Source organism: Methylobacterium sp. AC433 (genome assembly GCF_979253015.1).
The window spans coordinates 1-55,731 of record NZ_CEEDBN010000015.1 but is presented as its reverse complement, the minus strand read 5'-3'; the positions used below and the strand labels follow the sequence as shown (position 1 = coordinate 55,731).

Sequence of the window (55,731 nt, the reverse complement as noted above, 5' to 3'; positions counted from 1 at the left end):
TGCCGGTGGTCGGCCTCATGTTGAACGGAACCTCCTCCGTGCTCTACGGGACGGTGCCGGAACTCGCGCCGGGCGGTCGGGTCGCGAAGGCCTTCGCGGTCTTCTACACCTGGACCCTGGGCGGGAGCGCCCTCGCGGCCCCCCTGCTCTACGGCCACCTGGGCGACGCCGCCGGCCCCCGCACCGCGATGCTGGCCGCCGGCGCCACGGCCCTCGCCGTCGTGCCGCTCATGCTCGTCCTGTCGCCCCATCTCGGCGCCGACGCGAAGCGGCGCTGAGCAGAACCTGTCCAGCCGTGCATTGCATCGACGAATCCAGCCCTCCCCGTCACGGACCGGGCGGGCTTCGTGCTGGCGAGGGAGGGGTTTGAACGTTCGACAGCCGTCGAAGATCGCGATCGCGATGAGATCGGCGGTATAAGGAACCCCGCCGTGAGGTGAATTCACGGTCCCAACACAATCCTGGGTCCACAAGAACCGGGAGCAGGCGCGCGGTCGCGGCATCGCAGGCCGAGCGCCGGGCGATCCGGCCGACATCTCGTGTGTGCAAATTTGGTGTCGCGTTTGATCGGATATCGGCGCTTTCATGAGTTTTTCGTAAAAAATTCATGTGCAGGAGAATAAAAATGCAAGCAAAGCACGTTCGATCTCTGAATTCAGGCCCCATCGAGTTCGAGAGCGAACTCGGATCGATCTCGCGGCTCTACGCAGACAACATGCCTATCCTTCGGCGACTGTCCATCAAGCGCCTGATCCTTGCCGCCGGCGCCGTTCGCGAACCGCATTGGCACGCCAATGCGACCGAACTCAGCTACTGCGTGTCCGGGCAGACCTTGGTGAGCGTGCTCGACAACGGAAGTGTGTTCTCGTCGTTCACGGTCTCGGCCGGCCAGATGTTTCATATCCCGTCCGGATCGGTGCACCACATCGAGAACATCGGCGCGGATCGGGCGGAATTCATCGTCGCCTTCCGGCACGAGAAGCCGGAGGATTTCTCGATGCATGCGGCTTTCGGCGCGATGACCGACGCGGTGCTCGGCAATACCTACGATCTGCCGGGCGCGTCCTTCGCGCCGATCGCCCGTTCCACCAGGGGCGCCTTCATCGTCGGCCGCCAGGGCCCGGCCGCGGTCCCGGCGGCGGCCGCGTTCAACAACCCGCATAAGTTCGATGTCGAAGCGCAGCATCCGCTGCTCGCCTCGCAGGCCGGGTCGGCACGATTCGCCCGTGACCAGTTCTGGCCGGCCCTCAAGGACATCTCGATGTATTCCTTGCGGATCACCCACGAGGGCATGCGCGAGCCGCACTGGCATCCGGAGACCGCCGAGATGGGCTATGTCCATCGCGGCCGCGCCCGCATGACCGTGCTCGATCCGGACGGCACGACCGACACCTATGACCTGAAGGCCGGTGACGTCTACTTCATCCCGCGCGCCTATCCCCACCACATCGAACAGCTCGGGGACGAGGAGATTCACTTCCTGATCTTCTTCGATCAACCGACCCCCGGCGACATCGGCTATCGCGCGACGGCCTCCGCCTTCTCGCGCGGCGTCCTGGCTGCGACGCTCGGCACCACAGAGGATGTCCTGCCGACGCTGCCGTTCACGCCGGCCGACCCGCTCGTCGTGACGCGGATCAACGCCCGCGATCCCTGACCGCCCACGACCGGCCGGTTCCCGATCGATCGGGTGCGGGCGGCCGTCCCGTCACGATCCCGAACGGGGCGATCCGGCCAGGTCGGATCGCCGACGGAGGGCCATCCGCATGGATCGACCGAAGCCCGAAGCCAACGGCGGCGCTTCGAAAACCACACCGCTCCCCTGGCGTCCGGAGTTCTCGCCCGGCCATCGCCGGGACGCTCGCTCCGGGGTCGAGGGTGCCCGGCATCATCGACCCGTTCGCGGTCGTGGCGACGTCCACCGTCCCATCCTTACGGCGCGTTCGCGCCGGGACGCCTCTCCTCTCCCCCGAGAGGCGTTGCGATCGACCTCCGCCGACCGGTCGATTCGATCGATCACGTCGAGATCGAGTCGTTGAACGGTCGGCCACGGGAGCGGTGCCTGAACGCCCCGTGGTTCCTGTCGTCGGCTGGAACGCGAGTGCGCAGTGAGGACCGGAACCGACACGACGACGATCGACCTCATACGGCCATGGGCGGCTCGGCGCTCCGCGCCTTCGCCAGTCGAGCTCCCACGGGGCATGAACCCGCATGCTCGTGAGCCGCACACCGGGTCGATTTCCAATCTAGAACTCGACCCTCAGGTCGGCCCGAGGTCACGAAGGGTGTCGATCCATAGCTCAAGCGTGCAACCAGCGTTCGCTTCGATCGGGGAATAGGATCGAGTTCGCTCGGAGAATTTCTGTCGTCGGGCATAGATCAGATCTGGCCGCCACCAGAAACAGGATCGAGAGAATATTTTCTATCAAAAGGACATACAATACATTATCCGAGAAGGTATACTGTAAATTCGTGATTTTTTATCAAATGGAGCGCATTCCTTCTTCCCTGTCCGCCGCGTCCCGGAGAGTCGCGCCATGCAGGGATCCGAACCCAGCGGTCCCGTGATCCGGGCCTGTGTCACGGCCCTGGCCGTCGGTCTCGTCGCGTTGCTCTGGGGCTGTGCGGCGGCCGGGCCAGGGCTCGGCCGTCCGCTGCTGCTGGCGCTTCCGGCCCCGTTTCCGCCGGTGCGGCTCCTGACGCCCCTGGTCGGACTTCACCTAGTCGGCCTGTGCTTCGGCCTCGGCGGCGCGACGATGCTGGACTTCTGGATCCTGCGCTGGATGCGCGAGGGCGCGATGCCGGCCGAGATGGAGCGCAGCTTCCACTTCATCAGCAAGGTCGTGACCATGGGCATCGCCCTGCTGGGGATCTCGGGGCTCGGCTTCCACGGCCTCTACGCCATCGAAGCGCCGGAGAAGCTCGCCAACCCCAAGATCTGGGCGAACGGGGTGGTGGTCGCGGTGCTCACGGTCAACGGACTGTTGATCCACGCTCTGGTGCTGCCGAGCGTCCTGCGGGACGTGCGCCGCCCGATGCTCGACGGCGTCTCGCGTCTGGCGGCGGGGATATTCCTGGTCTCGGGCGCGGTCTCCGGCGTGTCCTGGTACTTCGCCTTCGACCTGGGGCTCCTGCGGGAATTCAACGGCCGGGTCTCGATCGGCCTGCTCCTCGCCCTCTGGGGCCTGGGCATCGTCCTCGCCACGCTGGGCGCCTTCGCGCTGCGGGAATCCCTCATACGGATGGCCGTCCGGCGGCGGGCGCGCCGGCACCGCCTTGCGCGGGGGCGCACCGGACGGGTCTGGGGCAAGCTGTCGGGCAGCGACCGCATCGCCGGCGCGGGGGTGCCGCTCCTCCAGGATCACCGCGGCCCGGAACGACTGGTCTGGGACGGCGACCGGCCGTACACCCGGTTCGCGCGCGGCGCGACCTACGGACGGGGCGCGGCGCCGCTCGACGCCGGGATGCCCGACCCGGCCGAGCGCCGCATCGTACTGGCGGACACGCCGCGCGCCCGCTTCCGCCTGCCCCGGATGCCGGCGTGAGGGCCGCGTCCCGATCCCAAATCCCCTCAGGGGGCGGGCGGCGCGACCACGGCATCGTGCTGTCCGCTGGCCGCAAGCGCCCCGGCCACGAAGCCCGAAGACTTCATTTCCTCGATGAATTCGCGCATGGCGGCGGCCGAGGCCGGACGGTCCTTCGGGGTGGCGACCGCCTGCTCGATCGCCATGAAACGGCCCGGCAGGATGCGCAGGCCCGGATGGGCCTGGACATAGCTTTCGAGGGGTTGGCGCACGGAGGCCAACACCTCCGGCTTCTCGTCCAGGAACAGCGTCAGGGCGGCGGCGGAGGTCGGCGCAGAGACTCGCTCGGCCGCCTTGAGGTGGCGCCCGAGATAGAGGTCGTAGGCGGTGTTGCGCCCGACCGCGATGCGGATGCCGGGGCGGTCGACCTCAGCGTTTGCGGTGAGGAGCGAATCCGCGCGGACGAGATAGGCCCCCTCGATGATGACGTAGGCCGGGCTGAACGCGATGGTCTGGGCCCGCTCGGGGTCGATCGCCAGGAAGGCGACGTCCCAGCTGTGCGCGCCGCCCAGGGCCGCCACCACGGCCCCGGCCGTGTCGAAGGTCTCGAATGCCACCGGCACGCCGAGGCGGCGGCCGAGTTCGCGCGCGAGCTCCGCCGAGACGCCCGCCGGCTCGCCGTCGGCGCCCCTCTGGGCGAGCACGGGATTTCCGTAGTTGATCGCGGCACGCAAAATCCCCGTGGGAGCGATCTCGGCGCGAAGCGCGGGTGTGGGCGCGGCGGATGGGTCGAGGGCCATGGCAATCTCTCCGGGAAGCGGCAGGAGCAGGGCGAGCACCAGCAGCATGGCCCCTGCCCCGAGGTGCCGAGCGCGAGCCGGTCCGCGAAGACAAGCCGGCAGAACCTGAGCGCGGAATCCTTGCTGACGATTCTGCATGTCCGGACGTGCTCCACCCCTGCGATCGGGAGAAGCCATCCATGACACCCATCCACACCCCGGCAGACGAGGCCGCCGTCGAGGCGGCCATCATGCGCGAGGTCGGACTGCGGCTCGTGCCGTTCCTGATCCTCTGCTACTTCATCGCCCATATCGACCGGGTCAATGCCGGCTTCGCCGCTCTGACGATGAATAAGGATGTCGGCCTGAACCAGGCTCCCTGCCTATGCGGGCACCCATCTTCGCCGGCGCGATGCTGATCGGCCTGACGGGCCTCGCGGCGGCCGCCGAGAATTCGGGCGGGGTCGGGAGCGGACGAAGCATCGGCGAAGGCGTTCCGGGCCGGTGCGCCGGATAGGCCGGCCGCCGGAACGCCGCGCTGAGCGGCCTCCGGCGGCGCACGGCCCGACCCTACTGGCTGCGGCGTCCGAACGAGACGGCGTAGGCCTGCACGCGCGCGTCGATCAGTGGGTCATCGGAGACTTCGACGCCGTCCGTCAGCGCGTTCGGCATGAAGAGCAGCGCCTTCTCGGCTTCGGCGCTGCCGGGCACGACCTTGGAGACGGTCAGCACGCCGAGGTCCACGATTCTGCGGTCGTCGGGCCAGGGCTTGGTGGCGTCGTTGGTCGGGTCGCCGGGCGCGGCGAGTTGCGCCTGGACGGTGAAGCGGGCCGGCGCCTTCGCGATGCGCGGACCGATATCCGCCATCAGGTAGTCGGGCGCGCGCTTGGCGGCCTCCTCGTCCGAGAGGATCTCCTCGCCCTGGACCGGGACGACGCGAAACCGGAACGGCTGGCGCTTGCCGTCCCTGTCGACGAAGACGAAGGCATTGACCCCGTTATAGGTCTGGCGCGCCAAGCTCGACGGCGTCCGGGCCGTGGCGCCGGCCGTGGCGGCCGCGGGATGGGTGGAAACGAAGCGTTCGAGGGCCGTCGGCTTCTTCGCATCCGGCCCGCTCTCGGAAACCGCCTGGAGCAGGTCGCGGAACTCCTCGCCGGTCGCGACCGGGAAGTACTTGAGAGCATTCAGGACGACGTCCATCTCCGAGCCGTCGACCAGCTTGAACTTCAGCGACATCCCGTGGGGATTGGCATTCTCCGAACCGTCGGGGATCGTCGGCACGCCGGTCGCGTCCGAGAACCGGATCGTCACCGGAACGACGGGTCCCTGGAAGAGCGAGGCTTTGCTGATCCGCGCGGCCTCGGGCGAGGGGGTGAAGCTGCCGTCCGCGACGACGCCCTTGGCGTGATTGGCGCGCGCCCCGGGATGCGTTCCGAACAACTTGTTCATGACGTTGATGGTCTGCTCGGCGGTCGTGGCCTCCTCGCCCAGGGTCGGGGTGGCGACCGCGAAAGCAAAGGCGACACCGAGGGCGAACGCGTACTGGATGCTCGATGAACGCATGACGGTCCTCAAGGCAGCGTCGACGCTGGATGCGCCGACCGGCTGGTTTCGGAATCGTTCTTAGGCGTGAACCACGGCAGGACACAACGCGGAGTTTGCCCGTCAAAGCTTGCGGAACGTCTCGATCGGGGCCGTGATCGAACCACGGTGTCACCGGGTCGCGAGGGGCCGGCCGGATCTCGACAGGCGCGGGCTCCACTGCCACCATCATCGCCTGGGTCGGCACGAGATGGCCGGCAGCCATCCCGATCTCCCTGCAATGCCGGTGTGTCACGGCCGGCGAGACGGACAGGTACAGCATGACCACATCGGTAGCCCGCGCCGTCATCGTCCAGCCCGGGGGCGGCTTCGATGCCGTCGGTTTCGGGGAACGTCCCGTCCCGGCGCCGGGCCCCGGTGAGATCACCGTCCGCCTGCGGGCGAGCTCGCTCAACTATCACGACTACGCCGTGGTGAGCGGGATGTGGGGGCCGAGCGAGCCGCGCGTGCCGATGTCGGACGGGGCCGGCGAGGTCGAGGCGTTGGGACCTGGAGTCGACACGTTCGCGATCGGCGACCGCGTGGTCAGCACCTTCTTTCCGAGCTGGACCGAGGGAAGCCCGCAGGTAGAGGGCTTCGCGACCGTCCCGGGCGACGGTATCGACGGCTATGCCCGCGAGCGGGTCACCACTTCCGCGATGGCCTTCACGCATGCGCCCCGAGGCTGGGACCACGCCGAGGCGGCGACGCTGACGACGGCGGCCTTGACCGCCTGGCGAGCCCTGCACGCGGATGCGGGCTTGAAGAGCGGCGATGTCGTCCTCGTGCAGGGAACCGGCGGCGTTTCCCTGTTCGCGCTGCAGTTCGCCAAGGCGGCAGGCGCCACCGTGGTCGCCACCTCCTCGAGCGAGGAGAAGCTCGAGCGTCTGCGCGCCCTGGGGGCCGACCACGTCCTGAGTTATCGAAAGGATCCGACCTGGGGCGAGACGGCCAGGCGGCTCATCGACGGACGCGGGGTCGACCACGTCCTCGACGTCGGAGGTCCGGCGACCCTGGAACAGTCGATGGCCGCCGTACGGGTGGGCGGCCACATCTCGGTGATCGGCATCCTCTCGGGTGTCGCCGGACCGCTGCCGCTGGTACCCGCGCTGCTCCGGCAGATCCGCCTCCAAGGTGTGCTCGTCGGCAGCCGAAGTCAGCAGATCGAGATGGTCCGCGGCATCGAGGCCTGCGGGCTGCGCCCGATCGTCGACAGCCGCTACCCCCTCGCAGACCTCGTCGCGGCGTTCCGGCACCAGGAGAGCAACCGGCACTTCGGCAAGATCTGTATCGAGATCTGAACCACCCCGTCAGCCGATTCGCAGAAGCTCCGTAAGACTGCGTTGGTTCGGAAACCGTCCGTACGCTCTGCGTCCGGGTTCGGTATAAAAAGCTGCCTATCCGCTTCCGGCCGCATCCGGGCGGGAAGCAGCCGTCGCGCCCTTGCCGAGACAGAGGCCCGGCCATCGCTCCGCGATGGCCGCGTGTGAACCACGCCGCAGGCGGCTGTGGGAACTCTCCCACGTCAACGGTGACAGGACCCGTCGCATTGGCGCAGATAGTTCCCATGCAGGATCAGGATGATATCCATCCCGAGGCCGCGATCGCCCCAGGATACCTCGCCAACCACGCTGCCCGCGCCTTCAATCGCGGGGTGGATGCGGCGCTGAAGCCGCACGGCCTGACGATGGCGTTGATTGGGCCGCTCCTGCTTCTGTCATGGAAAGGACCGCTGCTGCAGCGCGACATCGTCCGCTCGTCCGCCGTCAGGCAGCCGGCCATGGTGGCCCTGCTCGACAAGCTGGAGACACTGGGACTGATCACCCGCGCGCCGTCGTCGACCGACCGCAGGGCGTCCCTGGTGGAACTCACGGAAGCAGGACGGGACGCCGCCCGGATCGGCCGCGAGGCCCTGGTCGATGGCAATATCCGCGGGCTCGAGGGCTTCTCGCCCGAGGAGGTCGGCCGACTGGTCGCGCTTCTTCAGCGGCTGATCGGCAACCTTGACCAACCCTAGGCGGCGTATACATCAGACATGATATTATTCGGTTCCAGGGGCTCACATCGTGTCACGCCGCGTCCTCGTCTCCGGCGCCAGCATCGCCGGCAATACCGCGGCCTGGTGGCTCGGCCGCCTGGGCAACGAGGTCACGGTGGTCGAGCGGGCCCCTGAGTTCCGCGACGGTGGGCAGAACATCGACGTGCGCGGCGTCGGACGTGAGGTGCTGCGCCGCATGGCGTTGGAGCGGGCTGCCCTCGATCGTAGCACCGGCGAGGAGGGAACGACCTGGGTCGATCAGAACGGCGCGGTCGTGGCGGCTTTCTTGACCGACGAGTTGTCGCGTGACGGTCCGACCGCCGAGATGGAGATCCTGCGCGGCGACCTGGCACGCCTCCTGTATGAACCGGCGCGCGAGCACGCGACGTTCCGCTTCGGCGACAGAATCGAGCGCATCGCCGACGAGGCAGACAGCGCCGTCGTCACCTTCGCCAGCGGCGCAGTCGAAAGCTACGATCTGGTGGTCGTCGCCGAGGGGGTCGGGTCGCGCACGCGCGAACTCGTGTTTCCCGGCGAGAACGATCCGCGCTGGATGGACCTGACCATCGCCTACTTCACCATCCCCAGCGCGTCGGACGATAACCGGATGTGGCGCTGGTACAATGCGACGGAGGGGCGGAGCATCGCGCTGCGCCCCGACAGTCACGGCACGACGCGCGCCAGCCTGACCATTCACAAGGCGCCGAATGGCGAGGATGCGTGGGATGTGGACCGACAGAGGGCCTACCTCCGCGAGCGCTTCGCGGAGGCCGGATGGCAGGCAGAGCGTGTCCTCGCAGGGATGGATGGCACACGGGACTTCTACTTCGACGTCCTGCGCCAAGTCCGGATGAAGCGCTGGTCGAAGGGGCGCGTTGCCCTGACGGGTGACGCCGCCTGGTGCGCGACACCGCTCGCCGGCGTCGGAACGACGCTGGCGGTGACCGGAGCCTATGTGTTGGCGGGAGAACTCGACCGTGGCGGCGACGTGACGGCCGCCTTGAAGCGCTACGAGGCGGCGATGCGCCCCATGGTCGAGGATGCCCAAGGGGTGCCGAAGATCGGCCCACGCCTGATGCATCCACGCAGCCGGCTCGGTATCCACCTCCTGCACGGTGCGCTGGGCGTCGCGAGCCAGCCAGCCGTCCGCGATCTGGCCGCCAAGCTGTTCGCGGGCGAGCCCAAGGCCCCCGAACTGTCCGCCTATCCTCGACATCCGTAAGGGAGACGGACGCGTCCGCTTCCAGGATGCAAAGAAATCCCGGTGAATGACGCGGTCGGGTCGAGGGCCGCGGGAAGCGGACACGAACGCGGATCTCTGTGGGGCCGACGACCATGGTCGGCCTTCCGCTGCCGACGGCTGACTGACCAGCGTTTGGCGAGCCCGCCAGATCCGTCGGCTGGCGGGGACGCTGGAACGGAGAGCGTTCGCCTCGCCGCGTCAGGCTTGCGCCTGGCCGCCGTCGCCATGGCGCCGCGAACGCCGGTGATCCGGCCACCGATCTGCGTCACGGCCGCAGCGAGCGCGTCCTGACGGCGGCCGGTGACGAACACCGAGGCGCCCTCCCGCGAGGAGGCCTCGGCGGCGGCGCGCCGCTGTCGGCCTTTTCCTGGCCGGCGTCCATCCTGGGCCTGAAGAGCGCGACCGTTCCCTTGTTTTCCGAGGCGGATCGCCGTCCTGCTCCATCGAGCAGCCCGAAAGTGGTCGTTCGCGGCTTTTGAAGAGGGGTTGGAAGCGGACGGGCGAAAATCCACCCGCTCCGGCCGTAAAGGCGACAGACGGGTTCCGACCCAACGTGACCGCTTGGATCGACGTGAATGCTTCCAGCGCAATGGAAAAACCCGCCGCGGCGAGAGCCGGGCGGGTGAGTGAGACGTCGCTCCGAAACGGGAACGTTTTGATCGTGGCAGATGGTATTCCGACTGGGAAGGGAAGCCATCCCGAGGTGCTGACCTGATGATCAGCGTTCGGCGAACAGGCCGGGTACGTCGTCGCGAGTGCGCCGGCCTTGTTCCATCTCAGTTCTTGGTTCTGTTTCGGATCATGAAGCCGTCGTAGGTATACTCTGCGACTTGGAACCAGAGATATTCCTCGCCGCGGAAGGCCCGCAAGCTATCGATGCCTTTTTTGAAATCCGGGTTCTTGGCGGAGATCTCAGCATAGACCTCATTCGTCGCCTTCAGAGCCGCTTCCATGATCTCGTTCGAATAGGGGCGCAGCTGTGCTCCGGTGCCGATGAGGCGGCGCAGAGCGGCGGGGTTCCTGGCATCGTACTTCGCCAGCATGTCCACGTTCGCCGCCATGGCGGCCGCCTGAAGGACGGACTGGTAGTTTTTCGGCAGGCTCTCCCACTTCGCCTTGTTGATGTAGAAGTGCAGCGTCAGGCCGCCCTCCCACCAGCCGGGATAATAGTAGAACGGCGCCACCTTATTGAAGCCGAGCTTCTCGTCGTCGTAGGGGCCGATCCACTCCGCGGCGTCGATGGTCCCGCGCTCCAGCGCCGGGTAGATATCGCCGCCGGCGACTTGCTGCGGAACCGCGCCGAGCTTGGCCATCACCTGTCCGGCGATGCCGGCGATGCGCATCTTCAGGCCTTGCAGGTCGGCGACCGTCTTGACCTCCTTGCGGAACCAGCCGCCCATCTGGGTACCGGTGTTGCCGCCGGGCAGCGCGTAGATGTTCTGCTTGGCCATGAACTCGTTGACGATCTCGTTGCCGCCGCCGTGATAGAGCCACGCGTTCTGCTGACGGCTGTTCAGGCCGAAGGGGACGGCGGCCCCGAGGGCGTAGGACGGATCCTTGCCCACGTAGTAGTAGCCCGCGGTGTGGACCATCTCGACGGTCCCATTGCTCACGGCATCCGCTGCCTGGAAAGTCCCGACGATCTCACCGGCGGCGAAGGGCTGGATCACGAACTTGCCGTCCGTGGCGTCCGAGACGAACTTCGCGAGCACGTCGGCCGCGCCGTAGATCGTGTCGAGGGATTTCGGGAAGCCGGAGCTGAGGCGCCAGCGAACCTCAGGGGCTGACTGGGCGATAGCGGGGGCGGCGATGCTGCCGGCGGCGACCGCGCCGAGGCCGGCATTCTTCAGGAACTCGCGTCTCTTCATGATTTCCTCCGTTGGTTTCTTGGTCGTGTTCTGAGGGAGGACGGCGCACGCCTCCGAACAGGTCGGCGTGTGAGCACGATCACTCGATCTTCGGGGGTCCCAGATCGATCGGCGGTGCATCGTCGCCGGAACCGGCGCCCAGCCCCTGAAGATTGTCGAGCTGCTGCTGGACCGCCGCAGGGTCCACCTTGGTGCCGCTCGACTTGTAGTGTGTGACCATCCCGGGAAAGAGGATCACCAGGGCCACCATGATGCACTGGATGATCACGAAGGGGATCGCCCCATAGTAGATCTGCCCGGTGGTGATCGGCTCCATGCGCTTGCCGGTGACGCGGTCGAGGTAAGGGACCTTGGCGGCGACCGAGCGCAGGTAGAACAGGGCGAAGCCGAAGGGCGGGTGCATGAAGCTCGTCTGCATGTTCACCCCGAGCATCACGCCGAGCCAGATCAGGTCGATGCCGAGCTTGTCCGCCGCCGGCCCGATCAACGGGATGATGATGAAGGCCAGCTCGAAGAAGTCGAGGAAGAAGGCCAGCAGGAAGATCAGCACGTTGACGAAGATCAGGAAGCCGACCTGACCGCCGGGCAGGCTGGTGAGCAGGTGTTCGACCCAGACGTGCCCGTTGACGCCGTAGAACGTCAGCGAGAACACGCGCGCGCCGATCAGGATGAACAGCACGAAGGTCGAGAGTTTGGCCGTGGACTCCGTCGCCTGCTTCACGAGGGCGAAGTTCAGGCGTGCCGGGTTGCGGTCGAGGATCCGCTTGATGCCGGCCAGCACCAGGGAGCCGACCGCGCCCATGGCGCCACCCTCGGTCGGCGTCGCGATGCCGATGAAGATCGTACCCAGGACGAGGAAGATCAGCAGCAGCGGTGGCACCATGACGAAGGTGACCTGCTGCGCCATGCGCGAGATCAGGCGCAGCCCGGTCAGGCGCTCGACCATACCAACGACCAGGGCGTAGAGCGCCCCGGCCGCGGCGAGCTCGGCGACCAGACCCCAGGTGCCGGCTGCCGTCGCCCGAAGGTAGAGGCTGAGGGCCACGAGGGCGGTCGCCAGGACCAGGGAGGCCACGATGCGTTGCGCGCCGAGGAAGCGGTTCATCACCGCGCAGACCAGCGCCACCACGGTCGCGATGCAGATCGTCAGGATGACGTAGTCGGCGCCGGCCTTCGTGCCCGTCTGGGCCATGACGGCGATGCCGATCGCGGCCGAGAACAGGACCAGGATCCCGAGCTGCCAGACGCCGCGGGCGCCGTTCTCCTCACGGTAGCCGATCGCATCCTTGGGCAGGCCGGGCGCGGCCTTGGGCCAGATCAGCGTGACCAGGAGGACGTAACCGGCATACATCGCCGAGAGGACGAGGCCGGGCACGAACGCGCCCTCGTACATGTCGCCCACCGAGCGGCCGAGCTGGTCGGCCATGACGATCAGCACCAGGGAGGGCGGGATGATCTGCGCGAGGGTGCCCGAGGCCGCGATCACGCCGGTGGCGAGGCGCCGGTCGTAGCCGTAGCGCAGCATGATCGGCAGCGAGATCAGGCCCATGGAGATCACGGAGGCGGCGACCACACCGGTGGTCGCCGCCAGCAGGGCGCCGACGAAGATCACCGCGTAGGCGAGGCCGCCGCGGATGGTCCCGAAGAGCTGGCCGATCGTGTCGAGGAGGTCCTCGGCCATTCCGGAGCGTTCCAGCACCAGGCCCATGAAGGTGAAGAACGGGACCGCCAGCAGCACCTCGTTCGACATCACCCCGAAGACGCGGTCCGGCAGCGCCTGCAGCAGCGGCCAGGAGAGGGTGATCGTATCCGGTGCGTAGGGGGCGAGTTCGACCGCGACCACGAAGAAGAGCAGGCCATTGGCGGCGAGCGCGAAGGCGACGGGATATCCGAGAAGCAGGAACACGACGAGCGTCGCGAACATGATCGGCGCGAGGTTGTGGGCTATCAACTCGGCGAACATCGGACCCTGGTGCGTTCGAGGACTGGAGAGGTCGGCGTGGTCGAATCAGGCCTTCGGCGCGGGCTTCGGGCCCGCCTGCGGATCTGCCGCGAAGGCCGCCTTCGCCGGTGCGCCCGCGAGTTCCGCCACGAGGCGCTCGGCCTCCGACTCGGCGGCGGCGTGATGACCGCCCGCACTCGTCGTGTCCTCGATGCGCCCGGACAGGATCAGCAGGCGCTTGATCAGCTCGGAGAGCCACTGCAGCCCGAGCAGGGCGAAGCCGACGAGAATCAGTCCCTTGGCCGGCCAGATCAGCAATCCACCGGCATTGGTGGACACTTCAGCGGATTCGAAGGAGTGCAGGAAGAACGGCGTCGTCAGCCAGATCATCACCGCCAGGAACGGCAGCAGGAAGAACAGGTGTCCGAACACATCGACGAGATCGCGTCCGCGCTTTGAAAGCCGACTTGAGACGATGTCGATGCGGATATGCTCGTTGTCCTTGAGGGTCCAGGCGGCGCACAGCATGAACACGGCACCGAAGAGATACCATTGCAGTTCGAGCCACGCGTTCGACGACGTGCCGAACAGTTTGCGGACGAGTGCGTTCAGGGTGGAAACGATGACCGCAGCCACGATCGCCCACGCGGCGATCTTGCCGATGCGCTCGTTGAGCACGTCGATCCAGCGGCTCAAGCGGAGCATGCGCGTCCTCCTCAAGGGGCTGTTATTCGATGCCCTTCCAAGCTTCCTAGCGCGAAGCTCGGCCGAGATCAGCACGTGATGAGAGATTTTACAGTCTTTGTCACGGTTGCCCGCGTCTAGCTCCTGCCGCGCGTGTCCCGGCTCCCACGGTCCGCTCGGGGTCGGGTGCGAAGAGCAGCACGAGCGCCCCCATCAGCATGCACGTGCCCGAACCGAGCAGGACGCCGATCTTCGTCTCCGCCTCGAGATCGGGCCTGCCGGCGAACGCCAGAAGGCCGACGAACAGGCTCATGGTGAAACCGACTCCGCACAGGAGCGACAATCCATAGATCTGCCACCATCCAGCATGCGCGGGGCGCTGCGCCAGACCGAGCTTGACCGCTGCGAGGATCGCCCCGAACACCCCGACCTGCTTGCCGACGCAGAGACCCAGCGCCACGCCCAGGGTCACCGGATCGAGCAGCATCCCGGTCGACATGCCCGCGAAGGAGACGCCGGCATTGGCGAAGCCGAAGACCGGGAGCACCAGGTAGGCGGACCACGGGTGTATGGCGTGTTCGAGCTTGTGCAGCGGCGACGTGGGATCGTCCGGCTCGCCCAGGCTGAGGCGCAGCGGGATCGTCAGGGCGAGCAGGACGCCCGCGATGGTGGCGTGGATGCCGGATTTGAGCACCAGGACCCACAGGACGACGCCAAGGACGAGGTAGGGTGTCAGGCGGCTCACCCCGGCCTTGTTCATCCCGACCAGGATCGCGAGCACGGCCAAGGCTCCACCGAGCATCGGCAGAGACAGGTCGGCGGTGTAGAACGCGGCGATGATGAGGACCGCGCCGAGGTCATCGATGATGGCGAGGGCGGTCAGGAAGATCTTGAGCGACACGGGAACGCGCGAGCCCAGCAGGGCGAGGACGCCCAGCGCAAAGGCGATGTCGGTCGCCGTCGGGATCGCCCAGCCGCGCAGGGTCTCCGGCGAGTGCCGGTTCACCGCGACGAAGACGAGCGCCGGGGCGACCATGCCGCCGAGCGCCGCGATGCCGGGAAGCATCCGATCCGGCCAGGTTCGCAGGCGCCCGTCGAGGACCTCGCGCTTGATCTCCAGGCCGACCAGCAGGAAGAACAGCGCCATGAGGCCGTCGTTGACCCAGTGCAGGACGCTAAGCCCGCCGACATAGGTCTTGAGAACGGCGAAGTAGGTGTCGGACCAGCCGGAATTCGCGACGGCGAGGGCCAGTGCCGCGCTCGCCATCAGGATCATGCCGCCGCTGGCTTCGCTCGTCAGGAAGTTGCGAAGGACCGAGGCGGGGCGAAAGCGACGCGACATGGCATGGGTCTCCGCCGCTGGCGGCCCGACCAGCGCTGAAACCTGCTGATCCGGCCGCCGGACCATACACCCGAGGGACCTATGCCATCGGCAGACCCCACCCTGCAATACATTGTCCGCTGACCAATCGAATGCGAGGCCCAAGATCGAGGCCCAAGATCGTCAAACATCTAGATGCTGTTATGGACCTGTAAGGCGGTCATTCCAGATGCAGGGGCATGACCTCTTCACGCAAAGCCTACCCGTCCGATGTGTCCGATGAGGAGTGGGCGCTGGTCGCCCCCTACCTGACGCTGCTGCGCGCGGATGCGGGACAGCGCGAGCACAGTCTGCGTGAGGTGTTCAACGGGCTGCGCTACGTCGTGAAGACCGGGGCACCGTGGCGCTGGATGCCCAACGATCTGCCACCCTGGGAAGCCGTCTACCAGCAGGCGCAGCGCTGGCTGGCGGCCGGCTGCTTCGAGCAACTCGCCGACGACTTACGCGCGCTCCTGCGCCTGGCCTCTGGCCGTAGCCCGGAACCGAGCGCGGCCATCCTCGACAGTCGGACCCTGCGCTCGACACCCGAGAGCGGCGAGCGGGCCGGCTACGATGGCGCCAAGCGCAAGAAGGGCTCGAAGGTCCACCTGGCCGTCGATACGCTGGGCCACCTCCTGGCCCGACACGTCACCCCCGCCGATACGGACGACCGCGCCCAGGTCGGGCGTCTGGCCGAGGCTGTACAGGCTGCCACCGGCGACACCGTTGATCTGGCCTACGTCGACCAAGGCTACACCGGCGAGAAGCCGGCCAAGGCCGCCCGTGCGCATGGCATCGAACTGGAGGTCGTCAGACTGCCCGAGGCCAAGCGCGGCTTCGTCCTCTTGCCGCGGCGCTGGGTGGTGGAGCGCTCCTTTGCCTGGGCCACGCGCTTTCGTCGCCTCGTCAAGGATTACGAGCGTTATCCCAGTACCCTCGCCGACCTCCACATCGTCGCCTTCGTCTGTCTCATGCTCAAACAGGCCGCTCAACTCGCGGCCAATTCATAACAGCCTCTAGGCTACGGGTGCGATGCCATTCCGGGCACGTTGTTGGGAATCCCACTGCGCGCTTCAATGAGAAGATCGAACGAATGAAGCTGAAGGGGAGGCCCTGCGACGAATTCGGTACCAAGCCGGTACGAGATATAATCGCTAAGAATTCATCCAAAACAAAAGCCTGCTAAGTCATTGACCTAGCAGGCTGAATTTTTGGTAGCGAGGGAGGGATTTGAACCCCCGACACAAGGATTATGATTCCTCTGCTCTAACCAGCTGAGCTACCCCGCCAGATCGCGGCCGTCCAAGATCGTGGCCGCGATGAGATCGGCGGTATAGGGAACCCCGCCGTGGGGTGTCAACGGGGTCGGCCCTGGGAAAATGGCCGGTCCCGCGACGGGCTCAGAGCTGGGTCCCGAAGATCTCCGCGACCTGCGGGATGTCCTTGTCGCCGCGGCCGCAGAGATTGACGACCAGGAGGTGATCCTGGGGCTTCTGCGGTGCCAGTTCCCGGACCTTGGCGAGGGCGTGGGCCGGCTCCAGGGCCGGGATGATGCCCTCCAGCATCGAGCAGAGCTTGAAGGCATCCAGCGCTTCCTGATCCGTCGCCGAGAGGTAGGTGACGCGGCCGGCCTCGTGCAGCCAGGCGTGCTCGGGGCCGATGCCCGGATAATCGAGGCCGGCCGAGATCGAGTGGGCGTCCGCGATCTGGCCGTCGCCATCCTGCAGCAGGTAGGTGCGGTTGCCGTGCAGAACGCCGGGCTTGCCGCCCGACAGCGAGGCCGCGTGCAGGCCACTGGAGATCCCGTGCCCCGCCGCCTCGACGCCGTACATCGCGACCTCGGGATCGTCGAGGAAGGGATGGAACAGGCCCATGGCGTTGGAGCCGCCGCCGATGCAGGCGACGAGGGAATCCGGCAGCCGACCCTCCATCTCCAGCATCTGCTGCTTCGCCTCGCGGCCGATGATCGACTGGAAGTCGCGCACCATCGCGGGGTAGGGATGCGGACCCGCCACCGTGCCGATGCAGTAGAAGGTGTCGGCGACGTTGGTGACCCAGTCGCGCAGGGCCTCGTTCATCGCGTCCTTGAGGGTCTTGGTGCCGGACTGCACCGGCACCACCTCGGCGCCCAGCATCTTCATGCGGAACACGTTGGGCGCCTGGCGCGCCACGTCGACGGCGCCCATGTAGACCACGCATTTCAGGCCGAAGCGGGCACAGAGGGTGGCGGTGGCGACGCCGTGCTGGCCGGCCCCGGTCTCGGCGATGATGCGCGGCTTGCCCATGCGGCGGGCCAGCATGATCTGGCCGAGCACGTTGTTCACCTTGTGCGAGCCGGTGTGGTTCAGCTCGTCGCGCTTGAAGAAGATCTTCGCGCCGTGGCCGGGGGCGGCCTGCGCGCGCAGGTGCTCCGTCATGCGCTCGGCGTAGTAGAGCGGGCTCGGCCGGCCGACATAATGGGTCAGGTGGCTGTTCATCTCCGCCTGGAAGGCGGGGTCGGCCTTCGCGGCCGTGTAGGCCGCCTCCAGGTCGAGGATCAGCGGCATCAGCGTCTCGGCCACGAAGCGTCCGCCGAAGATGCCGAAGCGGCCGCGCTCGTCCGGGCCGTTGCGGAACGAGTTCGGAGGGGGAGCGATGGTCACGGGCATGGTCCTTGTCAGCTCTGCGTTTGTCGATAGGCCTAGACCCGCGCGGGGGGCGTCGACAATGCGGCCAACGCGTCGAAAGGCGAGATCGGTTCCGAAATCCGGGCCTTTCCGTGCGGAAAGCGTGGGGCGTCGGGTCGAGAACCCCCTGCCCCGTCAGGCCCGGGCCGCCGCGATGAAGGCGGCGATTCGCTCCGGTGACTTCTCGCCCGGACGGGTCTCCACACCCGAGGAAACGTCGACGGCGCGGGCTCCGGTGCGCGCCAGGGCGAGCGCCACGGTGTCGGGGGTGAGGCCGCCCGAGAGCATGTAATCCTCCGGGAGGACGGCGCCACCCAGAAGGTCCCAGTCGAAGGCATGGCCGTTGCCGCCGGGCAGCGCGGCGCCCGGAGGCGCCTTGGCGTCGAGGAGGATGCGGTCGGCCCGCCCCACGAAGGCTGGCACCGCGTCGAGATCCCTGGCCGTTGCGACGCCGATGGCCTTCATCACCCGGCGGCCGGTCGCGGCACGAATGGCCGCGACGCGCTCGGGCGTCTCGCGGCCATGGAGCTGGATCCATTCGGGATCGAGGGCCTCGACGGCGGCCGTCACCAGGGCGTCGTCCGGGTCGACCAGCAGCACCACCCGCTCGGTCCGGCCCTTCGCGCGGGCCGAGAGCGCCCGACCGGTCTCCAGGTCCACGTGGCGGGGACTGCGAGGGAAATGCACGAAGCCGACGAAGTCGGCGCCGGCCTCTAGGGCAACGTCGAGGGTGTCTCGCGTACTGAGCCCGCAGATCTTGATCGCGATGGACGACATGGGGGTCGAGCGGTGCGGGTCTTCGGCCGGTCTCAGCGCGGCGCCGGGAGGGCGACGCGATCGGGGGCGTTGCGGTAGATGCCGTTCGGGCCCTCGTTCGCCGGGGCCGGCGCGTAGGTCTTCAGGCGGGCGGTCTCGCTCTCCAGGCGGCGGATCTCGCGGCGGCGCTCGGCGCTGGTGCGGCGGGTGCGCGACTGCCCCAGCCAGGCCCCGCAGCCGCCGAGCAGCACCCCAGCCGCAACCGCGATGAACAGGAGCAGGTAGAGCGGCAGCGTCGCGCTGAAGACCGGCATGTCGGGCGAGAGGGGATCGAACGAAACCCGCACCGCATCGCGGTTGGCCACCGCGAAGGCGACCACCAGGATCGCCACGGGAAGCAGCACCAAGCCTTTGAGGAAGCGGATCATCGAGAGGAACTCCGAGCGTAGAGGACGGGGCGGATCAGGACGCGGCGGCCTCGCCGTCCCCGATACCGGCCTCGTTGAGGCGCAAGCGCATCTCCTTGCCCGTCTTGAACACGGGGATGGCTTTTTCCGAGACGGCAACGGCCGCACCCGTCCGCGGGTTGCGCCCGCGCCGCGCATCGCGACGCTTCACCGAGAAGGCCCCGAAGCCGCGCAGCTCGACCCGGTCGCCCCGGGCGAGGGCATCCGCGATGGTGTCGAGGATCGCGTTCACCAGGGTCTCGACGTCGCGCTGGTAGAGATGCGGGTTCTGCTCGGCGATCTTGAGCACGAGCTCCGACTTGATCATGCGAGGGCCTTCACGAAGTCATGCACGAAAGGTTTGGCGCGCCCTAGCGGGCGGCATCCGTCGGGCCCGGGCGCCACAGCACCAGGAGCCCGCCCTGGGCCAGCCCCGCCGTCTCGTCGCCGACCTGGCGCAGGCGGGCTGCGAGCCCGTCGAGGCCGACGAGGTCGGCTCCGAGGCCGAGGGCGGACCAGAGCCGAAAGTCGCTCTTGGCCACGGGCTTCCAATCCAGCACCGGCAGGTCCCTGGCCACGCCCCGCTCGGATTCGAGCCAGGCGATGGCCTGCCGCTCGCCGCCGAGGCCGTCGACGAGCTTCAAGGGAACGCTCTGGCGCCCACTGAACACCCGGCCGTCGGAGACGGTGGCGAGTTCCTGGTCGGTCATCCTGCGCCGGTCGGCCACGAGGCCCTTGAACCACGCATAGGTGTCGCCCACGACCGCCGCGAGGGCCGCGCGGGCCTCGGGCGAGGTGGGCGTGAAGCCCGAGGGCTCGGCCTTGAGCGGCGCCGACTTCACCGACTCGACCTTGACCCCGACCTTGTCGAGGAGGCCCGACAGGTCCGGATACTGGAACAGCACGCCGATGGAGCCGACGAGCGCGGTCTCGCGCGCCACGATGTGATCGGCGGCGATCGCCGCGATGTAGGCGCCGGATGCGGCGGCGCCGTCGACGAAGGCCACCATGGGCTTCTTCTCGGCGAGGGCCCGCAGGTTGCGGTAGAGCTCCTCGGAGCCGGTCGTGGTGCCGCCCGGCGAGGAGATCGACACCACGACGCCCTGCACGGCGCTGGCGTCGCGGACGCGCTCGATCAGCTTGGTGGTGGACTCGCTGCCGGCGATGAAGCCGCTCACGGAGATCCGGGCGATCTGCGGCCGGACGCTTCCCAGGCCGAGGCCCTCGCCGCCATTGCGGACGCGCAGGCCGACCGCGCCGACCGCGACCACGAGGCCGCCGATACCGAGGACGCGCCAGAGGGAGAGCTTGCGGCGCAGGCGCCGGCGATCGATCAGAAGTTCGGCATCCGCGGCCATGCGCTGGTTACGCTCCCTCAGGTGCCGGCTTGGCCGGCTGATTGTTCGGGACGCCGAGGTCCGGACGCCGAGCCCGGTACGCGCCCGCGTCCGCCTGCGCGCCGAACCTTGTCCCACACTCGACGCCGATTTGCATCAAGCCTTTGACGCATCTCGCGTCCTCCGGCGTGATACCCTCGCCGACCCGTCGTCGGGTCCGTGTTCTAGCCTTGCCGGACGCTGACCGACAAGGGGGCTCCGGCGTCCGACCCGGGCCGGGCTGACGGCGGTTCAGGCATGAAAAACGCCCGCGCGGGAGGCGATCCCGCGCGGGCGTGAAGGGTGTTCGGAACTCCCCGGTCTCGAAGGACCGGGGAGCCTGCGGGACCGATCAGTCCTGCGACTCGTCCTTGTCGTCGCTGGTGCGGGCCTTCTTGAAGGCCGCGCCCAGGATCTCGCCGAGCGAGGCGCCCGAATCGGTCGAACCGAACTGGGCCATCGCCTCCTTCTCTTCGGCCATCTCGAGGGCCTTGATCGAGAGCTGGACCCGGCGCGCCTTGCGGTCGAACTGGATCACGCGGGCGTCGAACTTCTCGCCGGCGGCGAAGCGCTCGGGGCGCTGGTCGCCGCGGTCGCGGGCGAGCTCGGCCCGGCGGATGAAGGTCGTCAGGTCGGTGTCGACGATCTTCACGTCGACGCCCGAATCCTTCACGTCCACCACCTCGCAGGTCACGATCTGACCCTTCTTGAGATCGCCGGCTTCCGTGAAGGGGTCGCCGCCGAGCTGCTTCACGCCGAGCGAGATGCGCTCCTTCTCGACGTCGACGTCGAGAACCTGGGCGCGCAGCATGTCGCCCTTCTTGAACTCCTCGATGACCTGCTCGCCGGGACGGTTCCAGTCGAGATCCGACAGGTGGACCATGCCGTCGACGTCGCCGTCGAGGCCGATGAACAGGCCGAACTCGGTCTTGTTCTTGACCTCGCCCTCGACCTCGGAGCCCACCGGATGCTGCTGGGCGAAGGCCTCCCAGGGGTTCTGGAGGGTCTGCTTGAGGCCGAGCGAGATGCGGCGCTTGACCGGATCGACCTCGAGGATCTGCACTTCCACTTCCTGCGAGGTGGAGACGATCTTGCCCGGATGGACGTTCTTCTTCGTCCAGGACATCTCGGAGACGTGGATCAGGCCTTCGATGCCCGGCTCCAGCTCCACGAAGGCGCCGTAGTCGGTGATGTTGGTGACACGGCCCTTGAGCTTGGCGTCGACCGGGTAGCGCTGGGCGATGCCCTCCCACGGATCGGCCAGCAGCTGCTTGATGCCGAGCGAGATGCGGTGGGTCTCGTGGTTGATCTTGATGATCTTGACCTTGACCGTCTGGCCGATGGTCACGACCTCGGACGGATGGTTCACGCGGCGCCACGCCATGTCGGTGACGTGGAGCAGGCCGTCGATGCCGCCGAGGTCGACGAAGGCGCCGTACTCGGTGATGTTCTTGACGACGCCGTCGATGACCTGACCCTCTTCGAGGTTGGCCACCAGCTCGGAGCGCTGCTCGGCGCGGCTCTCCTCGAGGACGGTGCGGCGCGACACGACGATGTTGCCGCGGCGGCGATCCATCTTGAGGATCTGGAAGGGCTGCGGGGTGCCCAGGAGCGGGGTGACGTCGCGCACGGGGCGGATGTCGACCTGGGAGCGCGGCAGGAACGCCACGGCGCCGTCGAGGTCGACGGTGTAGCCGCCCTTGACCTGATTGAAGATCGCGCCGGTGACGCGCTCGTTGGCCTCGAAGGCCTTCTCGAGCTTGACCCAGCTCTCCTCGCGGCGCGCCTTGTCGCGCGAGATGACGGCCTCGCCGAGCGCGTTCTCGATGCGGTCGACATAGACCTCGACCTCGTCGCCGACGGCGAGCTCGCCTTCGCGGCCGGGGCCGTTGAATTCCTTGAGGGCGACACGGCCTTCGGTCTTGGCGCCGATGTCGATGACGGCGACGTCCTTCTCGATCGCGACGACGCGACCCTTGACGACGGAGCCTTCGGTGATCTCGTGCTCGAGGAAGCTCTCCTCGAGGAGAGCCGCGAAATCGTCGCGGCTCGGGTTACGCTGCAGGGCGTTACCAGCGGTCATTCTGTCTCCTGACAGGCCTCATCGAGAGGCCGGCATCGGCGGCTCGTGTGACGGGGCACCCTCGACGTCGCCGCCCGGGGTCCTGGACCCGACGGGCTCAACCTCCCGGAGGAGGGCCGACGCATTCTCAAACGATGGTCGAGAGCGGTCCTCCAAACGGGGCGTGGCCCGGCGGGACAGCCGAGCCTCGTCGAATCCATTCGGAGAACGGCGGTTGCATAGCGGATTGCCGGGCGTCCGGCAACCGGCCGCCCCGGGACCGCGCGCCGCTCGCGGTCCCGGGGCTTGCGCGGGCTCAGCCGAAGAGGCCGTCGTTCACGACGATGCGGTTCTCCACGAGGCCGAACTGCAGGAAGTGCTGCATCGGGTCGATACCGGCCTGGGCCACGTCCGGGTTGGCCTTGAGGTAGGCCTTGGTGTCGAAGTCGGCGGCCGGGTCGCGGCCCTCCTTGAAGCCGATACCGTCATAGTGCACGAGCGGGTTGACGCCGGCCTGCGCCACGTCCTTGTAGGCGTCCAGGTAGCCCTTGGTGTCGAAGATCGCGTTGGGATCGCGGCCCTCCTTCCAGCCCAGGGCGTCGAAGTGCTGGCGGGCGAAGGCGAAGGTGTCGCCGCCCGCTCGCGAGGCCGCAACGGCCACGTCCGTGTTGGCCAGCAGGTAGTACTCCGCATCGAAGCCGCCCTTGATGTCGGTGGGCCGGCCCATCGCCGCGAAGGTCGAGCGCCCCTCCGCCTGGCCGAACTCGAGGTAATGCGCCAGCGGGTTGACGCCGGCCGCCTTCACGTCGGGATTGCGGGCGAGGTAGGCCTCGTCGTCGAAGGCGGCGCCCGGGTCGCGGCCCTCCTTCCAGCCGGCCTGGGCGTACTGCGTCAGCGGGTTGGCGCCGGAGGCGGCCACGTCCGGGTTGGCGGCGAGGTAGCCCTTGGTCGAGAAGAAGGCGTTCGGATCGCGGCCCTCCCGGGCACCGAACTGGGCATAGTGGTCGTCGGCATCCAGGCCGGAGGCGGCGACGTCGGCATAGCGGTTCAGGTAGTACAGGTCGTCCACCAGCGGGCTGGCATCCGCGAGGTTGATCAGCCGTTCTCCGAACTGGAACTGCTCGACGCCGCTCACCGTGTCGGTGCCGTCGGCACCGGAGACGGTCAGGAAGCCTCGTGCGTCCCGACCCAGGATGGCAGTCCCGACGGCGTAGGTGAAGATCGCGCGGTCGAGGCCGTCGCCGCCGACGATTCGGTCGTTGCCGGCGCCGCCGATGAAGCTGTCGTCGCCAGCCGCTCCGTTGAGGACGTCGTTGCCGGCGCCGCCGACGAGGAAGTCCGCGGCGCTGCCGCCCGTCACCGTGTCGTTGCCCTGTCCGGCATTGACGTAGTGGCCCTGGTCGATCCGCTCGCTGAGCGGCGCGAGGGTATCGTTGCCGGTGGTGCCCAGCGCCACGACCCGGAAGGTGTCGCCGCGCTGCGTTCCGACGACGAGGTCGCGCACGTCGAAGGTGAGCCCGTCGGTGGTCGCCACGAGGGTGATGCCCTCGTCGTCGACGCGGGTGACGGCACCCGTGAGCGCATCGCGAGCGCCCTCCGCCTGTAGCCGCACGGCGAGGCCGCCATCCTGGTTGGCGCCGGTCTGTCCATCCGTGGCGCTGCCGTTGCCGACCTCCGCCGAGGTGAAGGTGAGGCGCACCTGCCCGGCCGCGGCGGCCGAGACGTCGACGCGGTCGCTGCCCTCGCCGAGGTTGATCCGGTCGGCCCCGTCGGTGCTGGCGTTGAGGAGGGCCGCGTCGTTGCCGGCGCCGCCCGTGATGGTGTCGTCGCCGAGGCCGCCGCGGATCACGTCGTTGCCGAGGCCGCCGATCAGGATGTCGTTGCCGCCACGCCCGTCGATGACGTCGTTGCCGGCGAGCCCGTCGAGGGTCTCGCCCACCTCCGAGCCGATCAGCGTGTCGTTGCCGGCGGTGATCGGCGTGGCGCCCTTGCGGGTCTCGGCGAGCAGGTAGTCGCCGAGCTCGGCCTCGTCGGTGAAGGCGCGGCCGCTGCCGACGACCTGACCCTGGGCGTTGGTGAAGGCGTCGGTCTGGTCGGCCAGTTGCGCGAGCTGCGCGGAGCCGGCCCCGGCGGCGAAGAGCGGGATGATCTGGTTGGAATGGTTCCCGGAGAAGAACAGGCCCTCCGGCACGCCGTCGCCGTTCCGATCTGGCTGGACCGGCTGGTAGGGGATCGTCGCGCCCTCGGGTCCGAAGAACAGGTGGTCGTGGTCGGCGGTGACGATCAGCAGCGTGTCCTCGAAGGTCGCCTTGCTGGTTGGCGCGTTGATGTAGTCGACGACCGACTTCACCGCGTTGTTGATGTCGATGTACTCCTCGATCATCCGGCCGCGGTTGTTCGCGTGCATGGCGCGGTCGACCGCGCCGCCCTCGATCATCAGGTAGAGGCCGTCCGGGTCGGCGTTGAGCTTGTTCAGGGCGGCCAGCGACAGCTCGGAGAGGGTCGCCGAACTCTCCAGGCGCGGCACGCTGAACGGGATCTCGGTGGTGTTGGCGGCGGCCGCGCCGGAGCGATTGAAATTGCTGCTGGTGAAGGCCTTCGAGATCATCGCAAGCCGCTCGGTCGTCGGCGTGCCGGTGGCTGCGGCCTGGATCGCGGCACGGTCCTGAAGCAGGTTCCAGCCCATTCCGTCCTGCGAACTGTAGGTGTCGGCCTTGAGGCCGTTCCACAGGTCGGCGCCGATCCAGGTGTAGTCGGCGGTGGTGCGTAGGCGGCCGTTGTCGTCGTAGTCCGGGTTGCCGGTGCCGGCGATGACGTCAAGGGTGCCGGTGCCGAACATCTCCTGCGCGATCTGGTTCGCGTTGGAGCGTGCGGTGTTGTGCGCGCCACCGGTGGCGGAGGGCGTGGCGTCGCTGAACTGCACCGTGGTGACGACGCCAGTGGCCTTGCCCTGCTGCTTGGCGAGTTCGGCGATCGAGAACAGGTTCGCGCCGTTGCCGTCGACGTCGATGGCGTTGTTGTAGGTCTTCCCGCCGGTGGCGATCGACGACGCGGTGTTGCCCGAGTCCGGATAGGTGTTCCGGTTCCACTCGTAGCCCGCGAAGGCACGGGGCTGGCCGTTCGGGTCGAGGCCCGGGACGGAGGTGAAATCGTAGTTCTTGGCCGGGTCGTAGATGACGGTCGGATTCTGGGCGAGGCCGGTCTCGCCGGGCACCGGCGTGGTACGGTTGTCGAGGGGATAGACCGACTGCGCCGTGGCGGTGAAGGCCTGACCGTCGGCGATCAGCACCTTGCCGGCCGCCCCGGCCCGGACGTCACCATCCGCGAGGCCCTTGAGGTAGAGCCGGGTGGCCTCCAGGGTGTTGAAGCCGGCGCCATCGGCGATCATCACGATGACGTTCTTGACGGACCCTGCATTGGCCATGGCGACGCCGCTCCCCCGTGCCGCGGAGGTCGGCCAGAATCGGCCGCCGGTCGTCCGGGCGCGCCGCAGATACCGGCGATCGTGCGACAGCCGGATGACCCTGGGTTGCGAGAGGGAGCCGCGATCGGGGGATTGGAAGGGCAGGTGAAACCGTGTCGGGTCGCGCGGTGCGGGATCCTGTGCCCGAACGAGAAATCCCCGCGGCAGGGCTGCGGGGATCTGTCGGCGCGGTGCGTGCGGGAGGCGGGCGCGTCAGTCCTCGTCGTCGTCCTCGGTGCTGCGCATGCCCTTGAGCTTGGCGAACACGGAATCGGCGTTGAGCTTCTCGTCGCGGGCGCTGCGGTGATGCTCGTCGGCCTCGGTGTAGTCCGTGGCCGTCGAGACCTCGGTGGGGAGCAGCGTCGCGCCGCCGTCCACGGGCATGTTGGCGGGACGATCCTTGGCCGAGCGTTGGACCTCGAAGTCGAGGTCGATCTGGGTGCAGAGACCGAGGGTGACGGGATCCATCGGCTGCAGGGAGCCGGAATTCCAGTGGGTGCGCTCGCGGATCTGCTGGATGGTCGACTTGGTGGTGCCCACCAGCCGGATGATCTGCGCGTCCTTGAGTTCGGGGTGGTTGCGCAGCAGCCAGAGGATGGCGTTCGGCCGGTCCTGGCGTCGGGAGAGAGGCGTGTAGCGCGGACCCTTGGTGGTGCGCTTGACCTCGGGCAGCTTCACCTTCGAGACCGCGACCTTGAGCTTGTAGGCGGGGCTCTTCTGCGCCTTCTCGATCTCGTCGCGGGTGAGCTGGCCGGTGGTGATCGGGTCGAGGCCCTTGATGCCGGCGGCGACCTCGCCGTCGGCGATCCCCTTCACCTCGAGGGGGTGCAGCTTGCAGAAATCGGCGATCTGCTCGAAGGCCAGCGAGGTATTCTCCACCAGCCATACGGCGGTGGCCTTCGGCATCAGCGGGCCTTGCGACATCGGGCTACTCCAACTGGTTCGTGCGGGACGGGTCTCGGGGCGCCGCCGACAGGGCGTCGCTCGCTCCGGCCTCAGACTGGCCGGCAGCATCCCGTCTCAACGCTGCAATAGGGAAGCGCCGTCTATACAGGTTCCGATGGGGGGAGCGCAATTGCGATCCGCCGGTCCCGGGAGTTCCAGGCCGCGCGTCTCAGGTGAACAGGCTCGACACGCTCGATTCCGTCGCGGTCCGGCCGATGGCCTCGCCGAGAAGCGGCGCGATGGTGGCCACCCGGATGTTGCGGGCGAGCTTGACCGCCTGGGTCGGCTGGATCGAGTCGGTGATGACCAGCTCCTTCATCCGCGAGGCGGCGATGCGCGAGACCGCGCCGCCCGAGAGCACCCCGTGCGTGATGTAGGCGGAGACGTCCTTGGCGCCGGCGTTCAGCAGGGCTTCGGCCGCGTTCACCAGGGTGCCGCCGGAATCGACGATGTCGTCCACGAGGATGCAGGAGCGGCCCTCGACCTCGCCGATGATGTTCATCACCTCGGACTCGCCGGGCCGCTCGCGGCGCTTGTCGACGATGGCCAGCGTCGCGTCGATGCGCTTGGCGATGGCGCGGGCGCGGACCACGCCGCCGACATCCGGCGAGACCACCATCCAGTCCCGGGGATCGAGGCGCTCCTTGATGTCGCGCACCATCACGGGGGCGGCGAACAGGTTGTCGGTGGGGATGTCGAAGAAGCCCTGGATCTGCCCGGCATGGAGGTCGAGGGTCATCACGCGGTCGGCCCCGGCCTCGGTGATGAGGTTGGCCACGAGCTTGGCCGAGATCGGGGTGCGGCCCGAGGTGCGCCGGTCCTGCCGGGCATAGCCGAAATACGGGATCACCGCGGTGATGCGCCGTGCCGACGACCGGCGCGCCGCATCGATCATGATGAGCAGTTCCATCAGGTGATCGTTGGCCGGGAACGAGGTCGACTGGACGATGAAGACGTCCTCGCCGCGCACGTTCTCCTGAAGTTCGACGAAGATCTCCATGTCGGCGAAGCGCCGGACCATGCACTTGGCCAGCGGCAATTCGAGGTAGGCCGCGATGGCCTCGGCCAGCGGCCGGCTCGCGTTGCCGGCGATGATCTTGATCGAGGACTTCATGCCGGGGTCTTCATCTCGCGATCCAGGAGGGCCGGTCCCATGCCGGGGGGCAAGCCTTCGTTGCGGCCGCTCCATAACAGCCGCGACAGGGGCGTCACAATGCCTTCACGGGGATTACGAACCCAGGTTTCGCATATCACGGTTCGAGCAGCCGGTGCAGATGCACGATGAAGTAGCGTGTCTGTGCGCTGTCAACCGTCGACTGTGCCTTGGCCTTCCAGGCCGTCTGCGCCGAGGCGTAGTCCGGGAAGATACCGACGATGTCGAGATTCCTGACATCGCGGAAGTTCACGCCATCGAGGCTCTCCAATTCGCCCCCGAAGACGAGGTGCAGTCTCTGAGCGCTGTCGATCGTCGTCGTCATTCCCGCCTCTCCTCACCGGTCGGTTCCGGCGCCTTCCCGAAGGCACGAGCCGTGCCGCCGGTGCGGTCGCAAACGCCGCCAGGTTCGTCAACCCGAACCACGTGCCGCAGAGCACGCGCGGGGGAGACGCACGGGCACCGGCCCGGCCCTCAGAGATCGAACAGGGTTCCCTGCCGGGCGGGGATAGGGGCGGCCTCCGCCTGCGCCACCTTCGGCGCGGCCTTCTTCGGTGCCGTCGTCCTCGGCGCGGTCTTCCGGGCACGCACCTGTCCGGGGGCGGGCTCGGCCTGGTCCGCCCCGGCGGCGGTCTCCCGGGGGGGCGCCGGGACGGCGTCGGCCCGCGGATCCCACGGAAGGTCGCGGGTCTGGACCCCGACGACGCCGTCGGCGAATTCGAGCGTCATGCGCGGTGCGGCCTGCGCGGCGGTGCGGACCGCGCGTCCGTCGGCGTCGCGCACCAGGGCATAGCCGCGGGCCAGGACGGCCCGGTAGCTGAGGGACCCGAGAAGTCCGGCCAGGCCGGCGAGGCGGTCGGCACGGCGCTCGGTCAGCCGCGCGCCGGCCCGGACGAGGCGCGCTTGCAGCGCGCCGAGGCGGTCGCGGCTGCGCACCTGCTCGGCGCGGGCACGGCTGACGGTCCCTTCGCGGGCGATGACGAGGCGGCGTCCGAGATAGGATAGTCCCTCACCCTTGCGCGCCAGGTCGTGGCGCAGGGCCGCTTCGGGGCGGTCGCCGAGGCGGGCGACGCGCCCCCGCGCCTGGGCGAGGGCCAGGGCCGGCGGATGCCGGGCGAAGCGCTCGACGAGGCGCGAGACGCGCAGCCGGAACACCCGGGCGTTGCCGGCGAGCGCTGGGCCGAGCCGCGCCTCGGCGAGGTCGAGGCGCTGGCGCTTGGCCGCGAGAAAGGCATCGACGTCCGGTATCGCCCGCATCAGGGCACGCAGATCGCTGCGCTCCCGGTCCAGGCGGCGCTGGACCGCCTCGCGCTGGCGCCGCCCGAGTTCGACCACCTCGGGGACGAGGTCGGCCCGCACCGGCACCGCCATCTCGGCGGCTCCCGTCGGGGTCGGGGCCCGGCGGTCGGAGACGAAGTCGATCAGGGTGGTGTCGGTCTCGTGGCCCACCGCCGAGATCAGCGGAATCGTCGAATCCGCCGCCGCGCGCACCACGCATTCCTCGTTGAAGGCCCAGAGGTCCTCGATCGAGCCGCCGCCGCGCGCCACGATGAGTACGTCGGGCCGCGGGATCGGACCGGTGGTTGCCAGGGCGTTGAAGCCCCGGATCGCCGCGGCGATCTCCTCGGCCGCCCCCTCCCCCTGCACCCGCACCGGCCAGACCAGGACGGGCCGGGCGAAGCGGTCCGCCAGCCGGTGCAGGATGTCGCGGATGACGGCCCCGGTGGGGGACGTCACCACGCCGACGATGCGCGGCAGGAAGGGGATCGGCCGTTTGCGCTCGGCCGCGAACAGGCCCTCGGCGGCGAGCACGCGCTTGCGCTCCTCCAGCAGCGCCATCCAGGCGCCGATGCCGGCGGGCTCCAGGGTCTCGATGACGATCTGGTAGGAGGACTTGCCGGGAAAGGTCGTGATCCGCCCGGTGGCGACCACTTCCAGCCCCTCCTGCGGGCGCTGGCGCAGGCGATTGAAGGTCCCTTTCCAGACCACCGCGTCGATGCGGGCGCTGCCGTCCTTGAGCGAGAAGTAGGCGTGGCCGGAGCCGTGCTGACCGCGAAAGCCCGAGATCTCGCCGCGCAGGCGGACATGTCCGAACGCGTCCTCCAGGGTCCGTTTCAGGGCGGAGGCGAGATCGCCGACGGACCATTCGGGCACGTTGGAGACCGGCCCGGACGGGGGGGCGGCCTTGGCGGGCGGAGAGGGAACTGCCATGCGCCGGGACGCTAGGGCCGGTGCCGCGGCAGGTAAAGTGGTGCGCGGCGCTCGAGCGTCACATCGCGCGTGCCTCGCGTGAGGCGAACCTCACATCAGGATCGAGAGGATCACCAAGGCCGAGACCACCGGCACCGCGCAGATCGCCAGGGCCATCCGCCAGATCGGCAGGCCGTCGAGGCGACCGTTGTCGTTGCAGGCTCGGACCGGAACGCGGCCGCGCGTGACGTAGTGCGAGAGGCTGACGCTCCGGACGGGGACCGGCGCCATCGAAGTCGGGAGGGATTTGCGACAGCCTGGCATAATCCCCACAACGCCGTCGGGGTTCGTTCGTTCCACCCCGAGCGTACGCGAACACACGAAGGTCGGACCCGGTTCGGGGACGCTTCCCGTGCACATCGGCAGGGTCGACGGCGAATCGCACTTTTCAACGAACGGCTTTTGGGGAACATCACCCCCATGAACATCCTACTCATCGGCTCGGGCGGCCGCGAGCACGCCCTGGCCTACGCCATCGCCAAGAGCCCGCTCTGCGCCCGCCTGTTCACCGCGCCCGGCAATCCCGGCACGGCCGAGTACGGCGAGAACCGGCCGGACCTCGACGTGTCGGACCACGGCGCCGTGCGGGCCTTCTGTTCGGGCGAGCGCATCGGCCTCGTGGTGGTCGGGCCCGAGGCGCCCCTGGTGGCGGGCCTCGTCGACGATCTCCAGGCCGCCGGCGTGCGGGTCTTCGGCCCGACGCGGGCCGCCGCCCAGCTCGAAGGCTCGAAGGGCTTCACCAAGGACCTGTGCGCCGAGGTCGGCATTCCGACCGCCGCCTTCGCCCGCTTCCGGGCCCTCGAGCCGGCCCTGGCCTACCTCGCCGCGCACGGGGTCCCGATCGTGGTCAAGGCCGACGGGCTCGCCGCCGGCAAGGGTGTGGTCGTGGCCGAGACCCGCGAGCAGGCGGAGAGCGCGGTGCGTGCCCTGTTCGAGGAGGCGGGCGCCGAGATCGTCATCGAGGAATGCCTGTTCGGTGAGGAGGCGAGCTTCTTCGCCCTGTGCGACGGCACCCGCGCGGTGCCGGTGGGCACGGCCCAGGACCACAAGCGCGTCTTCGACGGCGATCGCGGACCGAATACCGGCGGCATGGGGGCCTACTCGCCGGCCACCATCCTCACCTCCGCCCTGGAGCGGGAGGTGATGGAGACGATCATCGCCCCGACCCTCGACGGCATGCGCGCCCGCGGCATCCCCTTCACCGGCATCCTCTATGCCGGGCTGATGCTCACCGCCGACGGGCCGAAGCTGATCGAGTACAACACCCGCTTCGGCGACCCGGAGGCCCAGGTGCTAATGCCCCGCCTGGCCTCCGACCTCGTCCCGGCCCTGCTCGCGGCCTGCGAGGGCGACGTGTCCGGCATCAGCCTGGAATTCGACGCGCGCCGCGCGGCCCTCACGGTGGTCATGGCCGCCGCCGGCTATCCCGGCACGGTCATGCGCGGGTCGGAGATTCGCGGCGTCGAGGCCGCGGGCGTGAGCGACGAGGTCATCGTCTTCCAGGCCGGCACCCGCTCCGAGGGCGGGCGGCTCCTCGCCGACGGCGGCCGGGTGCTTGCCATCACGGCGTTGGGCGAGAGCATGATGGAGGCGCAGGCCCGCGCCTACGCGGCGGTGGCCCGGATCGACTGGCCGGAAGGCTTCTGCCGGCGCGACATCGGCCGTCGCGCCGTGGCCCGCGAGGTCGCCGGCGGCGGCATCTGAGGCGCGGGCGTCAGCGCCGCTTGTTGCCGCGCGGACCGGTCGGCACCACCGTGTTTACCCGGTTCTCGGCCCGCAGGACGTGCCAGCGCGCGACCCGCTCCGGGTCGAGCCGGCCCTCGGCGACGGCGCCCTGGACGGCGCAGCCGGGCTCGTGGGCATGGGTGCAGTCCCGGAAGCGGCACTCGGGCGCCAGTTCGGTGATTTCGGCGAACAGGGTGTCGATCCCCTCGGCCGCGTCGCCGAGCTGGAGCGAGCGGATGCCGGGCGTGTCGATCACCCAGCCGCCGCCCGCGATGGCGTGGAGCGAGCGGCTCGTCGTGGTGTGCCGGCCCTTGGCATCGTGCTCCCGGATCCCTCCGGTCGCCTGCGGCGCCGCGTGGTCCGGACCCGCCAGGGTGTTCACGAGCGTCGACTTGCCGACGCCCGAGGAGCCGACCACCGCGACGGTGCGGCCGGGTCCGCACCAGGGGCCGAGGCGGGCCGCGGCTTCGGGCTCGCGCGGATTCACCATCACCACGGCGAGGTCGCGCTGCAGGGCCTCGGCCTCGCGGCGGTAGCGCTCGGCATCCTCCGCCACGTCCGCCTTGGTCAGGACGATGACCGGCTCGGCGCCCCCCTGATTGGCCAGGGCGAGGTAGCGCTCCAGCCGCGTCGGATTGAAGTCCGCGTTGCAGGAGGTGACGATGAAGAGCGCGTCGACATTCGCCGCCGCGAGCTGCGGCCTGGAACTGCCTTCCCGCCGCCGCTCCAGCACGGTCCGGCGGTCCAGGCGCCGGCGCAGCATCTGCGTGCCGGGCTCGACCAAGACCCAGTCCCCGACCGCGTAGTCGCCGGTGTTGGTGTGAACCGGCAGCATCAGCTTGACCGCCCCCGTCTCCGAGAGGGCGCCCATGCGCGCGCGATGCACGGTGGCGACGCGCTGGGGCAGGAGCGTCGCCTCCTCGGGACGACGCTGATCCGCGAAGAACGCGGACCAGCCGAGATCGGCCAGGCTGCGCGCGGTCGTCACGACGCGCAGCCCGCGCGCGCGCCGAAGCGTCGCGACCCCCTCAACCGGCGAGCCGCGCCAGCGCCTCCGTGATCTTCTCCAGGCGCGCCGCCTCCCCGTCTCGGCGCTCGCGCTGCTCGTCCACCACCTCGTCGGGGGCGCGGGCGAGGAAGTCGGCATTGCCGAGCTTGGCCTCGATCTTGGCGATCTCGGCGCCGGCCTTCGCCGCCTCCTTCCTCAGGCGGGCTACTTCCGCCGCGAGATCGACGATGCCCTCGAGCGGCAGGGCCGCCACCGAGCCGCGCACCAGGAGCTGCACCGAGTTCTTCGGGGCGGCGTCCGCGAAGCGGATCTCGGAGAGCCGCGCCAGTCGGACCAGGGTGTCGCCCCAGCGGGTGGCGCGGGCGCGCAGGTCGGCGTCGGCGCCGACCACCACGAGGGGGATCTGCGCGGCCGCCGGCACGCTGGTCTCCGAGCGGGCCGAGCGGATCTCCGAGACGAGGTCGACGAGCCAGCCGATCTCCGTCTCCGAGGCCGAATCGTTGAGGGCGGCGAGGTCCGGCCAGGGCGCCAGGGCGAGGAGGCCGCGCTCCGGCAGGTCCGCGCCCTTGATCGCCCAGAGCTCCTCGGTGAGGAACGGCATGAACGGGTGCAGCAGCTTGGCGATCTGGTCGATCAGGAACGCCACGGTGGCCTGGGTCTCGGCCTTCGCCGCGGCCTCGACGCCCTCCCCCTGGAGCACGGGCTTGGCCAGCTCCAGGTACCAGTCGCAGAAGATGTTCCAGACGAAGCGGTAGGCCGCCGCGGCCGCGTCGTTGAAGCGGTAGGCATCCAGCGCCGCCGTGACCTCGGCGACGGCCCGGGCGGCCTCGCCCAGCGCCCAGCGGTTCAGGGTCTCGGTGGCGCCTTCCGGCCGGTAGTCGGCGCGGAGCACGCAGCCGTTCATCTCGGCGAAGCGCGAGGCGTTCCAGAGCTTCGTCGCGAAGTTGCGGTAGCCCTCGACCCGGTTCACCGCGAGCTTGATGTCGCGTCCCTGCGCCGCCATGGCCGCCAGGGTGAAGCGCAGGGCGTCGGCGCCGTACTGGTCGATGAGCCCGAGGGGATCGACGACGTTGCCCTTCGACTTCGACATCTTGGCGCCGGAGGCGTCGCGCACCAGTGTGTGCAGGTAGACCGTCGAGAAGGGCACCCGATCGGTGACGTGGAGGCCGAGCATCATCATCCGGGCGACCCAGAAGAAGATGATGTCCTTGCCGGTCACCAGGGTGTCGGTCGGGTAGTAGCGCGCGAGCTCCGGGGTCTCGTCCGGCCAGCCCAGCGTCGAGAACGGCCACAGGGCGGAGGAGAACCAGGTGTCGAGCACGTCCTCGTCCCGGCACAGCGCCACGGGCGCCCCGCGCCCGGCGTCGGCCTGGGATTGCGCCTCCGCCTCGCTCGCCGCGACGTAGATGCCGCCCGTCTCGTCGTACCAGACCGGGATCTGGTGGCCCCACCAGAGCTGGCGCGAGATGCACCAGGGCTCGATGTTCTCAAGCCATTGGAAGAAGGTCCGCTCGTAATTCTCGGGCAGGAAACGGGTTTTCCCGTCGCGCACCGCCTGCAGGGCGCGCTCGGCGAGCGGCTTCACGTTCACGTACCACTGGTCCGTGAGATAGGGCTCGATGACGACGTTCGAGCGGTCGCCATGCGGGACCGCATGGGTGTTCGGCTCGATCAGGCGCAGGCGCTCGCGCGCCTCCATCAGGGCGACGACGCGCTTGCGCGCCTCGAACCGGTCGAGGCCATGCAGGGCCAGTGCCTCCGGCTCGGGATCCGCTCCGCTCAGGAAAGCCGTGTTTCCGTCGAGGCTTATGCGGGCTTCCGCATCCAGGATGTTGATCGGCGTGCAGCCGGCGCGCTTGCCCACCTCGAAATCGTTGAAGTCGTGGGCGGGCGTGATCTTGACCGCACCCGTGCCCTTCTCCGGGTCGGAATAGCTGTCGGCGATGATCGGGATCAGGCGTCCGACCAGCGGCAGGCGAACTCGGCTGCCGACGAGGTGCGTGTAGCGCTCGTCCTCCGGATGGACCGCGACTGCGGTGTCGCCCAGCATGGTCTCGGGCCGGGTGGTGGCGACCGTGATGACTTCGCCGGTCTCGGCGCCGGCGGCATCGACGACCGGATAGTCGAAGTGCCAGAGATGGCCCTTCACCTCCACCTGGAGCACCTCGAGGTCCGAGATCGCGGTCTGGAACTTCGGGTCCCAGTTCACGAGGCGCTTGTCGCGGTAGATCAGGCCCTGCGCATGCAGGTCGACGAAGGTCTTGGTCACGGCGCGGACCATCTGGTCGTCCGGCGCGCCCGAGACGCCCATGGTGAAGCGCTCGCGCGACCAGTCGCAGGAGGCGCCGAGGCGCTTCAGCTGGTTGACGATCGCCCCGCCGGATTCCGCCTTCCAGGCCCAGACCTTCTCGACGAAGGCGGCGCGCCCGATCTCGCGCCGGCCGGGCTCCTGTGCCTCGGCGAGGCGGCGCTCCACCACCATCTGGGTGGCGATGCCGGCGTGGTCGGTGCCCGGCTGCCAGAGCACGTCGCGGCCGCGCATGCGCTCGAAGCGGCAGAGGATGTCCTGCAGCGTGTTGTTGAGGGCGTGCCCCATGTGGAGGCTGCCGGTGACGTTCGGCGGCGGGATCACCATGGTGAACGGCGTCGCCCCGGCCCGCTCGGGCCGCCCGGCCTTGAAGGCCTCGCCGGACTCCCAGGCGGCACTGACGCGCGCCTCGACGGCGGCGGGATCGAAGGTCTTGTCCATCATGGGCGGGGTCGGTTCACGTGTCGGGGAAGCGGAGGCCGGCCCGCTTTCAACCCGTCGAGGGCCTCGCGTCAACTCGCGAGCCCTGCGATTCGACCTCAGCGGCCCCGCGCGACGCGCTCGATCTCGGCCCGGACCAGCCGCTCGACCATGCCGGGCAGGTTCTCGTCGAGCCAGCCCTTCAGCATCGGCCGGAGCATGTCCTGCACGAGTTCCTCCAGGGTGCGGGCCTGGCTGCTCATCACGGTGTTCGAGAGCATGTGGAAGGCCTGGGCGACGCTGGCGTCGGTGACGGCCGAGGTCAGCCGCTCGGTCGGCGTCGGCTCCGGATCGGGCGCGCGGACAGCCGGCTGCGGCGCCGGGCGGGGCGGCTCGACCGGGGTGGGGCGCGGCGGCGGGAGCGGCTCGAAATCCGGCTCGTCGTCGTCGAAGGAGATCGCGTCGAAATCGATCTGCCCGTCCTCGATCGGCTCCTTGCGGAACGCGATCTCGGGCTCGTCGAGGGGAATGGGCTTGCGCACCGGCTGGGCGACCTCGGCGAGGTCCAGCACGTCGTCGTTCTGGGGCGGCGGCGCGGATTTCTGCGGCGCGACCACCTCGGCCTTGGCGATCTGATCGTCGGCGATGATGCGCCGGATCGACGCCAGGATCTCCTCCATCGAGGGTTCCTGGGCCGTGTCCGATGCCTTGGGGCTCGCTGCACTCATCCGGACGATGCTCGGGATCTGGGGTAAACCGTTGCGGTAGGCGGCGAGTATTTCACGCTCCCGCTCCGATACAAGCACCGGGCGCAGCGCGGCACGGGATAAGCCAGCGCCGCCGCGACACGCTCGGGCGGAGCCGCGGCTTCCGGGGAATCGCGGTCCGGGCGATCGCTCCGGACCCCGACCTCAGCGGCCGTCGGGCGTGCGCACGCCGTACCAGAGATCCTTGACCTGATCGAAGTGCTCCTTGGGGCTGTAAACCGCCACCGGCAGCGCCGTGAAGCGCACCGTCAGGCGCCCCACCGCCTGGACGACCCCGTAGGAGAAGATCACCCGGTTGCGCTGGGCGATGATCAGGTTGGTGCGGGCGTTCAGCAGTTCCTGCTGGGCGTTGAGCACGTCGAGGGTGGTGCGCTGGCCGACGCGGGCTTCCTCTCGGACGCCGTTCAGCGCCACCTCGTTGGCCTGCACCTGTGCCTGGGAGGCGATGACCTGGGCCTTGGACGCCTCGAGCTGGCCCCAGGCGGAGACGATGGCGGCCCGGATCTGATCGCGGGTATCCTCGGCATCGAGCCGGCGCTGCCCGACCGTTTCCTTGGCCTGGCGGATCTGCGAGTAGGTCTGGCCGCCCTCGTAGAGCGGGATCGACAGGCGGCCGACGATCGAGGCGCTGACCGCGTTGTCGCCCGGGAACTGGGTGTCGTAGCGCTGCTGGACGGAGCCCTGCAGGCCGGCCGTCGGGTACAGGGCGCCCTCCAGGACCTTCACCTGCGCCTCGGACACATCGACGAGATGGAGGGCCGAGAGGATCTGCGGATGTTCCTTGAGGCCGATATTGATCGCGGCGTCGAGGCTGGGCGGGACGTAGCGGTCCAGGGGGCGCCCGGGGGCGAGCTGGCGCGGCTCCACGCCGATGAAGCGGCGATAGGTGCCGATGCTGGCCCGCAGGGTCGCCTCGGCGCCGCTGACGTCGGAGCGGGCACCGGCGAGTCGGGCCTCGGCCTGGGCCACGTCGGTGCGGGTCACCTCGCCGACGTTGAATCGGTCGCGGGTCTGGCGAAGCTGCTCTTCCAGGACCTCGACGTTGTTCCGGCGCAATTCCAGGTTCGCCGTGTCGCTCAGGACCGACATGTAGGCCTGGGCCGCGTTGAACAGCGTGTTCATCTCGGTGGCGCGGAGCGCCTCCCGAACGCGGAGCACGTCGGATTCCGCCTGGCGGGTCTGGTTGTCGGTGCGAAAGCCGTTGAACAGCGTCTGGTTGACGGTGAGGCCCGCGCCGCCGGGCCTCGTGACCTGGTTGAGCTGGTTGCCCAGCGTCCTGCCCTGGCTCTGGGTGAGGCCGATGTCCGCGTCGACGCTGACGGTGGGACGATAGCCGGATTTGGCCTGAGCGACGCTCTCGTCGGTGGCCCGGACCCCGGCCCGGCCGGAGTTCAGGGCGGGATTGGCGGCATAGGCCCGCGAGAGTGCGCTCTCCAGCGTCTCGGCGCCGGCCGGACTCGCGAATGCGAGGGCCAGTGCGGCGAGGCCGGCCGGCCGAAGCCTCGTGCGCATCGCAGGTTTCGAATCTCTCACGCTCATCAACCCTTGCGGTTTTTCGATGAACCGGACGACCACACGAAGTGGCCGCCGCGCCTGGGCGCGGTCCCGGATTGCCCGCCTCGCTGCGGAGACTACTCGACCTTGGCCGCCAGAGCACCGGTTGGTTCCGGTCCGCGGCGCGAATCGAGAGGGGGTGCCGCAAAAAAGCGACACCACCGAAGGCTTAATCAGGAAGCAGGATGCGCCCGCGGCCGGGCGCGCGCGGCGGACGACGCGGATCGGGCGCCCGGTCGGAGACCGGACGGTCTCAGAACGCGAAGTCGGCCTCGGTCACGAAGGCGCCCAGGGCCGGGAGGGCGGCATCGAAGAGCGGGCGCGACCCGAAGGCGTCGCCGGCCCGCACGAACAGGGTCGCCTTGGCGGCCCGGTCCCGTCCCATCACGCAGACCAGGCGGCCGCCGTCCTTCAGCTGGTCCAGGAGTGACTGCGGGCGCGTCTCCACCCGGCCGTTCACCAGAATCCCGTCGAAGGGGGCGCCCTGCGGGGCGCCGGCCTCCAGCGCTCCGTCGACGACCGTGATGTGCGCGAGGCCGGCGAGGCGCGAACGCGCGCCCGCCGCGAGGTCGCCGTCGGATTCGAGGGCGGTGACCTCGGCGCCCAGGCGGCCCAGGATCGCGGCGCCGTAGCCGTAGCCGGTGCCGACGTCGAGGGCCGTCTCGCCCAGCTGGATCGCCAGGGCCTGGACCATGCGGGCCAGCAGCATCGGCGCCGGCATGGCGCGTCCCGGCTGGCCGAGACGGAGGGTCTGGTCGATATAGGCGAAGTCCTCGCGGCCCTGCGGCACGAACCGTTCGCGGGCGACCTCTCCGAAGGCGTCGAGGACCGCGACGTCGTTCACGTCGAAGGTCCGCAGCTGACAATCGACCATGAGGCGTCGCGCCTGCGCGTAATCGAGCATGGATGCCGTCTTCCCTCGACCCTGGGCCGGCGCCGTGCGCCACTCTCGTCCTTCCGGGCGGCCGGACGGCCACGCCGAAGCTTGCGGGTTGTCGTGGATCGATCGCGAAAACGCAAGGTTCCCGGAAGCGCGGCCCTGACACGCGGGCCCCGCCATCATCCGGATCCGCACGGTCGCGTTCGCCGCACAGCCGTCGGGACGGAAAGATCGGGAAACGGGGAGCCGGCTCGAACCGGCAGGGGATGAAGTTGGAGGCCTCGGAGGGAATCGAACCCCCGTACAAGGATTTGCAGTCCTCTGCGTAACCACTCCGCCACGAGGCCTCTGTCGCGCCGCCCCGAGGGGCTCATCCGGCGACCCCCGTCCGGGCGGCCGGCGCGGGGAGAGGGGTCTCTAGCAGAGCCCCATGCGAAAGGGCAACGGCCTTTGGACGATCTTGGAAAAAAGGATGCGGACCCCGCGCGGCGCCCTCCGCGGGCCTCGGAGCGCCGGCGCGCCCGCACCGGGGCGGGCCAAAAAATGTGACGGAATCGTCAAATCACCGGTCCGGATACCCTTGCGTCCCGGACTAGCGCTGTGTAGACCCCCGATCGCGGTCCCCGATAGCTCAGTTGGTAGAGCAAGCGACTGTTAATCGCTTTGTCGCAGGTTCGAGTCCTGCTCGGGGAGCCATTCCTTCTCCAAGACATCGCTGTAGTCTGGATCACCCGGGCGCTTCTCTGTTGAGGCGACGCGTGTGGGCACGGTGATCTTGCGGTCAGGCCCGCCTCGGAGCCGCCGACCCGACGTTGCCCGCGATCCTCCATTTCCCCTGAACGCGTTCGATCGCTCTTCTCCGGACGAGCGGCCCTCGGCATGGAGAACCCGCCGGCTCCTCGCGGAGCGGCGGGTTTTCGCGCGCCTGCCGGCGGCGACCCGTCAGGCCAGCGGGCCGGGGATCGCGGTCTCGGCCTCGGCGAGGAGCCGGGTCTCGTGCTTGCGCACGAACAGCCACAGGGCGAGACCGCCGAAGACCACCAGCGCCAGGAGCGCGAGGCCGACCGGACCGGCGATGTGCTCGATCGAGCGGCCGCAGAAATACGAGCCGAAGCCCATGATCGTCGCCCAGGCGATGCCGCCGAGGCCGTTGAAGATCAGGAAGCGGCGCGCATCGAGCTTGTTCACGCCGGCGAGCACGGCCGCGTAGGCGCGCAGCATGGCGGTGAAGCGGCCGAAGAACACGATCTTCCCGCCGTGCTCCCGGAAGAGGTACTGCCCCAGCTTCAACCGGCCGTGGTCGAGGGCGATGAGGTGGCCGTAGCGCAGCAGGAGCGGCATGCCCCAGCGCCGGCCGACCCAGTAGCCGAGATTGTCGCCGAGGATCGCGGCCGCCGCGGCGGCCAGGATGATCAGGCCGATGTTCAGCTGGCCGGTGCTGCCGGCATAGACCGCCGAGGAGATCAGGATCGTCTCGCCGGGCAGCGGCACGCCGGCGCTCTCCAGCGCGATGACGACGAAGACCGCCAGGTAGCCGTAGCTGGCGATCAGGTCGGCGATGGGCAGGTTCGAGAGAAAGGACATCGGCTGTTCCCGCTTCGATAATCCCGCGACACAGAACGGCGGAACATGGCGGGAGCGGGGCTCGTCCGTGGCCGAGCCGTGCCCCGAACCGCGGGACCTCCGTCGTAGGGTCGCGCGCAGCGCCGTCGCACCCCGCTATCCGCCGGATGCGAAGGCGCTGCGTGCCCGGATCAGCCGAAGGAGCCGAAGCCCTCGAAGCTGTCGCTGTCGAAGGTCGCGCGGGACTGTGGATCCGACTCGGGCGCCGGAGCGATTTCACCCGGTTCGTCCGGGCTTCGGGTCTGAGGGGAAGAGTAGATCTCGTCGGAGACGGCTGCGAGCGGCGAGGCAGAGCGATCGTGCTGCACGTCTTTGGTCATCCAGGCTCCTCAAGTGCGATGCCGACACTACGGCACAGCTTGGCCTACCCGAACGAACGCGATCCGTTAACCCTCGGGCTCCGACGAGAGGGGCAGGGCTGACCTGCGGTGACCGGGCGACTCGTGGCCGGACGGTCACCGCTTCGTCGTCTCGGCGTCATGGGGCGTTGGCTTCGACGGCCCGCGCCGCCGGAGGCCTCAGGCGTTCTTCCGCGGGCGGTGGTCCGGGTCGATTCCGCCCTCCGGCGTCGTCTCGTTGTCGACGTCGCCCTCGACGGTGGAATCCGCCGCGACGTCGTTCGAGTCGTGACCGGTCATGCCCTTCGATTGGCCGATCCCCGGATTGCCCTTGAGATCGGCGTCGCTCGGGACGTCGGTCTTCAGGTGCTTGTCGGACATGTCTGCTCCCGTCGGTCTGGGCCTTTTCGCGGGCGCTGAGATCGGCCCGCGGCACACTTCGACCAACCGAGCCGATCGGGCGCTGTTCCCGGCGGACGGGGTGTGCAGGTTCGTCGCGCCCGGTGCCGGAGCCCTCACGGGTCGCGCACGAGAAAGGCCGGAGGATCGCTCCCCCGGCCCCGGTCGGCGACGAAGCCGGCGCCGCTTACGGCTGCTCGTTGCCGGCGTAGTTGATCGAGCCGTCGGCGCCCTTCTTCCACATGTACATCACGTAGTCCGGCCGGGTGATGTCGCCCTTCTTGTCGTAGGCGATGTCGCCGATCACCGTGTTGAAGGGCTTGCCCTCGCGCATGTAGGCGGCGACCTTCTGGCCGTCGGTGGACTTCGTGGCCTTCATCGCCTCGGCCAGGATCTGCGTGGCGGCGTAGGAGTAGAGGGTGTAGCCCTCCGGATCGAAGTTCATCGCCTTGAAGGCGTCGACGGTCGCCTTCGACTTCGGGTTCTTGCGGGCGTCCGGCGAGAAGGTCATCAGGGTGCCGTCCGAGCCCGGGCCAGCCACCTGGGCGAACTCGCGATCGGCGATGCCGTCGCCGCCCATCAGCGGGGCCTGGAGGCTCTGGTCGCGCATCTGGCGGATCAGCAGGCCGGCCTCGGTGTAGAGGCCGCCGAAATAGACCACGTCGACATTGGCCTGCTTCAGCTTCGAGACCAGGGCCGAGAAGTCCTTCTCACCGGGATTGATGCCCTCGTAGAGCACGTTGCTGCCACCCTTGGCCTTCAGGGCTTTCAGGGTCTCGTCGGCCAGGCCCTTGCCGTAGGGGGTCTTGTCGTGGACGAAGGCGATCTTCTTGCCCTTGAACTTGTCGGCGAGGTAGGCGCCCGCCACGGCGCCCTGCTGGTCGTCGCGCCCGCAGGTGCGGAAGGTGTTCCAGTTGCCGCGCTCGGTGTACTTGATCGCCGTGGAGGCCGGGCTGACCTCGACGATGCCGGCTTCCTGCAGCACGTCGGAGACCGGGATCGAGACGCCGGAGTTGAAGGCGCCGACCACGGCCTTCACGCCTTCCGAGGCGAACTTGTTGGCCACCGACACGCCCTGCTTGGGGTCGGAGGCGTCGTCGCCGACCGTCATGACGAGCTTCTCGCCGTTGACGCCGCCCGCCTTGTTGATGTCGGCGATGGCCTGCTGGGCGCCGGTCTTGATCTGCGCGCCGAAGGCGGCGTTCGGGCCGGTGACCGGAACCACCACGCCGATCTTGATCTCGGCCTGGGCGGCCGTCGCCGCCAGCATCAGGCCGAGCGCGACGCCGGCCGACAACAATGACTTCATGCCCGTTTCCCCTCTCGAAGCGCCGCGCCGGGCGGATCGTCCGGCGATGTCGGCGCATGACACGCGAAGTGGCCCCCTGCGGGGGTGGTCCAAGCGCCGCGCCTCACGGCGTCGGCGCGCTCGTCCGGTCCCGCCAACTCAGCGGTCCGGTGCGCTCGTAGAGCCAGGCATATTGCCGGGTCATCTGTCCGGTGCGGGTGTAGCGGTAGGCGACGGCCCCGATGGCGAGGACGAATGCCGCATCGACGCAATAGGCCGGCAGCGACAGCAGCGGATCCTCGAACAGCGCGTAGTGCAGGAAGCGCGTCACCGCCGCGATGAGCAGGAGCGCCAGGGCGCAGTGCCAGAACGGGCGCCAGCCGCGGGCGAGCCCGCTTCCGGTCATCCAGGCCGCGCCCCCGCCCATCGCCACGGTGATGAGGAGGAAGATCCCGAGGGTGCGCCCATCGAGGCTGAGAGCGTCGGCCATGCTCAGTGCGATCCCCCTTCGAGGTAGGCGGCCTTCACCTGCGGGTCGTCGAGCAGCGCCTGGCCGGTGCCGCTCATCGTGACCGCCCCGGTGACCATGACGTAGCCGCGATGCGCGAGCTTGAGGGCATGATAGGCGTTCTGCTCCACGATGAACACGGTCAGCCCCTCGCGGGCGTTGAGGTCGCGCACGGCGGAGAAGATCTGCTTGACCACCAGGGGCGCCAAGCCCAGCGAGGGCTCGTCCAGCATGAGCAGGCGCGGCCGGCTCATCAGCGCGCGGGCGATGGCCAGCATCTGCTGCTCGCCGCCCGACATGGTGCCGCCGCGCTGGTCGATGCGCTCGCGCAGGCGCGGGAACAGGGTGCACATCCGCTCGAGGTCCTCGGCGAAATGCTTCCCCCCGTTGACGGCCGCGCCCATCTGCAGGTTCTCGCGCACCGTCATGCGGGAGAAGATCCGCCGTCCCTCCGGCGACTGCGCCAGGTTGAGCCGCGCGATCTCGTGGGTCGGCAGCTTGGTGATGTCCTGGCCCGCGAAGGTGATGGTGCCCTCGCGCGCCTGAGGCTGGCCGAAGATCGTCATCATCAGGGTCGACTTGCCGGCCCCGTTGGCGCCGATGAGGGCGACGATCTCGCCCTCGTGCACGTCGATGTCGACGTTCTTTAGGGCGCGGATGCTGCCGTAATAGGCCGAGACCCCGCGCACGCTGAGGAGCGGCCCCTTGCCGGCCTGGATGTCCGCCTGCCCCATCCGGGTGCGGGTCTCGTCCACCAGCACGTTGATGCCCGCGACGCTCATGCTGTGGTTCCCGCAGAGGTTCCCGCCAGGCCGACTTCCGCTTCCACGGCCGCCACCTCCTCGTCGTCGACGCCGAGATAGGCCGCGATCACCCGGGTGTCGTTGCGGATCTCGTCCGGCGTCCCGTCGGCGATCTTGATGCCGTAATCGAGCACCACGATCCGGTCGGAGATCTGCATCACCACCGACATGTCGTGCTCGATCAGCAGCACCGAGGTGCCGTACTCGTCGCGGATCATCCGCAGCAGGGTGTTGAGGTCGGCCGATTCCCGGGGGTTGAGGCCGGCGGCCGGCTCGTCGAGGCAGAGCAGCACCGGGTCCGTGCACATGGCGCGGGCGATCTCGAGGCGGCGCTGGTCGCCGTAGGGCAGGTCGCCCGCCGGCTCGTCGGCCCGGTGGGTGAGGCCGATGCGCTCGATCCAGGCGGCGGCCTTGGCGATCGCCGCCTCCTGCGCCCGGCGATAGACCGGCAGGCCCAGGATGCCCGCGAGCGAGAAGCCGGAGGCCCGCATCAGGGGCTTGTGCATGGCGACCAGCAGGTTCTCCAGCACGGTCATCTGCGGGAACAGGCGGATGTTCTGGAAGGTGCGCGCGACCCGGGCGAGGCGGTTGACGTCATGACCCGGCAGGCGCTCGAGCAGGTAGGTCTCGCCGCCCTCCTGGCGCAGCCGGATCATGCCCTCGGTCGGCTTGTAGAAGCCCGTGATGCAGTTGAAGACCGTGGTCTTGCCGGCGCCGTTCGGGCCGATGAGCGCGGTGATGTCGCCGCGCCCGACCTTGAAGGAGAGGTCGCCGACGGCGGTGAGGCCGCCGAAGCGCATGGTCAGGTGATCGACCACGAGGATCGGGTCGGCGGGGCCGCCGGGCATCGCCGCCGGGGGCTCGTCCTGCACCGTGGCGAGGCGGGTGGTTCCGGTGGCGAGGGTCATGCGCCGCGTCCCCCGAGGCGGAGCGAGGGCGTGCGCTCGGAGATCAACCCGCGCGGGCGCCAGACCATCATGCAGACCATGGCGAGACCGAACAGGAGCAGGCGGTACTCGTTCGGATCGAATCCCTCGCCGAACACGGCCTTGAGGAAGGAGAGGTTGCGCAGCAGTTCCGGGGCGCCGACCATGACGATCGCCGCGATGGCGACGCCGACCTGGCTGCCCATGCCGCCGAGCACCACGATGGCGAGGATGATCGCGCTCTCCAGGAAGTTGAAGCTCTCCGGGCTGACGAAGCCCTGGCGCACGGCGAAGAACGAGCCCGCGAAGCCCGCGAACATCGCACCGAGCGCGAAGGCGGTCAGCTTGGTCATGGTGGTGTCGATGCCCAGCGACCGGCAGGCGATCTCGTCCTCGCGCAGGGCCTCCCAGGCGCGCCCCAGCGGGAGGCGGCGCATGCGCAGCGTCACGAGGTTGGTGATCAGCGCCAGCGCGAGGATCAGGTAGTAGAGGAAGATGATCCGGTGGATCGGGTTGAAGGTCAGCCCGAAAGTCTGGGCGAACCCGCCCTCCCCGGCCGTGAAGGGAATCCCGAAGAAGCTCGCCCGCGGGATCGAGGAGAGGCCGGCGGCGCCGCCGGAGAAATCGACCCAGTTGATGAGGACGAGGCGAATGATCTCGCCGAAGGCGAGCGTCACGATGGCGAGGTAGTCGCCGCGCAGGCGCAGCACAGGGAAGCCGAGGAGTACGCCGAAGGCCGCCGCGAACAGGCCCGCCAGCGGCAGGCAGATCCAGAAGGACAGCCCGAACACGGTGGAGAGCAGCGCGTAGGAATAGGCCCCCACCGCGTAGAAGGCGACGTAGCCGAGATCGAGGAGCCCGGCGAGGCCGACGACGATGTTCAGGCCCCAGCCGAGCATGACGTAGGTGAGGATGAGGATGCCGAGGTCGATCCAGTAGCGCCCCTCGGACAGGCCGCCCGAGCCCAGCGCCGCGAGCAGCGGCAGGGTCAGCGCCACGGCCAGGGTCAGCGGTCCGAGGACCCGGCCGGCGCGGGCCACCGCCGGGGGGGGCCCCGCCGTGGCGATCCGGTGTGCCTCGCGCCGGCGCGAGACCTCCCCGAGGATCATGCGCTGGCCGAGGCGCAGGACGAACACCGTGAGGCACAGGCCCGCGACGACGCCCCAGCGGCCGGTGAGCTCGAGGCCGGTGCCCTGCCCGAGATCGGTCCGGTAGGCCACCACCGGGATGCTCAGGCCGAGGGTCACCAGGGCGAAGAGTGCCGAATCCTTGAGCATCTCGGCGAACGCCGCGCCGGAGCCGCGGCCGACGGTGGGGGCCACCGCGCCGATGGTCGATCCTGTCGCCATGGTCAGACCTTCTCGACTTCGGGGCGTCCGAGGATGCCGGATGGTTTGAAGATGAGCACCACGATCAGGATGAGGAACGCGGCCACGTCCTTGTACTCGATCGAGAAATAGGCCGACCAGAAGGTCTCGATCAGGCCGATGATGAGGCCGCCGAGCACCGCGCCGGGCAGCGAGCCGATCCCGCCGAGGACCGCTGCCGTGAAGGCCTTCACGCCGGGCACGAACCCGTCCGAGAACGAGACCACGCCGTAGTAGAGGAGGTAGAGGGTGCCGGCCACGGCGGCCAGCGCCGCGCCGAGCACGAAGGTCAGCGAGATCGTCCGGTCGACGTTGATGCCGAGGAGTGCGGCCATGCGCCGGTCCTGCTCGCAGGCGCGCTGGGCCCGCCCGAAGGAGGTGCGCTGCACCAGGTACCAGAAGCCGGCGAGCAGCAGCGCGGTCGTCGTCATGATGATCGCCTGCTTGTAGGACAGGGTCACGGTGTACTGCTCGTTCTGGTAGAGCACGATGACGTCGCGCACGAGCGGTGGCACCGGCTTGTTGCGGGCGCCCTGCACCACCTGGACGAAGTTCGACAGGAAGATCGACACGCCGATGGCCGAGATCAGCGGCGCCAGGCGGAACGAGCCGCGCAAGGGTCGGTAGGCCACCCGTTCGATCGCCCAGCCCCACAGGGCCGTGAGGATCATGGCGAGGATCAGCACGATGAGGAACACCAGGGCGACCGAGGTGAGCCCGAGCCAGGACGTCAGGATGAGGAAGAAGATCAGGGCGATGAAGGAGGAGAGCATGAAGACGTCGCCGTGGGCGAAGTTCACCATCCCGATGATGCCGAAGACCATGGTGTAGCCCAGGGCGATCAGACCGTAGATCGACCCGAGCGTCAGGCCGTTGATGAACTGCTGGGCGAAAAATTCCATGAACCGGCCTTCGTTTCGGCGCCCGACCATCGGCAAACGCTGTTTGCGAATGGCATGCCAGCCTGGAATGTTCTGAACTGCCGCCTCGGGTCAATCCTCGCCGCGATTCCGCGCGTGAGCTTTCCCGGGCCCTGAAACGCGAACGGCCCGGCGCTGGGAGCGCCGGGCCGTCGTGGAAGCGGCTTGCAACCCGGTGCCTCGGGCACCCGGCCGGATTTACTTGAGGAGGGAGACCAGCGCCTTGCCGGCGGGGGTCTTCAGCTCCTTGGCGTCGAGGGTGCCGTCGTTGTCCGGATCGGCGGCCTTGAAGCGGGCCTCGACCAGGGCGAGGTACTCGTTCTTGTCGAGGGTGCCGTCTGAATCCGGATCGGCGGCCTTGAGGGCCTTCTTGCTGACGCGGCCCTTGAGCTCCTTGGCGTCGACGGTGCCGTCCTTGTCGGATTCCAGCTTGTCGAACAGGGCGCCGGCCACCGCCTGGGCCTCCTTGAGGTCGATGGTGCCGTCGTTGTCGGTGTCGACCATCGAGATCACCTTCGACGCGCCCGGGCCCTTGGCCGAGGCCGGGATCGCCAGGGGAAGCGCGAGGGCGGCGGCACCCAGGACGACGGCGAGACGGGACAGATTGGACATGCAGAAGTCTCCTCGAAAGGCAATTACGAAAGAGCGCCTAGCATGCCTCCGGACCCGCGCGGAAGATGTATCGCGCAAGGCAGTCTCGCGTCGCGTGCCCCTGGTCACGCTGCGACATCGCGCCATAACGAGGTGTCAGCCGGCTCGGACATTGCTGTCCGGCAGGGCCTCGGCCTTGCGGATGACGCCCGCGAAGGTGACGTGCACGGCGTAGTGTCCGCCATCCTTGCTGGCGCGGACCTCGAAATGCTTCGGCTTGCGCGCCGGCACCCCGTCCACCTGATACCCTGCCTGGCGCAGTGCCGCGAGGGCCGTCGCCGGGTCGGCCGAGGCTTCGTCCTGTCCCCCCGGACCGGGATGGGCGATGGCGTGACGGAGGCCGTCCGGCCCCGTGATCGCGGCGGCCTTGATCTCCGTCGGCCTGCGCTCGCCGGTCACCGCGACCGCGTCGCCGACCTTGAGGGGCACCGACCGCCCGGCCAGCGCCCTGGCGCCCTCCGGTCCGAGATCGACGAGGATTCGGCCGTCGGGCCCCTCGAGGGCGAGGCGGTGGCCGAACAGGGCCCAGATCGTGCCGTGGGTGCTGTGCATCTCGGGCATGGACATCTCTCTTTCCGATGTGGCTGGGACGCGGCGGCCCCGCGAGCCGCCGCGCCGTCGATCGCGGGGCGCGCGCGTTCAGCGCGCGTCCGGCCTGGGGGCGTCGGGCTTCGGCTGGCTCGGCAGCGCGGCGAGGCGGTCGAGCATCTGCAGGGTGAGGTCGGCGCAGGCCTTCATCGGCTCGTCGTCGGCGCACTTCACGTCGATGGCGGTCTCGCCCCGCTCCAGGCGGAAATGCGCGGCCTTCGGCGGAGGCGGCGGGGGCGGCGCGTCGGGACCGCGGCGTGGGCCGACCGGGGGCGGGGCGCCGGCTTCCGGTCCGGGGCGCGGGCCGCCCGGAGGCGGGACCGGCTGGGCGATGGCCGCGCTGGCGATGAGGATCGCGGCGGCGCTGAGGAGGGCGGTGGTCTTGGTCATGATCGCTGTCCCATCGGTTGCGGTGGAAGGGGGGCGTTCGGGGTCTCAGAAGGCGCGCGTCTCGCGGACCTGCCCGTCGAACCCGACATGGAGCTGGCGCTCGCGGCCATCGCTGCCGCGGGCCGCGACCTCGAGGTGACGGGGACCGCGGCCGGTGACGCGGATGTCGGAATAGCCGGCGGCGGCGACCTGGGCGGTCAGGGCCGGCAGGTCGGGCGTCGCGCCGAGGCCGACCCGGTCCCTGGCCCAGTCGAGGGGGCCGCGGGGCGGGCCGCCAGCGGGGCCGACCAGGATCCGGCTGCCGTCGGCGCGGGTGATCAGCATGGCGTGGAGGAAGCCGTTCTCGAATCGGCCCTGCACGGTGACGGCCTCACCGGGCTTCACGAGGGTGCCCCCCTCGCCCTGGCGGCCGGTCTCGACCAGCGCCTTGCCGGTGCCGTCCTGCATCACGAACTTGTTGCCGTAGACCTCGGCGACGTCGCCCTTGGCGGCGATGGAGCCCGAGGCCTTCAGGGCTGCGATCGCGGTGGGCTCCACCGGCGTCATCACGGCGGAGCCGTTCTGGGCGAGCGACAGGCCGATCGCGCCGAAGGCGAGGGGCGCCGCGATCGCGCCGAGCACGAGGGCCCGGCGGGAGCGCTTCGGGGTCGGGGCGGCCGCGGGGTGGGCGGTCTCGTTGGTCGGAATGGTCGTGGTCATGGTGCCTGTCCTTCTCGGGTTCGGCGCTTGCCCTCTCGGGTTGACGCCGTTCTAGGACGGGGCCGCGAACCCGGACTGAACCGCACGGTTCAGCCCCCGTTAAACGACGCGGCGTAGGCCGCTCGCCGTCCCGCCTCCGCCCTTCCATTCCCGGATCCGATCCCATGAAACTCCTGCTGGTGGAGGACGATGCGCCGCTCGCCGCCGAGATCGCCAAGGCCCTGCGGGCCGAGAACTTCGCCCTCGACCACGCGGCGAACGGCGAGGACGCGCAGCATCTCGGCGAGACGGAGACCTACGACGCGGTGGTGCTCGACCTCGGCCTGCCCAAGCGCGACGGCCTCTCGGTTCTCCAGGCCTGGCGGGCGGCGGGCCGGACGATGCCCGTCCTGATCCTCACGGCGCGGGACGGCTGGAGCGACAAGGTCGCGGGCTTCAAGGCGGGCGCCGACGATTTCCTCGTGAAGCCGTTCCGGGTGGAGGAGCTGGTGATCCGCCTGCGCGCCCTGGTCCGCCGGGCGACGGCGCACGGTGCCTCGCGGGTCACCTGCGGCCCCCTCAGCTATGAATCCGGTCTCGGCACCTTCGAGCGCGACGGCCTGCCCCTGAAGCTCACCGGCCTGGAATGGCGCGTGCTCTCCTGCCTGATCCTGCACAAGGATGGGGTGATGCCGCGCGGACAGCTGATCGAGCGGGTCTACGACGGCGATGCCGACGTCGACTCGAACTCCGTCGAGGTCATCATCACCCGCCTGCGCCGCAAGATCGCCCCCGCCCGGATCGAGGGCGTGCGCGGCCACGGCTACCGGCTGCTTCCGGGCGATCCCGCATGACCCCGCCGGGCAGGCCCCGCCCCGCTGCCGGACCGGCGGACAGGCCCGACCCTCCGGAGAAGCCGGTCCCGGTCAAGCCCGTCGGGTTCCTTCATCTCGGCTCCCTGCAGCGGCGCCTGCTCCTGGCCGCCCTCGCCCTCGTCACCGCGGCCCTGCTGGTCGCCGGCCTCGCCATCGGGCTCGTCCTGCACCGCTTCGTCCGAGCCCAGCTCGACAGCCGCCTCGACAGCCAGCTCGTCGCCCTGGCGGCGAGCCTGGAGCGTGGCCCCGGCGAGCGCCTGCGCCTCGACCGCGCCCTCGACGGGCCGCCCTTCGATCGCCCCCGCTCCGGCTGGTACTGGCAGGTCCGCCAGGGGCAGGACACCCTGCGGTCCGAGTCCCTGGAGGGGCGCGACCTGCGCCTGCCGGAGCCGGGCCGCCCGCCCCGCGACCGGGACCCCGACCGGCCGGAGCCCGGCGACGGCACCGGCCCCTGGGGCGAGTCCCTCATCCTGCGCATCCAGGTCCTGCCGCCGGAGGGAGGCGGTCCGCCGGCGCTCCTCGTGGCCTCGGCCCCGGCCCAGGCCCTGAACGGACCCCTGCGCGAGGCCGGCCTCGCCCTCGCCGCGATCCTGGGCATCCTCGGCCTCTGCCTCGTGGCCGGCACCGTCGCGCAGGTCCGCCTCGGCCTCCGGCCCCTGGAGCGCCTGCGCCGGGACGTCGCCGAGGTACGGGCCGGCAGGCGTCACCGGATTCCCGCCAAGCAGCCCGCCGAGATCCGGCCCCTGGTGGGCGAGGTGAACGCCCTCCTCGACCAGAACGCCGCCAACCTGGAGCGCGCCCGCACCCATGTGGCGAACCTCGCCCACGGCCTGAAGACGCCCCTCGCCACCCTGACCCTCGCCCTGTCGGACCGGACCCGCGACCCGGATGGCGGCCTCGCCGACCTCGTGGGCGCCATGGACCGGCAGGTGCGCCACCATCTGCGGCGCGCGCGGGCCGCGGCCCTCGGCGGCGGCACCCGAACCCGGACCGAACTCGCCGGACCGCTGGCCGACCTGCGGACCACCTTCGGGCGCCTTTATGCCGAGAAGCGACTGGCCATCGACCTCGACCTGCCGGCCGGCCTCGCCGTGGCCTGCGATCCGCAGGACGTCGACGAGATGCTCGGCAATCTCATCGACAATGCCTGCCAGTGGAGCCGAGGCCGCGTCCGGGTCACCGCTGCCGCCACGGAGGCCGGCGTCGCGGTGACCGTGGCCGATGACGGCCCCGGCCTCGACGTGGAGGCGGCCGCCCGCGCGATGCGGCCCGGCGGGCGCCTCGACGAGAGCGTGCCCGGCCACGGCTTCGGCCTGTCGATCACCCGGGAACTCGCCGAACTCTACGGCGGCGGGCTTCACCTCGCCCGCTCGGACCTCGGCGGCCTCGGCGTCCGGCTGCTGCTCCCGGCCTGAGCGCCGGCGCGGCGCCGGCACCGCAAGGATCTCCCGAATATAAAGGAAAGTGAAAGGCTGGCAGACCATGATCCCGCGTCGGGCGGTTCCGTCGCGGGGGACCGCAGGACTGGCCGGGATCCATCCTGTGCCGGCCCGGACCTGTCATCGACATCGGGTCACGCCGGCATCCAGGTCATGAGACGCGGAACGCGGAGAGTTCGCGGCCTGTGCGTCGGCGAGAAAGGGTTGTCGTGCCGAGCTCCAGTGTCGAGGCGCAGCGCCTGGCCATCCTCAACGACCTGAGGCTCCTGGACGGCACGCCGGAGGCGCATCTCGACGCCGTCTGCCGGACGGCCTGCGCCCTGTTCGGCGTGCCGATCGCCCTCGTGAACCTTGCCGGCCGCGACACCTATACGCTCAAGGCCCGCTGCGGCGTCGCCGATGGCGGCACCCTCCCCCGGGCCGGCGCCTTCTGCGACCGCACCATCCTGGCCGCGCCCGGCGCGGTGCTGGTGCTGCCCGACATTCTCGCCGATGCCGAGTTCGCGGCGAGTCCCCTCGTCACCGGGGAGCCTCGGGCCCGCTTCTACGCGGGCGTGCCCCTCGCCCTGTCGGACGGCCTGCCCCTCGGCACCCTCTGCCTGATCGACACGGTCCCGCGCGACGATTTCGACGCGGCGCGGGTGTCGCAGCTGCGCGACCTCGGCACCGTCGTCGAGGCCCATCTCCGGCTCGGAGCGGCGCAGCGCGCGAGCCAGATCGAGCGGGCCGAGCGCCAGCGCACCGAGACCCTCCTGGCCGCGAAGGCCGCCGATCTCAAGCTCGTGGTCGATGCCCAGCGGATGACCGAGGCCGTCGCCCATATCGGCTACTGGCGCATCCATGCCCGGACCCGGACCGTGTCCTGGTCCCAGGGCATCTGCGGCGTCTTCGGCCGGCCGATGCCGCCCGGCGGCGAACTCGCCCTCGACGATCATCTCGCCTTCTATCATCCGGACGACAGGGCGGAGGTCGCGGCGCGCATCTCCGCCGCCCTGGACAGCACCGGCCCCGGCAACGCCGCCTACCAGGGACGGGCCCGCATCCTCCGCCCGGACGGCAGCCTGTGCCACGTGATCGTCCAGGGAGCGGTCGAACGGGATGCCGGCGGGCGCCTGACGGCGCTCTACGGCCTCGTCCTCGACGTCACCGACCTCGCCCTCTCCGAGGCGCGGCTGCGCGAGAAGGACCTGCGCCTGCGCGCCACCCTGGAGACGATGGACCAGGGGTTGATCATGATGGACGCGCAGGGCTGCGTCCGCCTGCTCAACCCCCGGGCCCGCCACCTCCTCGACCTGCCTGGGACGGTGCTGCGCGAGGGCGCGCGCCTGTCCGACATCCTCGCCCGCCTGTCGGAGCGCGGCGACTTCTCGGCGATGCCGCCCTCGGCCGCGGGCCAGCCGCGCCTGCGCGACGCCGCCGGCGCCTGGACGCCGCTGCGCATCGACTGGCCGCGCCCGGACGGCACCACCCTCGAGGTGCGGGGCGTGACCCTGCCCGATGGCGGCGTCCTCCACACCTTCACCGACGTCACCGAGCACCGGGCGGCCGAGGCCCGCACCCGGGCGGGCGAGCGCCGCTACCGCATCCTGGCGGATTCCGTCTCCGACATGATCGTCCGGCGCAGCGTCGCGAACGTGCGCACCTACGTCTCCCCGGCCTCGCGCGACCTCCTCGGCTACAGTCCCGAGGAGATGCTGAACCTTCCCCTGGAGGCCTCGCTGCATCCGGACGACAGGGCCGCCACGATCGCGTTCCTCGAGGCGTTCCGGACCGGGCAGACCGAGACGGCACGCATTATCCATCGCCTGCGTCACCGCGACGGCCGCTGGATCTGGGTGGAGGCGCAGACGCGCCTCGTGCGCGACGAGGCCGGGCTGCCCTTCGAGACGATCACCGCCGCGCGCGACGTCGGCGAGCGCGTCGCCGCCGAGCAGGCCCTGCGCCTGGGCGAGGCCCGCTACCGCGCGCTCGCCGATTCCCTGCCGCAGATCGTCTGGGTCGTCTCCCTCCACGACGGGGAGGCGACCTACGTCAACCAGCGCTTCGAGAGCTATTACGGGCCGATCGGCTCCGGCCGCGCGGCCCGCCTCGCCCGCAACCATCCCGACGACGCCGCCCGGATGGAGCAGGTCTTCGCCGAGGCCCGGCGGCGGGACGAGGCCTACGAGGTCGAGGGACGCCTGCTCCGGCACGACGGCGTCTACCGCTGGCACAAGCTCGTCATGCTGCCGATCCGTGAGGACGGCGTGATGGTCGGCCTCCTCGGGACGGCCCTCGACATCGACGACATCGTCGCGGCGCGACAGGCCCTGGAGGAGACCTCGAACCTCCTGCGGCTCGCGCAGGAATCGGCCGGGGCCGGGCTCTGGTCCTGGGACCTGAAGGGCGGCACCGTCCGCCACTCCGCCGACAGCGCGCGGATGTACGGCCTCCCGGTGCCGGAGGGCCACGACCCCGGCGCGCCGGTGGAGGTCAGCGTCGGCGTGTGGGACAGCCACATCCATCCGGGCGACCTCGCCGCCCTGTACGGCCACGTCTACCGCGCCCTCGCCGAGGGCACGTCCTACAACGGGGAATTCCGCCTGGCGGATTCGGAGGGCGACGCCCCGCGCTGGCTCCAGAGCTTCGCCCGCGTCGTGACCGACCCGGAGCTGAACGAGCCGGTCAAGGTCGTGGGCCTGACGATGGACATCACCGAGCGCAAGCTGGCGGAGGGCCGGATCGCCTACATGGCGCTGCATGACGGCCTGACCGGACTGCCGAACCGGCTCCTGTTCAAGGAGGGCCTCAGCAACGCCCTCGCGCGGGCGGACCGGCGCGCAGGCCGCTTCGCGGTGCTGGCCTGCGACCTCGACCGCTTCAAGGCGGTCAACGACACCCTCGGCCATCCGGCCGGCGACGCGCTGCTGCGCGTGGTCGCCGACCGCCTGCGCGGCGTGGTCCGGGACGGCGACACCGTCGCGCGCCTCGGCGGCGACGAATTCGCCATCATCCTGGCCGACCTCGACGACCCGCAGGAGGCCGGGCTCGCGGCGCGCCGCGTCATCGAGGCGATGGAGCAGCCCGTCGATCTCGGCGGGCACCGGGTCGGGATCGGCGTCAGCGTGGGAATCGGCATCGGCGCCCAGGACGGCGCCGATGCCGACACGCTGTTCCGCAACGCCGACATCGCCCTCTACCGGGCCAAGGCGGCGGGACGGAACACGTACCGGTTCTACGAGGCGGCGATGGACGCCGCGACGACCGAGCGCAACCTCCTCGAACTGGAGATGCGCGAGGCCGTGCGCACCGGCGGCTTCAGCCTGTACTACCAGCCGGTCCTGCACCTCGACAGCGGCACCGTGCGGGGCTTCGAGGCCCTGCTGCGCTGGCCGCATCCGGTGCGGGGCATGATCGCCCCGGGCGCCTTCATTCCCCTGGCCGAGGAGACCGGGCTGATCCGCCAGCTCGGCAGCTGGGCGCTGCGGGAAGCCTGCACCGAGGCCGCCTCCTGGCCGGGCGACCGACGCATCGCCGTCAATGTCTCGGCGGTGCAGTTCGGGCAGTCCGGACTCGAGCAGAGCGTGGTCGCCGCCCTGCTGGCGTCCGGCCTCCCGGCGCGGCGCCTGGAGCTCGAGATCACCGAGAGCGTGCTGATGCAGGATGCCGAGGCGGTGATCGCCTGCCTGCATCGCCTGCGCGCCCTCGGCGTCCGGATCGCCCTCGACGATTTCGGCACGGGCTATTCCTCGCTGAGCTACCTGCGGCGCTTCCCCTTCGACCGGATCAAGATCGACCGGTCCTTCGTGCGCGAGATCGCCGATCCGGGCACCGCCGCCATCGTGCGCGCCGTGGTCGGCCTCGGGACGCAGCTCGGCGCCAGCATCACCGCCGAGGGCATCGAGACCGCGGCGCAGATGGCGCAGGTCCGCCAGGAGGGCTGCACGGAGGCGCAGGGGTTCCTGCTCGGCCGGCCGATGCCCGTGGAGGAGGCGCGGCGGTTCCTCGAACACCTGCTCGATGCCGCCTGAGAGGGGCGTCATGTTTTTGTCAAAACGGCTGTTGACAGGAAAACCGGCCCCGCGTATACCCCGGTTCATCGGCGGGCGGCCAACGGGGTTGGCGGCTTGCTTTTGCATCTCCTGAGACGAGCGCGGGGT

The 55,731-nt window shown here is 69.6% G+C and carries 48 protein-coding genes, 3 tRNA genes and 1 pseudogene (1 of these 52 only partly in view); 13 read left to right on the top strand and 39 right to left on the bottom strand.

Going from position 1 to position 55,731, the window contains the following annotated elements; translation table 11 throughout:
* The 3 genes from AC0IWM_RS18695 to AC0IWM_RS18685 all read left to right on the top strand — a co-directional run.
* Positions 1-278: the final stretch of an MFS transporter gene (locus AC0IWM_RS18695; protein ID WP_471757399.1), read on the top strand. 958 nt of this gene lie to the left of the window's left edge; the window shows 278 of its 1,236 coding nt (coding positions 959-1,236); its start codon lies off the left edge, out of view; the stop codon is at positions 276-278.
* 347 nt (positions 279-625) lie between these two features.
* Positions 626-1,657: a cupin domain-containing protein gene (locus AC0IWM_RS18690; protein WP_471757397.1), complete on the top strand. Its 1,032-nt coding sequence runs from the start codon at positions 626-628 to the stop codon at positions 1,655-1,657.
* 880 nt (positions 1,658-2,537) lie between these two features.
* Positions 2,538-3,545, top strand: a complete 1,008-nt coding sequence (locus AC0IWM_RS18685; RefSeq protein WP_471757395.1) for a hypothetical protein — start codon at positions 2,538-2,540, stop codon at positions 3,543-3,545.
* 26 nt (positions 3,546-3,571) lie between these two features.
* On the opposite strand, the gene AC0IWM_RS18680 is transcribed toward AC0IWM_RS18685, so the two are convergent.
* Positions 3,572-4,372 (bottom strand): transporter substrate-binding domain-containing protein, encoded by an 801-nt coding sequence (locus AC0IWM_RS18680; RefSeq protein WP_471757393.1) that lies wholly within the window; start codon positions 4,370-4,372, stop codon positions 3,572-3,574.
* A 131-nt stretch (positions 4,373-4,503) separates the two neighbouring features.
* Between AC0IWM_RS18680 and AC0IWM_RS18675 the strand changes: the two genes are divergently transcribed.
* The gene (locus tag AC0IWM_RS18675; RefSeq protein ID WP_471757391.1) at positions 4,504-4,722 is read left to right on the top strand and encodes a hypothetical protein; all 219 of its coding nucleotides are present in this window, start codon (positions 4,504-4,506) and stop codon (positions 4,720-4,722) included.
* A 151-nt stretch (positions 4,723-4,873) separates the two neighbouring features.
* Here AC0IWM_RS18675 and AC0IWM_RS18670 read toward each other — a convergent pair whose 3' ends face one another.
* A complete protein-coding gene (locus tag AC0IWM_RS18670; RefSeq protein WP_471757389.1) occupies positions 4,874-5,866 on the bottom strand; it encodes a catalase family peroxidase in 993 nt (330 codons plus the stop codon).
* Positions 5,867-6,165: 299 nt separating this feature from the next.
* Here AC0IWM_RS18670 and AC0IWM_RS18665 point away from each other — a divergent pair, with 299 nt between their 5' ends.
* The 3 genes from AC0IWM_RS18665 (at position 6,166) to AC0IWM_RS18655 (ending at position 9,144) form a co-directional block, all read left to right on the top strand.
* A complete protein-coding gene (locus AC0IWM_RS18665; RefSeq protein ID WP_471757387.1) occupies positions 6,166-7,185 on the top strand; it encodes a zinc-dependent alcohol dehydrogenase family protein in 1,020 nt (339 codons plus the stop codon).
* Positions 7,186-7,451: 266 nt separating this feature from the next.
* A complete protein-coding gene (locus tag AC0IWM_RS18660; RefSeq protein WP_471757385.1) occupies positions 7,452-7,901 on the top strand; it encodes a MarR family winged helix-turn-helix transcriptional regulator in 450 nt (149 codons plus the stop codon).
* Between the two features lie 49 nt (positions 7,902-7,950).
* Complete coding sequence (locus AC0IWM_RS18655; RefSeq protein WP_471757383.1) at positions 7,951-9,144, top strand: FAD-dependent monooxygenase; 1,194 nt, start codon at positions 7,951-7,953, stop codon at positions 9,142-9,144.
* Positions 9,145-9,377: 233 nt separating this feature from the next.
* Here the strand turns inward: AC0IWM_RS18655 and AC0IWM_RS18650 are convergent.
* From AC0IWM_RS18650 to nhaA, 5 genes and pseudogenes are all read right to left on the bottom strand, one after another.
* Positions 9,378-9,512, bottom strand: a pseudogene (locus tag AC0IWM_RS18650) (oxidoreductase); the annotation flags it as partial.
* Between the two features lie 429 nt (positions 9,513-9,941).
* Positions 9,942-11,033: a TRAP transporter substrate-binding protein gene (locus AC0IWM_RS18645; RefSeq protein WP_471757381.1), complete on the bottom strand. Its 1,092-nt coding sequence runs from the start codon at positions 11,031-11,033 to the stop codon at positions 9,942-9,944.
* Positions 11,034-11,112: 79 nt separating this feature from the next.
* On the bottom strand, positions 11,113-12,996 hold the full coding sequence (locus tag AC0IWM_RS18640; RefSeq protein WP_471757379.1) for a TRAP transporter large permease: 1,884 nt from the start codon (positions 12,994-12,996) through the stop codon (positions 11,113-11,115).
* Between the two features lie 45 nt (positions 12,997-13,041).
* Positions 13,042-13,680, bottom strand: coding sequence for a TRAP transporter small permease subunit (locus tag AC0IWM_RS18635; RefSeq protein WP_471757535.1), 639 nt, complete (start codon positions 13,678-13,680; stop codon positions 13,042-13,044).
* A 100-nt stretch (positions 13,681-13,780) separates the two neighbouring features.
* Positions 13,781-15,001: a Na+/H+ antiporter NhaA gene (gene nhaA, locus AC0IWM_RS18630; RefSeq protein WP_471757377.1), complete on the bottom strand. Its 1,221-nt coding sequence runs from the start codon at positions 14,999-15,001 to the stop codon at positions 13,781-13,783.
* A 218-nt stretch (positions 15,002-15,219) separates the two neighbouring features.
* Between nhaA and AC0IWM_RS18625 the strand changes: the two genes are divergently transcribed.
* Complete coding sequence (locus tag AC0IWM_RS18625; RefSeq protein WP_471757375.1) at positions 15,220-16,029, top strand: IS5 family transposase; 810 nt, start codon at positions 15,220-15,222, stop codon at positions 16,027-16,029.
* Between the two features lie 202 nt (positions 16,030-16,231).
* Here the strand turns inward: AC0IWM_RS18625 and AC0IWM_RS18620 are convergent.
* From AC0IWM_RS18620 to AC0IWM_RS18560, 13 genes are all read right to left on the bottom strand, one after another.
* Positions 16,232-16,308: transfer RNA gene (locus AC0IWM_RS18620), tRNA-Met, on the bottom strand.
* Between the two features lie 111 nt (positions 16,309-16,419).
* Positions 16,420-17,661, bottom strand: a complete 1,242-nt coding sequence (trpB, locus tag AC0IWM_RS18615; protein ID WP_471757373.1) for a tryptophan synthase subunit beta — start codon at positions 17,659-17,661, stop codon at positions 16,420-16,422.
* Between the two features lie 159 nt (positions 17,662-17,820).
* A complete protein-coding gene (locus tag AC0IWM_RS18610; RefSeq protein WP_471757371.1) occupies positions 17,821-18,462 on the bottom strand; it encodes a phosphoribosylanthranilate isomerase in 642 nt (213 codons plus the stop codon).
* Between the two features lie 32 nt (positions 18,463-18,494).
* On the bottom strand, positions 18,495-18,869 hold the full coding sequence (locus tag AC0IWM_RS18605) for a LapA family protein (RefSeq protein ID WP_056478037.1): 375 nt from the start codon (positions 18,867-18,869) through the stop codon (positions 18,495-18,497).
* A 34-nt stretch (positions 18,870-18,903) separates the two neighbouring features.
* The gene (gene ihfB, locus AC0IWM_RS18600) at positions 18,904-19,215 is read right to left on the bottom strand and encodes an integration host factor subunit beta (protein ID WP_055959108.1); all 312 of its coding nucleotides are present in this window, start codon (positions 19,213-19,215) and stop codon (positions 18,904-18,906) included.
* A gap of 43 nt (positions 19,216-19,258) precedes the next feature.
* On the bottom strand, positions 19,259-20,245 hold the full coding sequence (sppA, locus tag AC0IWM_RS18595) for a signal peptide peptidase SppA (protein ID WP_471757369.1): 987 nt from the start codon (positions 20,243-20,245) through the stop codon (positions 19,259-19,261).
* A gap of 370 nt (positions 20,246-20,615) precedes the next feature.
* Positions 20,616-22,346 (bottom strand): 30S ribosomal protein S1, encoded by a 1,731-nt coding sequence (gene rpsA / locus AC0IWM_RS18590; protein ID WP_471757367.1) that lies wholly within the window; start codon positions 22,344-22,346, stop codon positions 20,616-20,618.
* Positions 22,347-22,641: 295 nt separating this feature from the next.
* A complete protein-coding gene (locus AC0IWM_RS18585) occupies positions 22,642-25,749 on the bottom strand; it encodes an alkaline phosphatase (protein ID WP_471757365.1) in 3,108 nt (1,035 codons plus the stop codon).
* Between the two features lie 252 nt (positions 25,750-26,001).
* Positions 26,002-26,712 (bottom strand): DUF1013 domain-containing protein, encoded by a 711-nt coding sequence (locus AC0IWM_RS18580; protein ID WP_056478033.1) that lies wholly within the window; start codon positions 26,710-26,712, stop codon positions 26,002-26,004.
* 190 nt (positions 26,713-26,902) lie between these two features.
* A complete protein-coding gene (locus AC0IWM_RS18575; protein WP_055959118.1) occupies positions 26,903-27,847 on the bottom strand; it encodes a ribose-phosphate pyrophosphokinase in 945 nt (314 codons plus the stop codon).
* Between the two features lie 136 nt (positions 27,848-27,983).
* On the bottom strand, positions 27,984-28,211 hold the full coding sequence (locus AC0IWM_RS18570) for a DUF4170 domain-containing protein (protein ID WP_056478031.1): 228 nt from the start codon (positions 28,209-28,211) through the stop codon (positions 27,984-27,986).
* A gap of 149 nt (positions 28,212-28,360) precedes the next feature.
* Complete coding sequence (gene xseA, locus AC0IWM_RS18565; protein WP_471757363.1) at positions 28,361-30,097, bottom strand: exodeoxyribonuclease VII large subunit; 1,737 nt, start codon at positions 30,095-30,097, stop codon at positions 28,361-28,363.
* 90 nt (positions 30,098-30,187) lie between these two features.
* Complete coding sequence (locus AC0IWM_RS18560; protein ID WP_471757361.1) at positions 30,188-30,367, bottom strand: hypothetical protein; 180 nt, start codon at positions 30,365-30,367, stop codon at positions 30,188-30,190.
* A gap of 189 nt (positions 30,368-30,556) precedes the next feature.
* Here AC0IWM_RS18560 and purD point away from each other — a divergent pair, with 189 nt between their 5' ends.
* Positions 30,557-31,840 (top strand): phosphoribosylamine--glycine ligase, encoded by a 1,284-nt coding sequence (gene purD, locus AC0IWM_RS18555; RefSeq protein WP_471757359.1) that lies wholly within the window; start codon positions 30,557-30,559, stop codon positions 31,838-31,840.
* 10 nt (positions 31,841-31,850) lie between these two features.
* On the opposite strand, the gene rsgA is transcribed toward purD, so the two are convergent.
* The 6 genes from rsgA to AC0IWM_RS18525 all read right to left on the bottom strand — a co-directional run bounded on the left by rsgA (position 31,851) and on the right by AC0IWM_RS18525 (position 39,146).
* Positions 31,851-32,849: a ribosome small subunit-dependent GTPase A gene (rsgA, locus tag AC0IWM_RS18550; RefSeq protein ID WP_471757357.1), complete on the bottom strand. Its 999-nt coding sequence runs from the start codon at positions 32,847-32,849 to the stop codon at positions 31,851-31,853.
* Positions 32,850-32,889: 40 nt separating this feature from the next.
* The gene (locus AC0IWM_RS18545) at positions 32,890-35,622 is read right to left on the bottom strand and encodes a valine--tRNA ligase (RefSeq protein ID WP_471757355.1); all 2,733 of its coding nucleotides are present in this window, start codon (positions 35,620-35,622) and stop codon (positions 32,890-32,892) included.
* Between the two features lie 95 nt (positions 35,623-35,717).
* The gene (locus tag AC0IWM_RS18540; protein WP_471757533.1) at positions 35,718-36,278 is read right to left on the bottom strand and encodes a PopZ family protein; all 561 of its coding nucleotides are present in this window, start codon (positions 36,276-36,278) and stop codon (positions 35,718-35,720) included.
* Between the two features lie 231 nt (positions 36,279-36,509).
* Positions 36,510-37,904, bottom strand: a complete 1,395-nt coding sequence (locus AC0IWM_RS18535; RefSeq protein ID WP_471757352.1) for a TolC family outer membrane protein — start codon at positions 37,902-37,904, stop codon at positions 36,510-36,512.
* A gap of 268 nt (positions 37,905-38,172) precedes the next feature.
* Positions 38,173-38,823 (bottom strand): protein-L-isoaspartate O-methyltransferase family protein, encoded by a 651-nt coding sequence (locus tag AC0IWM_RS18530; RefSeq protein ID WP_471757350.1) that lies wholly within the window; start codon positions 38,821-38,823, stop codon positions 38,173-38,175.
* Positions 38,824-39,072: 249 nt separating this feature from the next.
* Positions 39,073-39,146, bottom strand: a tRNA-Cys gene (locus tag AC0IWM_RS18525).
* 273 nt (positions 39,147-39,419) lie between these two features.
* Between AC0IWM_RS18525 and AC0IWM_RS18520 the strand changes: the two genes are divergently transcribed.
* Positions 39,420-39,495, top strand: a tRNA-Asn gene (locus AC0IWM_RS18520).
* A gap of 246 nt (positions 39,496-39,741) precedes the next feature.
* Here AC0IWM_RS18520 and AC0IWM_RS18515 read toward each other — a convergent pair.
* The 13 genes from AC0IWM_RS18515 to AC0IWM_RS18455 form a co-directional block, all read right to left on the bottom strand.
* Complete coding sequence (locus AC0IWM_RS18515; protein ID WP_471757348.1) at positions 39,742-40,383, bottom strand: DedA family protein; 642 nt, start codon at positions 40,381-40,383, stop codon at positions 39,742-39,744.
* A 170-nt stretch (positions 40,384-40,553) separates the two neighbouring features.
* The gene (locus AC0IWM_RS18510; RefSeq protein WP_471757346.1) at positions 40,554-40,742 is read right to left on the bottom strand and encodes a hypothetical protein; all 189 of its coding nucleotides are present in this window, start codon (positions 40,740-40,742) and stop codon (positions 40,554-40,556) included.
* Positions 40,743-40,940: 198 nt separating this feature from the next.
* Positions 40,941-41,141, bottom strand: a complete 201-nt coding sequence (locus tag AC0IWM_RS18505; RefSeq protein ID WP_471757344.1) for a hypothetical protein — start codon at positions 41,139-41,141, stop codon at positions 40,941-40,943.
* Between the two features lie 205 nt (positions 41,142-41,346).
* The gene (locus AC0IWM_RS18500) at positions 41,347-42,468 is read right to left on the bottom strand and encodes a branched-chain amino acid ABC transporter substrate-binding protein (RefSeq protein WP_471757342.1); all 1,122 of its coding nucleotides are present in this window, start codon (positions 42,466-42,468) and stop codon (positions 41,347-41,349) included.
* A gap of 103 nt (positions 42,469-42,571) precedes the next feature.
* A complete protein-coding gene (locus AC0IWM_RS18495; protein ID WP_056478006.1) occupies positions 42,572-42,937 on the bottom strand; it encodes a DUF6867 family protein in 366 nt (121 codons plus the stop codon).
* Positions 42,938-42,939: 2 nt separating this feature from the next.
* The gene (locus AC0IWM_RS18490) at positions 42,940-43,737 is read right to left on the bottom strand and encodes an ABC transporter ATP-binding protein (RefSeq protein ID WP_471757340.1); all 798 of its coding nucleotides are present in this window, start codon (positions 43,735-43,737) and stop codon (positions 42,940-42,942) included.
* The gene (locus AC0IWM_RS18485) at positions 43,734-44,606 is read right to left on the bottom strand and encodes an ABC transporter ATP-binding protein (RefSeq protein ID WP_471757531.1); all 873 of its coding nucleotides are present in this window, start codon (positions 44,604-44,606) and stop codon (positions 43,734-43,736) included. The genes AC0IWM_RS18490 and AC0IWM_RS18485 overlap by 4 nt, the downstream gene beginning before the upstream one ends.
* A gap of 56 nt (positions 44,607-44,662) precedes the next feature.
* The gene (gene livM, locus AC0IWM_RS18480; protein ID WP_471757338.1) at positions 44,663-46,033 is read right to left on the bottom strand and encodes a high-affinity branched-chain amino acid ABC transporter permease LivM; all 1,371 of its coding nucleotides are present in this window, start codon (positions 46,031-46,033) and stop codon (positions 44,663-44,665) included.
* Between the two features lie 2 nt (positions 46,034-46,035).
* Positions 46,036-46,953, bottom strand: a complete 918-nt coding sequence (locus tag AC0IWM_RS18475) for a branched-chain amino acid ABC transporter permease (protein ID WP_471757336.1) — start codon at positions 46,951-46,953, stop codon at positions 46,036-46,038.
* Between the two features lie 216 nt (positions 46,954-47,169).
* The gene (locus AC0IWM_RS18470; RefSeq protein ID WP_447678471.1) at positions 47,170-47,583 is read right to left on the bottom strand and encodes an EF-hand domain-containing protein; all 414 of its coding nucleotides are present in this window, start codon (positions 47,581-47,583) and stop codon (positions 47,170-47,172) included.
* A 135-nt stretch (positions 47,584-47,718) separates the two neighbouring features.
* Complete coding sequence (locus tag AC0IWM_RS18465; RefSeq protein ID WP_471757334.1) at positions 47,719-48,183, bottom strand: hypothetical protein; 465 nt, start codon at positions 48,181-48,183, stop codon at positions 47,719-47,721.
* A 78-nt stretch (positions 48,184-48,261) separates the two neighbouring features.
* Positions 48,262-48,600 (bottom strand): hypothetical protein, encoded by a 339-nt coding sequence (locus tag AC0IWM_RS18460; protein WP_471757332.1) that lies wholly within the window; start codon positions 48,598-48,600, stop codon positions 48,262-48,264.
* A gap of 45 nt (positions 48,601-48,645) precedes the next feature.
* The gene (locus tag AC0IWM_RS18455; RefSeq protein WP_471757330.1) at positions 48,646-49,299 is read right to left on the bottom strand and encodes a DNA-binding protein; all 654 of its coding nucleotides are present in this window, start codon (positions 49,297-49,299) and stop codon (positions 48,646-48,648) included.
* 164 nt (positions 49,300-49,463) lie between these two features.
* Here AC0IWM_RS18455 and AC0IWM_RS18450 point away from each other — a divergent pair, with 164 nt between their 5' ends.
* The 3 genes from AC0IWM_RS18450 to AC0IWM_RS18440 all read left to right on the top strand — a co-directional run bounded on the left by AC0IWM_RS18450 (position 49,464) and on the right by AC0IWM_RS18440 (position 55,602).
* Positions 49,464-50,132, top strand: coding sequence for a response regulator transcription factor (locus AC0IWM_RS18450; protein WP_056477992.1), 669 nt, complete (start codon positions 49,464-49,466; stop codon positions 50,130-50,132).
* The gene (locus tag AC0IWM_RS18445) at positions 50,129-51,568 is read left to right on the top strand and encodes a sensor histidine kinase (RefSeq protein WP_471757328.1); all 1,440 of its coding nucleotides are present in this window, start codon (positions 50,129-50,131) and stop codon (positions 51,566-51,568) included. Before AC0IWM_RS18450 ends, AC0IWM_RS18445 begins: the two co-directional genes overlap by 4 nt.
* A gap of 233 nt (positions 51,569-51,801) precedes the next feature.
* Positions 51,802-55,602, top strand: coding sequence for an EAL domain-containing protein (locus tag AC0IWM_RS18440; RefSeq protein ID WP_471757326.1), 3,801 nt, complete (start codon positions 51,802-51,804; stop codon positions 55,600-55,602).
* The last annotated feature ends 129 nt before the right edge of the window (positions 55,603-55,731 follow it).

What these genes read in the sequence shown, in the direction of transcription:
- AC0IWM_RS18690 (WP_471757397.1), top strand. Translation starts at nt 626, where the DNA reads ATGCAAGCAAAGCACGTTCGATCTCTGAATTCAGGCCCCATCGAGTTC.
- AC0IWM_RS18685 (WP_471757395.1), top strand. Translation starts at nt 2,538, where the DNA reads ATGCAGGGATCCGAACCCAGCGGTCCCGTGATCCGGGCCTGTGTCACG.
- AC0IWM_RS18680 (WP_471757393.1), bottom strand. Translation starts at nt 4,372, where the DNA reads ATGCTGCTGGTGCTCGCCCTGCTCCTGCCGCTTCCCGGAGAGATTGCC.
- AC0IWM_RS18675 (WP_471757391.1), top strand. Translation starts at nt 4,504, where the DNA reads ATGACACCCATCCACACCCCGGCAGACGAGGCCGCCGTCGAGGCGGCC.
- AC0IWM_RS18670 (WP_471757389.1), bottom strand. Translation starts at nt 5,866, where the DNA reads ATGCGTTCATCGAGCATCCAGTACGCGTTCGCCCTCGGTGTCGCCTTT.
- AC0IWM_RS18665 (WP_471757387.1), top strand. Translation starts at nt 6,166, where the DNA reads ATGACCACATCGGTAGCCCGCGCCGTCATCGTCCAGCCCGGGGGCGGC.
- AC0IWM_RS18660 (WP_471757385.1), top strand. Translation starts at nt 7,452, where the DNA reads ATGCAGGATCAGGATGATATCCATCCCGAGGCCGCGATCGCCCCAGGA.
- AC0IWM_RS18645 (WP_471757381.1), bottom strand. Translation starts at nt 11,033, where the DNA reads ATGAAGAGACGCGAGTTCCTGAAGAATGCCGGCCTCGGCGCGGTCGCC.
- AC0IWM_RS18640 (WP_471757379.1), bottom strand. Translation starts at nt 12,996, where the DNA reads ATGTTCGCCGAGTTGATAGCCCACAACCTCGCGCCGATCATGTTCGCG.
- AC0IWM_RS18635 (WP_471757535.1), bottom strand. Translation starts at nt 13,680, where the DNA reads ATGCTCCGCTTGAGCCGCTGGATCGACGTGCTCAACGAGCGCATCGGC.
- nhaA (WP_471757377.1), bottom strand. Translation starts at nt 15,001, where the DNA reads ATGTCGCGTCGCTTTCGCCCCGCCTCGGTCCTTCGCAACTTCCTGACG.
- AC0IWM_RS18625 (WP_471757375.1), top strand. Translation starts at nt 15,220, where the DNA reads ATGACCTCTTCACGCAAAGCCTACCCGTCCGATGTGTCCGATGAGGAG.
- AC0IWM_RS18610 (WP_471757371.1), bottom strand. Translation starts at nt 18,462, where the DNA reads ATGTCGTCCATCGCGATCAAGATCTGCGGGCTCAGTACGCGAGACACC.
- AC0IWM_RS18605 (WP_056478037.1), bottom strand. Translation starts at nt 18,869, where the DNA reads ATGATCCGCTTCCTCAAAGGCTTGGTGCTGCTTCCCGTGGCGATCCTG.
- ihfB (WP_055959108.1), bottom strand. Translation starts at nt 19,215, where the DNA reads ATGATCAAGTCGGAGCTCGTGCTCAAGATCGCCGAGCAGAACCCGCAT.
- sppA (WP_471757369.1), bottom strand. Translation starts at nt 20,245, where the DNA reads ATGGCCGCGGATGCCGAACTTCTGATCGATCGCCGGCGCCTGCGCCGC.
- rpsA (WP_471757367.1), bottom strand. Translation starts at nt 22,346, where the DNA reads ATGACCGCTGGTAACGCCCTGCAGCGTAACCCGAGCCGCGACGATTTC.
- AC0IWM_RS18585 (WP_471757365.1), bottom strand. Translation starts at nt 25,749, where the DNA reads ATGGCCAATGCAGGGTCCGTCAAGAACGTCATCGTGATGATCGCCGAT.
- AC0IWM_RS18580 (WP_056478033.1), bottom strand. Translation starts at nt 26,712, where the DNA reads ATGTCGCAAGGCCCGCTGATGCCGAAGGCCACCGCCGTATGGCTGGTG.
- AC0IWM_RS18575 (WP_055959118.1), bottom strand. Translation starts at nt 27,847, where the DNA reads ATGAAGTCCTCGATCAAGATCATCGCCGGCAACGCGAGCCGGCCGCTG.
- AC0IWM_RS18570 (WP_056478031.1), bottom strand. Translation starts at nt 28,211, where the DNA reads ATGACGACGACGATCGACAGCGCTCAGAGACTGCACCTCGTCTTCGGG.
- xseA (WP_471757363.1), bottom strand. Translation starts at nt 30,097, where the DNA reads ATGGCAGTTCCCTCTCCGCCCGCCAAGGCCGCCCCCCCGTCCGGGCCG.
- AC0IWM_RS18560 (WP_471757361.1), bottom strand. Translation starts at nt 30,367, where the DNA reads ATGGCGCCGGTCCCCGTCCGGAGCGTCAGCCTCTCGCACTACGTCACG.
- purD (WP_471757359.1), top strand. Translation starts at nt 30,557, where the DNA reads ATGAACATCCTACTCATCGGCTCGGGCGGCCGCGAGCACGCCCTGGCC.
- AC0IWM_RS18545 (WP_471757355.1), bottom strand. Translation starts at nt 35,622, where the DNA reads ATGATGGACAAGACCTTCGATCCCGCCGCCGTCGAGGCGCGCGTCAGT.
- AC0IWM_RS18540 (WP_471757533.1), bottom strand. Translation starts at nt 36,278, where the DNA reads ATGGAGGAGATCCTGGCGTCGATCCGGCGCATCATCGCCGACGATCAG.
- AC0IWM_RS18535 (WP_471757352.1), bottom strand. Translation starts at nt 37,904, where the DNA reads ATGAGCGTGAGAGATTCGAAACCTGCGATGCGCACGAGGCTTCGGCCG.
- AC0IWM_RS18530 (WP_471757350.1), bottom strand. Translation starts at nt 38,823, where the DNA reads ATGCTCGATTACGCGCAGGCGCGACGCCTCATGGTCGATTGTCAGCTG.
- AC0IWM_RS18515 (WP_471757348.1), bottom strand. Translation starts at nt 40,383, where the DNA reads ATGTCCTTTCTCTCGAACCTGCCCATCGCCGACCTGATCGCCAGCTAC.
- AC0IWM_RS18510 (WP_471757346.1), bottom strand. Translation starts at nt 40,742, where the DNA reads ATGACCAAAGACGTGCAGCACGATCGCTCTGCCTCGCCGCTCGCAGCC.
- AC0IWM_RS18505 (WP_471757344.1), bottom strand. Translation starts at nt 41,141, where the DNA reads ATGTCCGACAAGCACCTGAAGACCGACGTCCCGAGCGACGCCGATCTC.
- AC0IWM_RS18500 (WP_471757342.1), bottom strand. Translation starts at nt 42,468, where the DNA reads ATGAAGTCATTGTTGTCGGCCGGCGTCGCGCTCGGCCTGATGCTGGCG.
- AC0IWM_RS18495 (WP_056478006.1), bottom strand. Translation starts at nt 42,937, where the DNA reads ATGGCCGACGCTCTCAGCCTCGATGGGCGCACCCTCGGGATCTTCCTC.
- AC0IWM_RS18490 (WP_471757340.1), bottom strand. Translation starts at nt 43,737, where the DNA reads ATGAGCGTCGCGGGCATCAACGTGCTGGTGGACGAGACCCGCACCCGG.
- AC0IWM_RS18485 (WP_471757531.1), bottom strand. Translation starts at nt 44,606, where the DNA reads ATGCCCGGCGGCCCCGCCGACCCGATCCTCGTGGTCGATCACCTGACC.
- livM (WP_471757338.1), bottom strand. Translation starts at nt 46,033, where the DNA reads ATGGCGACAGGATCGACCATCGGCGCGGTGGCCCCCACCGTCGGCCGC.
- AC0IWM_RS18475 (WP_471757336.1), bottom strand. Translation starts at nt 46,953, where the DNA reads ATGGAATTTTTCGCCCAGCAGTTCATCAACGGCCTGACGCTCGGGTCG.
- AC0IWM_RS18470 (WP_447678471.1), bottom strand. Translation starts at nt 47,583, where the DNA reads ATGTCCAATCTGTCCCGTCTCGCCGTCGTCCTGGGTGCCGCCGCCCTC.
- AC0IWM_RS18465 (WP_471757334.1), bottom strand. Translation starts at nt 48,183, where the DNA reads ATGCCCGAGATGCACAGCACCCACGGCACGATCTGGGCCCTGTTCGGC.
- AC0IWM_RS18460 (WP_471757332.1), bottom strand. Translation starts at nt 48,600, where the DNA reads ATGACCAAGACCACCGCCCTCCTCAGCGCCGCCGCGATCCTCATCGCC.
- AC0IWM_RS18455 (WP_471757330.1), bottom strand. Translation starts at nt 49,299, where the DNA reads ATGACCACGACCATTCCGACCAACGAGACCGCCCACCCCGCGGCCGCC.
- AC0IWM_RS18450 (WP_056477992.1), top strand. Translation starts at nt 49,464, where the DNA reads ATGAAACTCCTGCTGGTGGAGGACGATGCGCCGCTCGCCGCCGAGATC.
- AC0IWM_RS18445 (WP_471757328.1), top strand. Translation starts at nt 50,129, where the DNA reads ATGACCCCGCCGGGCAGGCCCCGCCCCGCTGCCGGACCGGCGGACAGG.